The following is a 56,511-nucleotide window of genomic DNA, read 5'->3' as shown; positions in this document are numbered from 1 at the left end:
TCGATCACACGGGGCATGTCCAACGTGGTGACATGCCCATCGCGCACGATCTGGCGGCCTTCGACAAACAGATGTTTCACATTCATCGGCCCCGCCAGCAGCAACGCCGCCGGGTCCCAACTGCCTGCGCTTTCGATGCCGCGCGTGTCCCAGATGGCAATGTCGGCGCGCTTGCCGGGTTCCAGCCGCCCGCAGTCGGGGCGGTTCAGAACATCGGCACCACCGCGCGTTGCGATCTCAAGCACTTCGCGGGAGGACATGGCATCCGCACCCTTCGCAACCCGTTGCAGCAACATGGCCTGACGCGCCTCAAGGATCAGGTTGCCGATGTCGTTGCTGGCTGACCCATCCACTCCCAATCCAACAGGAACGCCCTGGTCGCGCATGGCACGCACCGGCGCGATGCCTGACCCCAGACGGCAATTGGAGCAGGGACAATGGGCAACGCCCGTCCCGGTTCTGGCGAACAAGTCAATCTCGGCCCCATCCAGCTTGACGCAATGGGCGTGCCAGACGTCCGGGCCGGTCCAGCCCAGATCCTCGGCATATTGCCCCGGGCGACAGCCAAACTGAGCCTGCGAATAGGCGATATCCTCGTCATTCTCCGCCAAATGAGTGTGCAGCATCACGCCCTTGTCCCGCGCCAGAATCCCAGCATCGCGCATCAGATCACGGCTGACGGAAAACGGCGAACACGGCGCCAACCCAACGCGGACCATCGCCCCCTCGGACGGATCGTGGAACGCATCGACCACACGGATCATGTCGTCGAGGATGGTTTGCTCCTGCTCTACTAACGCGTCCGGCGGCAACCCTCCGTCACTTTCCCCAATGCTCATCGCGCCGCGTGTGGGGTGGAAACGCAGACCAATCTCTGCGGCAGCGGCAATCGTATCGTCCAGCCGTGCACCGTTCGGATACAGATACAGGTGGTCTGAACTGAGCGTGCATCCCGAAAGTGCCAGTTCGGCCAAACCGATCTGGGCCGAGACGAACATCTCTTCCGGCCCAAAGCGAGACCAGATGGGATAGAGCGTCTTTAGCCAACCAAATAGCAACGCATCCTGCCCGCCGGGCACTGCGCGCGTTAGGGTTTGATAAAGGTGGTGATGGGTGTTCACTAAGCCCGGCGTTACAACACACCCGGCGGCATTGTGGATTTCTCCGGCTGTCTTCAAACCGTGGCCGACCTGTTCGATCTTTCCCCCACGGATCAGGATATCCGCACCAGAGAGTTCACGGCGCGAATCGTCCATCGTCAGGATAGTGTCTGCATTCTTGATCAGGATTTCGGTCATTCCGCCCTCCTTGCTTTACACCCGTTTCGTGCAAGAAGAGCGTCGGCTGGCGGAAAACGGGTACAAGAACCAGCCGGGCAAACCCTACCCGACCAGTTCAAACCCGGCAATAACTTTCAATGCTTGCGCAAAAGCGCCAGCGCCGCCGCGTGCAGTTCTGCATTTGCTGCTGCCAGCACGCGCCCGCCCTCATGCACCGGGCCACCCTGCCAATCGGTAACAACGCCGCCAGCGGCTTCGATCACCGCAATGGGCGCCTGAATGTCATAGGCGTTCAGCCCCGCCTCGATCACCAGATCGACCTGCCCCGCAGCCAGCAGAGCATAGGCATAACAATCCATGCCATAACGTGTCAGACGCACTTGCTGCGCCACTGCCTCGAACCCGGCGCGTTCCTCGGGGGAGCCGACCTCGGGGAATGTGGTGAACAGAATCGCCTGATCCAGGCTGGAAGTCGGACGGGTCTTCAATGGTGCTGTGCCAGTCGGGCCGGTCACCTGAGCGATATCAGCCGCCCCGACAAAACGCTCTCCTATATAAGGCTGGTCGATGACGCCCATGACCGGGCCGTCTTGCGTGCTCAGCGCGATCAGCACGCCCCAGGTGGGTGTGCCGCTGATGAAACCGCGGGTGCCGTCGATCGGGTCCAGAACCCACGTCCGACCGCTGCTGCCCTGAACCTGGCCGAACTCTTCACCAAAGATACCGTCATCGGGCCGGTGTTTGGCCAGAACCGCGCGCATGGCCTGTTCGGCGCTCCGGTCGGCAACTGTTACCGGATCGAAGCCTTCGGCCAGCTTGTTGTCGGTCTCAAGATTGGTTTGCCTGAAAAACGGAAGAATGGCCGCGCGCGCCGCGTCGGCCATTTCTTCGGCAACATCCAGATCGCTTAAAAGAGTCTCTTGCATGCGCTACCCGTGCGGCCCACGCGTGCCAGAGTCAACCCTGTTCGCTCAGGCGACTTCGCTGAGGACGCGTGCAAGCTCAAACAGACGGCGGCGTTGGTTTTCAGGGATTGCATAGTAGGAGCGCACCAGATCCAGAGCTTCCTTGTCACCCATTAAATCTGCTGGAACGGACTTCTTGCCGCTCGTTTCCTTTTCAGTCTCTTCCAAACCTTCGAAGAAAAAGCTGACAGGTACATCCAATGCCTCGGCGATGTCCCACAGGCGAGAAGCGCTGATACGGTTGGCACCAGTTTCATACTTTTGGATTTGTTGAAACTTAATACCAACTTGCTGCGCCAACTGCTGTTGGGTCATGCCAATCAGCCAGCGGCGATGCCGGACGCGCTTACCCACATGGACATCGACGTGATGGGTCATTGGTATTCTCCTTTTTTACACACAACCAATTCGGGTGCGCGACATAACTATACTACCGCAACACTAGCGAGCCGCCCTTAACTACTTCCTAATCAGGAACATGCCCCCAAATCATCAACTCTCACAATATTGCTCTTTTTGGGTTTTTTTTCAAGAAGGTTGAATCGGATTCCTCGGACAGACGTTTAAGGTTGTGCCACTTCTGCCCGGCACACGTCGCTGACCTTTGGTAAGCCTACAGCGCCCAAACCATTCCCTGCCAGCGTGATCGGCTTAGAGATTGACAATCCCTACACGGCAAGAACCTATGCGCCAAACTAAAGGAGCGCAACTATGCTGGCCTACAGAATTCTGTCTCAAGGTGCCGCCGCCCGGCTTTGTGATATGGACGTTCCTCGCCCTTTGTCAGGTCAGGTCCGTGTTGCGATCAAAGCCTGCGGTCTGAACTTTGCAGACTTGCTAATGCAGAAGGGCACTTATCAGGATACCCCACCTGCCCCGTTTACACAGGGTATGGAGATTGCTGGCGTCGTGGATGCAACGGGTCCCGACGTATCGCACCTAAAACCGGGTGACCGGATCGCGGTCTACTCGGGTCAGGGCGGTCTGGCGGAATTTGGAGTATTCGACGCAGAGCGCGCGATTCCCCTGCCCGATTCGATGAGCTTTAAAGATGCTGCTGCCATTCAGATCGCCTATGGCACCAGCCACATCGCGTTGGATCACCGCGCCCGCCTTCAACCCGGCGAGACACTTCTGGTCACTGGGGCGGCAGGTGGTGTCGGCCTGACAGCGGTTGAGATCGGCAAACTGATGGGCGCAACCGTGATCGCTCAGGCGCGTGGCGCGGACAAACTGGCCGTGGCGCAGGCCGCCGGGGCGGACCACCTGATCGACGCATCCGAGGATCTGCGCACGCGTGTCAAGGAGCTTGGGGGCGCAGACGTCGTTTACGACGCGATCGGTGGCGATATTTTCAAAGCCGCTTTCCGCGCCACGAACCCCGAAGGGCGTCTGCTGCCCATCGGCTTTGCGGGCGGAGAGGTTCCGCAGATTCCCGCCAATCACCTTTTGGTCAAGAATCTGACAGTGATCGGGTTCTATATCGGAGGGTATCTGAACTTTCGGCCTCAGATCGTTCAGAACAGTTTTGAAACGCTGTTCCGCTGGCACGCCGAGGGGCGGATCAAGCCGCACATCAGCCACGTGCTGCCCTTGTCGAACGCCGAGAAAGGTTTGCAACTGCTGCGCGACCGCACGGCGACCGGCAAGGTCGTGATCACGCCCTAACCAACTACCGCTTTCAGAGGGCTGCTGCCGATCAATCGGAAATTCTGCCGGACAAGATCAGCCAGCGCCTCGACCACGGGGCCGCGTCCGGGCTCTCCTCCGTACAGGTTGATCATGTGTGCGGGCAGATCGGGCAGAACGCCGCCGTCATCAATCTGCACCAGATGTGCGGCCTCGGTGCCATCCAGCATGGCGTGAATCGCCAGATCGGCAGAAACGGTGGCTTCGATGGTGCGGTCGTTTTCTGTTTCCACCGACAGTTCCCATGGAAGGCCTGCCTCATCCAGCGCCGCAATCATCTGCGGCCGGAACATGCAACGACGCCCAACGGCAATGGGAATCGGTCGTTTACGCCAGGCCGACCCGCCGGGCGCGCCGATCCAGCGCAACGGTAGTTCGGCAATGGTTTCGGCACCCTCGCCCCGGTTAGCCTCGGTCGTCAGGATCAGGTCACATTCCCCGCGTTTGAGCATGTCTTTCAGTTGCAGCGAGTATGAAGACACCAATTGCACCCGCACCCGCGGGAAATCCGCGTTGAAGCGCTGCAATACCCTCGGAATCGCCGGGTAAACGATGTCATGCGGCACACCCAGCACCACCTCACCCTCAAACGCCTGATCAGTGAGTTTCGAAATCACTTCATCATTCAGCGCAATCATGCGACGGGCATAGGCCAGCAGTTGCTCACCAGACGCGGTCAGCGCGATTGTCCGGCCGCTGCGGTCCAGCAGTTCTAGGCCCAGCAACTCTTCCAAGCGCTTTAGCTGCATCGAAACGGCGGATTGCGTAAGATGCAGAAACCCGGCGGCGCGTGTCACGCCACCCTGATCCGCCACCGCCACGAATGACCGCAAGGTTGTAATATCCAGATTTCGCATCTTCACGAATCCTTATGCATCACTTCATAAACATTCATTTTTAAAATGTGTCACAGCAGGCCATATAAATCAAGGAACTTGATGGGAAAGCGAAAACTCATCGAGGATCAAAGAAAGGACAAAAATTATGACCCAAGTTGCAATAGGCAGACACTGCCCACCCCGTCGCCGCTTTGGCCTAAATATGCTGCTGGATTCGCTTTCGCTACACCGTCAGCGGCGGACCTTGGCACGGTTGGATGCCAGAGCGCTGGAAGACATCGGAATCACCCGCGAACAGGCCGAGGCCGAGGCCGCCCGCCCCATCTGGGACGCGCCGGAATTCTGGCAAAAATGATTCCGACATTCATCTTTTCTCAATGAATGGCGACCCGCACCCGCAGGTCGCCATTTTTGTTTCGTGTTTTAGCCGGAATCCGGCGCTAAACCCTTGAAACATGATCCGCAGTTGCCGATATTTGCCAAGAACGGGGTCCGACTTTCGGACCACGATAAGAATTATGTGAAGGGAGACCCTTTTATGGCACAATTTGACACGATCCGGACGGCGGCCGGCGCGCGCGCTGCCCAGATTGACGAGGGCCTGCGCGCCCACATGAACAAAGTCTACGGCACAATGTCCGTAGGTATGCTGATCACGGCGCTCGCCGCTTGGGCGATTGCCGGTCTTGCAGTAACTTCTGACCCGACCAACGCGGTGGCTCAGATCGGCGCAGACCGTTACCTGACCAGCTTGGGTGGCGCACTCTTCATGTCGCCGCTGAAGTGGGTTGTGATATTCTCACCGCTAGCCTTCCTGCTCTTTGGCTGGGGCGCTCTGTTGCGTCGTGGTTCGGCTGCGGCAGTTCAACTGGGCTTTTTCGTCTTCGCGGCCGTAATGGGCGTATCGATGAGCTCGGTGTTCATGATTTACACTCCGTACTCGATCGCACAGACGTTCATCGTGACTTCGATTGCCTTCGCTGGCCTGAGCCTGTTTGGCTACACCACCAAGCGCAACCTGAGCGGCATGGGCACGTTCCTGATGATGGGCGTGATTGGGCTGCTGGTGGCAATGGTCATCAACATCTTCCTGCAGTCGCCTGCGATGATGTTCGCAATCTCGGCTATCGGCGTGCTGGTGTTTGCTGGCCTGACCGCGTTCTACACGCAGGACATCAAGAACACCTACGTTGCACACGCAACCCACGGTGACCAGGAATGGCTGGACAAAGCGGCAATCGATGGAGCGCTGAGCCTGTACATCTCGTTCCTGAACATGTTCCAGTTCCTGCTGATGTTCATGGGGCAGCAAGAATAGCGCTGCGACCAACACAATAATTAGATGGGGCGGTTCCTGAAGGAACCGCCCCTTTCTTTTTGCCAAATGCCCACGCCCGACCGATACGCCCAGCTTTGGCAGGCACAAAAGCCCCAATCAACATCCGCACGAAAAAGGCCCCGTCCGAACGGCGGGGCCTCAGTCAATCGAATTTCGGAGCGTTTAGCTACAGTTTAGCGGAACCGCAAAACCCGAACTGCGTGACGAGGATCCCTTGCGGTACACTTGACCCGCAGGCAGACAGCCCGTGAACTGCTCGGCATCGCGACCAAAGGCTGCGCCTACTGCGTTGTCGATGCGGCTGCTGTTGCTCGGCGTACGCAGAACCCCGTACAGAGTGCCATTCACGCTGACTGTGCTTAGGAACAGGTTGGTGTCTCTGCTGGTCAGAACCACCGCGTCGGAGTCGTTGCGTCCGCCATTATCGATTGCAACACGCGCAACTTTCTCGGCGTCAGTCTGATCGGTCACCACCGGAATTGTTGGAAGTGCGGCCAGCTCGGCCGGTACGTTTGTTGCCAGGGGCACGAAAGCGGCTGAACCAGGCACATCCGAGATAGTACGGGGTTCGCCATCAATCCCCGTGAAACCGACACCCTTGCGGTCAAAGGGGTCTTCGCAGGCAGCAAGGGTCAGCACAGCTATTGTGGATAACAAGATTTTTTTCATGACGGCCAACATTTTGGAACGGTTTGTTGAAGCGTAGGGGTAAGCCCTGTCAAAAAGCAACCCACCAAGGACCCGATTGCCTGATCCGCTGATGCGTCGTTGCAACGACAAGAAATGCCGCGAAGCTTCGCAGCGATGCGCCTAAAGAAAAAGGGTTCCGCCGCGGCGGAACCCTTTGAACTTGTCCAAGCTGGACGGCAGATTACTTAATCTTGCCTTCCTTGTACTCGACATGCTTCCGAGCGACCGGATCGTATTTACGAATGGTCATTTTCTCGGTCATGGTGCGAGCGTTTTTCTTGGTTACGTAAAAATGGCCCGTACCCGCGGTCGAGTTCAGACGGATCTTGATTGTCGTCGGCTTCGCCATGGTTGTCTCCTGCGTCCGAAAAGGCAGGGGCCTTTCGGTTGAATTCCTATGAGCGTGCGCTTTTACGCTCTGCACCGCTCATGTCAAGGGCAATCGCGACGGTAAAGGAACCAAGTTTAGATTGGCGTCAGGCTGATAGCTTCGGCGCCCCCATATAAGCATGAATCTGATCCCTCTCGGCGTCTGATAGCCCCAGTGCCGTTGCAAGCTGATGCAGATAGGACGCCTCCTGCTGATTGTCCAAGCGAATCGCAGCCAGCGATGTCGCGTAGATCTGGGTTTTGAGCGGCGCTCCGGAATCGGCTGCCAAGCCCATCACATCGATCGGGGCGTTCAACTGCTCCTGAACGAAAGCGCGCTCTTCATCGCTGATGTCATCACCCAGTTCTCCCAAGATCGTCTCTTTTTCATGCTCGTCCAGCTCACCGTCTGCCTTGGCGGCCTGGATCATCGCGCGCAGCATTAGCTTTGCCTGCTCTTCCATCATGGCGCCGCCCGGCGTGCCCTTGAACACCGTTTCCATCATGTCCGCGGTGTACTGGCTTCCGGTTTTGGCTGCACCTTGCATGGCGTTCATGAGCCCACCCAGCCCTGCCGCGCCTGCAGTGTTGGTCACACCTAGTTTGCCGATCATTTCCTGAAGGCCTGCCGCTCCGCCGGGCATTCCGAATTGCTCGGCCATTTTGCCAAGCTGATCCATGCCAAAGCCCCCTTCGGCGCCCTGCATCATGTCTTGCAGACCAGCCATACCTCCCATCTGCTTGTATTTCTCCATACCCTTAGCGGCGGCAAATCCAACAGCAACCGAGGCCAGTGCTTTCATAAAACTCATTGCAATCCTCCCAACTTTTAAAATTTCTGTCTGCATCCTAACAGATGAATGTGAACCAAGTGTCGGCTGCTTCGCCCGCCATGCAAGGTACGACGCGTCTCAGCGGCACTCGACCAGAATAAGACTAACTGAAACATGTTACCATTGCGGGTATTTCGAAGGTCGGCCCTCAAACAAGCACGTTCCCGCACACGCATGCCGCGAATTTGTACACATCACCAAAACATGATACCTATATGCCAATTTTTTTGACCCAAGAAACTATACAAGAATTCCGGCCACGAGGCACCGCAAGCAAGCAAACATCTCTGTCAGCAGAGACTTTAAACATGTTTGGGGGCTGTCATGACTGAATGGAAACTTCAGGCCGAAGAACTGGCCAATTGCAACTGTAATTTTGGGTGTCCTTGCCAATTCAGTGTTCTCCCCACTCACGGGAATTGCGAAGCGGTCGTCGTTTTCGATATTACATCTGGACAATACGGCGACACGGACTTGGCCGGGGTTCGGGCGGCGGGTGTCTACTACTGGCCAGGTGCAATACACGAAGGCAACGGCCAGATGCAGCTGATCATTGACGACGGCGCATCTGCGGATCAGAGAGCAGCAATACAGGCCATCATGATAGGTGAAGATACCGACGAGATGGCCACGATGTGGTACGTCTATAGCGCGATGGCACCAACAAAACACGAAACTCTGTATGCCCCGATAGAAGTTGATTGGAGTCGCGAAGAGCGCTCGGGATATGCCAAGGTTCACGGCGTTTTTGACGTCAAGGTCAGCCCGATCCCGCATATCGTCTCAGGGGCGCCACACCGGGCGTCTATTCAGCTGCCTAACGGGTTTGAATACCGTCACGCCGAGGCAGCTTCAGGGACCGCAAAAACAACAGGCAGCGCGATTAGTCTGACATTTGACGCGACACATGCGCACCTGGCGCATCTCAACATCTCGGGGCATGGCGTCCTCGGCGCGTGACGAGGGCCGATATGACGATGCCTTCGCCCAAACCCGGGATGGTGGATCTGGCGCTGCAGCGTGATCGCAGCATCGTTCTGATCTGCGTCCTTCTCATTATACTGGGCGCCTCTTGGTACACCATCGCCGGAATTGGCATGGATATGACCGCCATCGACATGACCCGTATGGCCGGGCCAATTGGCGACCCCATGCAGATGGCAATCCAAGTGCACTGGACCCTGGAATACGCCACACTGATTTTCTTGATGTGGTGGGTCATGATGATCGCAATGATGACGCCCAGTGCTGCCCCGACCGTTCTGTTATACACAGCCATCAAGCGGGTCGGCCCGGACAAGGCGAATGCCTCGCAGCTAGGTTTGTTTTTCCTCTCCGGTTACCTGGTGGCCTGGGCTGTGTTCAGCCTGGTTGCGACGGGTGCGCAGTGCCTTTTGGAGGTATTGGAGCTTTCGGACGGGCCGATGATGACAGTCCGGTCCCGGGCGGCTGCGGGATGTGTGCTGATTGCGGCTGGTGTGTACCAATTGTCGAGCCTGAAATCCGCCTGCCTGCGCCATTGTCGTAGCCCGGCCCAATTTCTGACCGAACACAACAAACCCGGCTCTTATGGGGCGTTTCGTACCGGAGCCCTGCATGGCGCGTATTGCCTGGGCTGTTGCTGGGCTCTGATGCTGCTGCTGTTCGCAGGAGGGGTAATGAACCTCTACTGGATCGTCGGCATCGCAATTTACGTTGCGCTGGAAAAACTGATGCCACGGGCCACATGGCTTGTTCCACTTACTGGCGTGGCATTGATCGTAATGGGCATTTGGCTGATCGCGACCCCGTTAATCGCGGCAGGTTGAAATGCACATGCAGGCCAAGGGACCGGCCAAATTACGGGTCCTGCTTCGACTTGTTTAAAAGGAGGTACATATGCCTATCTTCATTACATATGCGTCCTATTCAGAGGATGGCATCAAAGGAATGTTGAAAAAACCAGCGAACCGTACGGCGCCCGTAAAGGCTCTGTTGAAAAAGGCCGGCGGCAAACTGATCGCCTTTTACATGACCACAGGTGAAAACGATGTCGTTGTCATCAGCGAAGCTCCGGATGGTACAGACGCCGTTGCAATAGGAATGGCCGTTGCGGCCTCGGGCGCGGTGTCCAAGATACATACGGTGCGAGCGTGGACGGCGGACGACTTCGTCTCAGTTGCCAAAAAAGCGGCGAAACTGACAGGCGCTTATCAACCGCCGGGCAAGTAATCAGGAAAACGCGCGGAGGGCCTGTAAGCCGGATCTTGTTCCGGGGTTACCCCCTTCGATGACCATTCCTCTAGGCCGTGCATTGCTGCGCGGCTCAAGCTGCCAACCCGGTCCCTCTCGGCCAAGACGCGCTTAGCGGTGGTATCGGCTGACGCCGACCAACCCGCGCGGGGACCCTATTTGGCATTGCTCCCGGTGGGGCTTGCCGTGCCGCCACTGTTGCCAGCGGCGCGGTGGACTCTTACCCCACCGTTTCACCCTTACCCTGAAAACAGGGCGGTCTGATTTCTGTGGCGCTTTCCGTCGGGTTGCCCCGCCCGGGCGTTACCCGGCACCGTTGCCTTGTGGAGTCCGGACTTTCCTCTCGGGCCGAAGCCCCAGCGGCCATCCGGCCCTCCGCGCAGAATGTCGGTTAAACTTCTGCTCGAATACCGTCAAGACGTTCCATCAAACCGGCCAGCCTTTCGATATCGCCCATATCGCTTTTGGACAATGGCCCGCGTCTGGTCGGCGCAAATCGGATTCTGAATGCCCTAAGCAAGTCAGTTATGGGTGCCTCCGGATAGCCGACTCTTTTTGCAACAAACATAAAATGACCGTCATGTGGCGGCATTTCATCAAGGCAAATTCCTTTCAGGACCGTTGGCCCCATCGCAAGCTTCTGACGCGCGAGGCGATCCCAATCGAATCTAGGGCCAGGATCCTGTTTCCGATCAGGCGCCATGTCTGAATGTCCGATCACGCACCAAGAATTAATTCCGTGACGCTCAAGCAATCCTGAAAGAAGCCTTTCAAGAGCTGCCATCTGCGGCTCGGAAAACGGAACTGAACCCGAGTTATCAAGTTCGATCCCGATCGAACGTGAATTGATATCACTCCAACCCCGCCAGCTTCCAGCCCCAGCGTGCCACGCTCGGTCTTCTTCCCGCACCATTTGCCACACCGTCCCGTCAAGACCGATAAGATAATGCGCAGAAACTTCAGCCTCGGGATCGCACAGGCGATCCAGTGCCGCCTGCGCGCTGTCCATCGCGGTGTAATGGATGACCACCAAAGAGGGCGTCAGCCCGTCCCTTCGTTCACCGAAGTTCGGGGACGGATGCCAAATGGGCGTTAGCGGTTCAGTTGTTGACGGCACTGCGGAACGCGCTTGGGTCCCAGCCGCAGGCATATCCGTCACCGTCCGGATCCAGCCCTTTGCGATCTCGCTGCGGCCCGCCGTTGGACAAGAAATCAATCTGCGCCTGATCCGCAGAAGGGTAGCGGGCACAGTTACGCTGGGCCTTGGCCTCAAGGTTGAACCCAGCGCGACTGTACAGCTGGGTTCCGACGGGATTCGATGTGTTCAGCGCGTATTGCACAACATTCGGCTGGCCATCGGTTCCCCGCTGAGGGACGGCCGTAGGCTCGACGACCTGATAGGTCTGGCGGTTCTGTTCGATCCTTGCAGCATCGGATTCGATAGTGCGACGACCAGAAACCGCTTCGAAATCCTGTTCGTCAGAGATTCCATTGCTGATTGGATCTTCGACCGGCGACGGCTCTGATATTACAGTACTTTGACCGGACGTGCTGGCCAGAGCGGCTGCGGTCGCAGAGGCAAGGTCTGCATTTTCACCTGAGGGAACAGGTGCTCCGGTTCCGGGCGCGCCCAGCTGTTGTTCGGTCACTTCAGAGGGACCAAGCAGCGGATTTCCGGTGTATCCCTGCCCTGCCAGCTGAGCTTCACGTTGAGCCTGATAGGCCGGTGTGTTGAAGTCCGGGCCACCAACAGGAGCCACCGTATTACAGGCGGCGACCAATCCGATTGCGGGGATCAGAAGCGTAAAGCGCATCCAACTGCTCCGTTTTGCGTTGTCTTGCCTGACCTGAGGATTACCACCATTTGCCCGGCTTGGCCACAAACCCGGCGGCGCTTTCCAGCGCATAAGCAGTGTTCAGCAGATCACCCTCTTCCCAAGGACGCCCGATCAGTTGCAGACCAAGCGGCAGGCCTTGCTTATCCAAACCGGCAGGCACCGAGACACCCGGCAAACCGGCAAGGTTTACAGTCACGGTGAAGACATCGTTGAGGTACATTTGAACCGGATCAGCCTCGGTCATCTCGCCCAGTCCAAACGAAGCCGATGGCGTCGCCGGGGTCAGGATCGCGTCAACGCCTGCGGCGAAAACGTCTTCGAAGTCTTTCTTGATCAGGGTCCGGACACGGCGGGCGCGGTTGTAATAGGCGTCGTAGAAACCGGCCGACAACACGTAGGTACCAACCATGACACGGCGCTGAACCTCGTGGCCGAAGCCCTCGGCGCGGGTTTTCTCGTACATCTCGGTGATGCCGTCACCCTGCGCCAACTGCGCGCGACGGCCATAGCGGACACCGTCATAGCGGGCGAGGTTCGAGGATGCCTCGGCAGGCGCAATCACGTAATACGCGGGCAGAGCATATTTGGTGTGCGGCAGCGAAATATCGACGATCTCGGCACCTGCGGCTTTCAGCATCTCGGCGCCGTCGGCCCAGAGCTTTTCGATCTCGGCGGGCATACCGTCCATACGGTACTCTTTCGGGATACCGATCTTTTTGCCCTTGATGTCGCCGGTCAGCATCGCCTCGAAATTCGGCACGGCCAGTTCGGCGCTGGTGGAATCCTTGGGGTCGTGACCGCACATGGTTTCCAGCATGATCGCCGCATCGCGTACGTTCTTGGTCATCGGACCGGCCTGATCCAGCGAGGAGGCAAAGGCCACGATGCCCCAACGCGAGCAACGCCCATAGGTCGGTTTAATGCCGGTGATGCCGGTGAACGCAGCAGGCTGACGGATCGAGCCACCCGTATCGGTGCCGGTCGCGGCTAGACACAGGTCCGCGGCCACAGCCGACGCCGAACCACCCGACGAGCCCCCCGGTGTCAGCTGTGCGTCATCATTGCCACGGCGCCACGGGCTGACCGCGTTGCCGTAAACAGATGTTTCGTTGGACGAGCCCATGGCGAATTCGTCCATGTTCAGCTTGCCCAGCATCACAGCGCCAGCATCGGCCAGTTGCTGCGACACGGTGGATTCATATTCGGGCTTGAACCCTTCCAGAATTTTCGACGCCGCCTGCGAGGGCACACCCTTGGTGCAGAACAGGTCCTTGATACCGATTGGCAGGCCACACATGGACGGCGCGTCGCCACCCTTGATCCGCTCATCCGCAGCCTTGGCGCGTTCCAGCGCAATCTCGGGCGTCTTATGGACAAAAGCGTTCAGCGCGTCGGCCTCATCAATGGCCTTCAGGCAGGATTCGGTCAGTTCAACCGAGGTCACTTCACCCTTGCGCAGCGCGTCGCGGGCCTCGGCCAGGCCCAGTTTGTTCAGATCGCTCATGTCTTACTCCACCACTTTGGGGACTGCGAAAAAGCCTTCGCGTGCGTCGGGGGCGTTGGCCAGAACCTTGTCCTGCTGGTTTCCGTCGGTGACCACATCCTCACGACGTTTCAAGCGCATTGGCTCGACCGAGACCATCGGTTCGACGCCTTCGACATCCACTTCGTTCAGTTGCTCGATGAACCCAAGGATGGTGTTGAACTCGGACGCCAGCGCGGGCAGCGCGTCGTCCTCGACCTTGATCCGGGCCAGTTTGGCCACCTTGGCGGCGGTGCTTTGGTCAATCGACATCGGAAAACCTCATATGCGTTAGGGGGCATTTACCTGTCTGGGGTCCGGGTCGCAAGACCGCCGAGGGGTCGATCCACCCCGTTTCGGCCCGCACATGGCAAGTGCCATTCAATTTTGCATATCCCCTATACGCAAAAGTAAACCGAATAGTTCATTTTGACGCTTGAAAAAGTGAACCGAACTGTTCATTTCAAATGTCACGGCACAGCCTTAAACCGGAGAAAGACAATGAAAACGTTCATGACTGCATTTGTACTGGCCACCACTGTTCTTGTTGCCCAGGCCCAGGCCTTTGGCCCCACCATGAACACCCTGACGCGCGACCTGACATTCCCCGAAACCGTCTCGGCGCCCGTCACGCAGGATCAGACCAAACTGGGTAAATGACATGACCCCCTGTCCGGGTCGGGTATTCGACGTCCGGCCCGGAAAAACTGCAATTGACTGCTGCGCTTAATACGTCCAACCGCTAGGGTGAACACAGTGATCCGCCGAACCAAACATCAGGTTCGGCAAGCCAACGGAGCGGAATATGAGCGCGCGCAAACAAGCAGTTCTGGACGCAATTGATGCGGCCAACACCCAAGACCCCAACCATGATAACGGCCAACCGATCGAGTTGCTGTACGGCCAGCGCATGAGCGCCGAACTGGACCGACTTTTCCCGGACGCTTCGGATGTGCTGCAGATTGCGGCTCGGGGTCAGCATGTTGAACGTTGGAAACTGGCGCGCAGCGAATACCCTGAGGGCCGCGCCGGCTATCTGGCCTGGCGCAAAGCGCAAGGTGTCCATCACGCAGACGTTGTCATGGCGATGATGGAACAGGCCGGTTACAGCGCGGATAAGATCGAAGCCGCCGGGCGGATGCTGCGCAAACAGGGCATCAAGCGCGACGACGAGGTTCAGGCGCTGGAAGATGTGATCTGTTTCGTGTTCCTGAGGTGGTATTTCGCGCCCTTCGCCGAGAAACACTCAGCCGAGAAAATCCAGAGCATCGTCGAAAAGACCGCCCGCAAGATGTCGGCCGAGGGCCGCGCGCGGGTTCTGTCCGAGTTTGACTTGCCGGAACATCTGGCTGCTGCGTTTCAGGGCTGAGACGCACGGGCCATGTACCTGCGATAAACCTCGATCATCCACCCCAGCATGATGGCGTTCAGAATGTGCCACATGAAATGCGTGCCCAGCGGAAGCTGGGCGCAAAGGGGTTCATCCAACGCGCGGAAGGTGATTGAGGCGATCAGAATGCCTGCGCCGATCGCAAGGCCGCGTGCAGTGTCGGGCACGCGTTTGCGCAGCAGAAATGCGTAGATCAGAATCAGCAGCGGCACCGGAGCATAAGCCGACGATCCGCCCAAGCCCGGGATGAACTGAAACAGGGGGATTGTGGCTGAAGCATAGGGCACGAACAGAAGGGAGACGATCAGGGCATAGACCTGCCGCATCTGCCAGACATCGCGATTGATGGCGAAGATATAGACCAGAATATACAGTAGTATCGGCGCAACATCGGCCATTGCCGCCCAAACCTGCGCATGGGTGTGAAACAGGTAACTGCCCAATCCGATTCCCGCGAGGATGATCACCAGCACCATCGCCAGAGGCATCCCCTGCCCGCGTACGCGCCGCCACATGATAAAGGCCGCGATCAGAAACGCTGCGTTTGTCACGGCGTTGATCGGTTCGGCCCAATAGGCGGGCGACAGGCGCTCGCAATATCCGTCAATTTCCTGAAACCAGTCCATGAACTTTTACATAACCGATGCTAGGCTGATGCCAAGAGCTTGTTTTGGGAGGACGTTTTCATGAACATCATTTGGCTGGGGCACGGCAGTTTCCGCATCGAAACCGAAGGGCAGGTTCTGCTGATCGACCCCTGGCTGACCGGAAATCCGGTGCTGGACGAAGCGCATCACGACAATGCTCTGGACGGGGCGACGCATATCCTTCTGACGCACACGCATTTCGATCATGTGGCCGACGTGGTGTCACTGGCCAAGCATCTGAAAGTGCCCGTGGTGGGCCAGTACGACCTGATGGGGTATTGGAGTGAGGCCGAAGGACTTGAAACCATCGGTTTCAACAAAGGTGGCACGGTGAACCTGAACGGCGTCAAGGTCACGATGGTTCCTGCCTCTCACAGCTCGACGTTCTCAACGCCCGACGGCTTGCGTACCGGTGGCAGCGAGGTTGGCTTCATGATCGCATCGGAAGGGCATATGCTCTACGTCTCCGGCGATACGGATATCATGGCAGATATGGAGTGGATGGGAGATTATTACAAACCCGATATCGGCATCCTCTCGGCGGGCGGTCATTTCACCATGGACATGAAAGCCACGGCTTACGCAGCCAAGCGGTATTTCAACTTCCAGACAGTGATTCCCTGCCACTACAAGACCTTCCCGATTCTGGAACAATCCGCTCAGGCGTTGATCGACGGGTTGCCTGGGGTGGATGTGATCGAACCGGAGTTGATGAAACCGATCACTCTCTAGGATCACGCCGCGCGGCAAAGAAGGCTTTCAGCAAGTCTGCGGCCTCCTGCCCTGCGATACCATCGAAAATTTCGGGGACGTGGTGCGCCTGTTTATGAGAGAAAACACGCGCACCATGCGCCACGCCGCCGGATTTCGGATCAGCGGCGCCGTAATAAATCCGCCGGATACGCGCCGCGGCCAGCGCCGCCGCGCACATCGCACAGGGTTCCAACGTCACATAGAGGTCATGGTCGGGCAGCCGTTCAGACCCTGCTTCAGCGCAGGCGGCGCGCAGGGCCAGAATCTCGGCGTGGGCGGTTGGGTCGTTCAGTTCGCGCGTCCGATTGCCCGCAGCCGCGACAACACGACCATCAGGCGCGACGATGACGGCCCCCACCGGCACCTCTCCACGATCTGCCGCTGCACGCGCCTCAATCAGCGCCTTATCCATATGCGATCTGAACTCCATGCCCCTGACTGCTACAGAAACCTGCCTTTCGCAAGCGGGCGGGATGCGCTATGGGCTGCGGATGACCAAAACCCCTCCTCCCGGCGACCGGATCGCCAAAGTCCTTGCCCGCGCAGGTATCGCCTCGCGCCGTGAAGCGGAACGCATGATCGAAGCCGGTCGTGTGACCGTGAATGGCAAGACCATCGACAGCCCCGCCCTGAACGTCACCGGCAAAGACAAGATCACCGTGGACGGCAAACCGGTGTCCGAACCGGAACCCTCGCGCCTGTGGCTCTATCACAAGCCACCCGGTCTGGTGACGACGACGCGCGACGAAAAGGGCCGCGCGACCATTTTCGACAACCTGCCCGAAGACATGCCCCGCGTCATGAGCGTTGGGCGGCTCGACCTGAACTCGGAAGGGTTGCTGCTGCTGACCAACGATGGCGGCATCAAGCGCAAGCTGGAATTGCCATCCACCGGATGGCTGCGCAAATACCGCGTAAGAGTGAATGGAAGGCCTAAGGACGAGGATTTTGCACCGCTACGCAAGGGTTTGGTGATAGATGGTGAGCGGTTTCTGCCCATGGATGTCTCGCTGGACCGTCAGCAGGGCGCAAACGCCTGGCTGACCATCGGCCTGCGCGAAGGCAAGAACCGCGAGATTCGCCGCGCGATGGAAGATATCAGCTATGCGGTGAACCGCCTGCTGCGCGTCTCCTACGGGCCATTTCAGCTGGGCAGTCTGAAACCGGGAGAGGTTGAGGAAATCCGCCGCCGCGTGATGCGCGATCAGTTGGGATTGGACGCGGAACCCGAAACCAAGCCGAGACGTCCGGCGCGACCGCAAAGAAAACGGGCACCTGTCGGCAAGAAATCTCGCAAGTGACGCGGGTTTAGCAACCTTCCCCCTAGCGCCAAGCCCTCGTATCGCCTAAATTTTCCGTGAGCGTTGCTTTTGGGGGGCGTCATGTCAGGGACCGGAGTTCAAAAACTGGCCTACGCGGCCCTGTTGGTGCTGTTGTTCGGTGTCTGCACCGGCGTGCTGGGGGGCCTGTAGCGCATGTCACAGCGATATGGCGGAAAATTCAGCCCTCAAGGCGGTGGGTCTGACGACGACAAACCGCCGCGCGGACAATTCCACGGCGCACGGGTCGAGCCGGCCGGCGCACGGGTCAACATTTTGTTCCTGCCCGCCATTCCGCTGGTGTTTCTGTCGCTGAACGACGGTGCAGTCGGGATGACGATTGGGCTGATCGCAGCAGGATTGCTGACCGGTGCGGCCTTTCTGCTGCGCGAGGGCCTGCGTGCCGAGGCCGCCTTTAACGCACGCCGCACCGCTCGCCGCCCAGCCTTTCCCCGCAAGATTTTCGCCAGCGTTCTAACCGGCCTTGGTACTGCGCTGGCCGCCTATCGGTCCGAGTATCTGGACGCCGAGACCGCCGCTCAGGCCAGTCTGGTGGCCCCTATCCTGTTTGGCGCGGTGGCCACGGTGCTGCATTCAGTGTCTTTCGGGTTGGACCCGATGAAGGACAAGGGCATGGAAGGGATCGATACCTTTCAACAGGACCGCGTCGCCCGTGTGGTCGAAGACGCCGAAACGCATCTGTCCGAAATGACCGACGCCATAAAGCGCGCCGGCGATCGCCGGGTTGAGGCACGGGTCGAACGTTTTCAGGACACCGCGCGCGATCTGTTCCGCACGGTTGAAGAAGACCCGCGTGATCTGGCCGGTGCCCGTAAATACCTGACCGTCTATCTGCAGGGCGCGCGCGACGCGACGGTGAAGTTTGCAGACGTATATGCCCGCACGCGGGATTCGCAGGCGCTGGCCGACTACACCGCCCTGCTCGACGATCTGGAACAGAATTTCGCGGCCCGTACCCGCAAGATGCTTTTGGATGACCGCAGTGATCTGACGGTTGAAATTGACGTATTGCGCGAGCGGTTGCAGCGCGAAGGTGTCCGGTTGGACTGACCGGACAGTTATTTGAGAAAGGATTACCCCATGTCCGATGCAATCAAGAACAAGGCAGTCGAGGCCGAAACGTTGGTTCAGGAAGTAACCGCCGTTGCTCTGCCCGAGCCTGTTGCCGAAGTTGTCTCTCTTGAAGAAGCAGACGAACCTGTCAGCGCCGAAATCCGCAAGCGGATGGACGAAATCGACATGGAGAATACCAACTCGATCGTCTCTTTCGGATCGTCCGCGCAGGCTGAGCTGCAGGAGATCAGCCAGGCGATGCTGGCGGATGTGCGCAACAAGGATGTGGGTCCCGCCGGGGACAGCCTGCGTAACATCGTGACCACGATCCGCGGCTTTTCGGTCAGCGAACTGGATGTGCGCCGCGAACGCAGCTGGTGGGAGAAACTGATGGGCCGTGCCGCGCCTTTCGCCAAGTTCACTGCTCAGTACGAAGAGGTCCAGGGGCAAATCGACCGTATCACCGACGACCTGCTGGGTCATGAGCACACGCTGTTGAAAGACATTAAGTCGCTCGACCTGCTTTATGAAAAGACGCTGGGGTTCTATGACGAGTTGGCGCTTTACATCGCGGCGGGTGAGGAAAAGCTGACCGAGCTGGACAGCCACGACATCCCGGAAAAAGAGGCCGAGGTTCAGGCGGCTCCCGAAGAAGAACAGGTCATGAAAGCGCAGGAACTGCGTGACATGCGCGCCGCGCGGGATGATCTGGAACGCCGTGTGCACGACCTGAAACTGACCCGTCAGGTGACGATGCAGTCGCTGCCCTCGATCCGGCTGGTGCAGGAAAACGACAAATCCCTGGTAACCAAGATCAACTCGACGCTGGTGAACACCGTGCCGCTGTGGGAGACCCAACTGGCGCAGGCGGTCACCATCCAGCGCAGCGCCGAAGCCGCCGCCGCCGTGCGTGACGCCAATGATCTGACCAACGAACTGCTGACCTCGAACGCCGCCAACCTGCGCGATTCGAACAAGATGATCCGCGAGGAAATGGAGCGTGGCGTGTTCGATATCGAAGCGGTCAAACAGGCCAATGCTGACCTGATCGGCACGATCAACGAAAGCCTCGCCATCGCGGACGAAGGAAAGGCCAAACGCGCCGCCGCCGAGCAGGAATTGCAGAAGATGGAGGCTGAGCTGCGTGACACGCTGGCCTCGGCCAAGGCGCGTCAGGACGGCATCGGCGACAATGCCGGAACGGCTGTTCCGAGCTGACGGCGGGCTGCGCGTGCGGGAATTGGGATATCTGAAACCTATATTGGGTTTTGTCGCGCTGTTGGCTTTGGCCAACTGCGATGAAACGTTGACGTCTTCGGTTGTTCCGCAACCGCGCCCAGTGGCACCCGCGCCTGCGCCCAACGCCTACGTCCCTCCGTCCGCGGCCAGTCAGGATCTGGCCCGGTTCTATCAGCGGGTTGAGCGTGACCTGCTGACCCGTGGTCTGCTGCGCACAGACGGTGGCGGCCCCGATACGCCTTATGACGCCGACGACCTGGCGCGCAATTTCGAGGCCATTGCCTTTTACAGTGAGTATCCCGACCACGCGGTGACCGCATCTTCGCGCAAGACGGACGGACAGCTCAGCCGGTGGACTGGTCCGGTCCGCGTACAGACTGAATTCGCCCCGTCGGTCGCGCCCGAAGCGCGCAAACAGGATGCCGCGCAGGTCGAAGCCTACACGGCGCGGCTGGCCAAATTGACCGATCACCCGATTTCGGTGGTTAATCGCAAAGCCAACTTCCACGTGTTCTTTGCGGGCAAGGATGACAGCAGCTATGTGGTCATGCGGCTCAAGCAGTTGATCCCGAATATCGGTCAAGCCTCGCTGGATCTGGTCGCTAACCCGCGCGCCAATATCGACTGTTTCGTGTTTGCATCGGCCACCAGTACGGCGCCCAACCGATATGTACGTGCGGTGACGCTGATCCGCACTGAACTGCCCGATCTGTTGCGCCGCAGTTGCATCCATGAAGAGATTGCACAGGGCCTTGGACTGTCGAATGACAGCCCCGCCGCGCGCCCGTCGATTTTCAACGACGATGATGAGTTTGCGCTGCTGACCAGCCATGACGAAAAACTACTGACAATGCTCTACGACCCGCGCCTGGAACTCGGAGTGAAGGCCGAGGACGCCCGCCCCGTGGTGCGGATCATTGCACGCGAATTGATGGGCCAGCAGCTCTGAGCCCAAAGAAAAGGAGACACCAATGGGTATTTTCGATTTTCTGACCGGAGAATTTATCGACGTCATTCACTGGGTCGACGATACACGCGACACCATGGTCTGGCGGTTCGAACGTGAAGGGCATGAGATCAAATACGGCGCCAAGCTGACTGTGCGCGAAGGTCAGGCGGCGGTCTTCGTGCATGAAGGGCAGTTGGCGGATGTATTCACGCCGGGTCTTTATATGCTTGAAACAAACAACATGCCGATCATGACGACCCTGCAGCATTGGGATCATGGTTTTCAGTCTCCGTTCAAGTCCGAGATCTATTTCGTCAATACGACGCGCTTCAATGATCTGAAATGGGGCACCAAAAACCCGATCATGCTGCGCGATCCCGAGTTCGGCCCGACCCGTATTCGGGCATTCGGCACCTACACGATCCGAGTCAAAGACCCCGCAAAATTCATGGTCGAGATCGTGGGCACCGATGGTGAGTTCACCATGGATGAGATCAGCTTTCAGATCCGCAACATCATCGTGCAGGAGTTTAGTCGCGTCATCGCAGGATCCGGCATTCCGGTTCTGGACATGGCCGCAAACACTGCCGATCTGGGCAAGCTGATCGCGGCTGAGGTTTCCCCAGTGTTGGACAGCTATGGGCTGGAAATGCCTGAGTTTTACATCGAAAACATCTCACTTCCGCCTGCGGTCGAGGCGGCGCTGGACAAGCGAACCTCAATGGGGTTGGCGGGCGATCTGGGCAAGTTCACCCAGTATTCGGCGGCCGAGGCGATGACCGCCGCCGCCAACAATCCCGGTCAAGGCGGCGGTATGGGCGCGGGTCTTGGTATGGGGATGGGAATGGCGATGGCCAACCAAATGGCAAACATGGCAGCGGGTCAACCGAGTGGCCCGTGGGGCAGTTCCGCCCCCGCTGCCCCGCAACCGACAGCGCATGCGGCACCGCCGCCCCCTCCGCCCGTTGAACATGTGTGGCATATCGCGGTCGATGGGCAGACCAGCGGCCCATTCTCGAAAGCGAAGATGGGCCGAATGGCGACAGATGGCGAGATCACTCGCGACACCCATGTCTGGACTGCCGGTCAGGACGGTTGGAAAAAGGCCGGAGACGTGCAGGAACTGGCGCAACTGTTTACGATCCTGCCGCCGCCACCGCCCGGAGCCTGATCCTTCGGGCACCAGCGAAGTAACAGGGTTGCACGATGACCGAAGAACACAGATTTCCCTGCGAGCAATGCGGCGCGGATTACCGGTTCAACCCCGCTGATGGCAGTTTGACCTGTGATCACTGCGGGCATTCCGAGGCAATCGGCGCTGGCCCGTGGGGTGGCGCCAGCCTCAAAGAACTCGATTTTATCGCAGCTGTCGCGGACCGCCTGCCGGACACCGAGATCGAAGAAACGCGCGTTCTGTCCTGCCCCAACTGCGCGGCTCAGGTCGAGTTCGACCCCGCCACACACGCCGCTGAATGCCCGTTCTGTGCAACCCCGGTGGTCACCGATACCGGCGTCAATCGGCACATCAAACCGCGCGGGGTGATGCCCTTTGCTTTGGATGAGCGCGCGGCGCACAAGGCGATGGCGGACTGGCTGGGGCGGCTGTGGTTTGCGCCGAACGGGTTGAAGGATTACGCACGCAAAGGTCGCAAGATGCAGGGTATCTATGTGCCCTACTGGACGTTTGATGCCGACACACAGTCGAGCTATCGCGGTGAGCGTGGCACTGTCTATTACGAAACCCGAACCGTCATGCGCGACGGCAAACGCGTGCAGCAGCAGGTGCCCAAGGTGCGGTGGACTCCGAAATCCGGGCGGGTGAAGCGATTCTTTGACGATGTGCTTGTGCTGGCTTCACGGTCTTTGCCCAAAAGCTACACCGACGCGCTTGAGCCTTGGGATTTACCCGCGCTGGAGCCCTATCAGCCGGAGTATCTGGCGGGGTTTCGGGCCGAGGCTTACACCGTCGAATTGCAGGAAGGATATTCAGAGGCGCGCGGATATATGGCGCGGGTTATTGAGCGGGACGTGCGTTTTGACATTGGTGGCGACCGTCAGCGGATACACGCGATTGACACGGATGTGCGGGATGTGACCTTCAAGCATATCCTTCTGCCGGTTTGGATGGCTGCCTACAAATATCGCGGCCAGACCTATCGCTTTGTCGTCAACGGCCGCACCGGCCGCGTTCAGGGCGAACGCCCCTGGTCGGCTATCAAGATCACCATCGCCGTTCTTTTGGGCCTGCTTGTGGCGGCCGGTGTCGGGTATCTGATGGCGGCGGGTCAACAAGGGTGAAATGACCCAAAAACCAACAATTGTTAGCGCTTGAACTTCCCCCCGGCAGACGCCATTCTGCGCCGCGTCAACGCCGAGCGGGGAGGCCTGTGTGACGCTATCCGATCTGAACCAATTGCTGACAGCGCGGCATTCATGCCGCGCATTCCTTCCCGACCCGGTCCCAAGGGAAAAAATCGAACAAATCCTGACCAGCGCCGCACGTGTACCCAGCTGGTGTAATGCCCAACCGTGGCATGTGGTAGTCACCAACGGCGAAGAAACTGAACAGTTTCGCGCGGCACTGCAAAAAGAAGCCATGACCGGCGCACCTGCCCCGGACGTGCCCTTTCCAATATCTTACTCAGGTGCATACCAAGACCGCCGCCGCGCATGCGGTTGGGCCTTGTATGATGCGGTAGGTGTTGAACGCGGCGATCGCGCGGCCTCAGCCCGGCAGATGATGGAAAACTTCTCACTGTTCGGGGCACCGCATTGCGCGATCATCACTAGCCCGAAGGAACTTGGGGCCTATGGCGCGCTGGATTGCGGTGGGTTCGTCACAGCGTTCTCATTGGCTGCACAGGCGCTTGGCGTCGCCACGATCCCGCAGGCGGCGGTCGCCACCTACAGCCCGTTCCTGCGCCGCTATTTTGACATCCCGGACGACCGGATGATTTTGTGCGCGATTTCCTTTGGCTATGCGGATAAAGAACACCCAGCCAACAGCTTTCGTACCGACCGCGCTGATCTGAGTGAGATTGTCGAATGGGTCGGGTAACGGACGCAGCAAGCGGAGAGTTAATTTGCGCGCTTTAGTACAGCGAGTTTCACACGCCAGCGTATCGGTAGCCGGCAAAACCATCGGCCAGACCGGGCCGGGGTTGATGGTTTTGGTCTGCGCGATGCAGGGCGATGATGAGAAAAAGGCGGATCAGATGGCCGCCAAGGTCTCGAAACTGCGGATATTCAAGGATGACGCAGGGAAAATGAACCGGTCGGTGAAAGATATCGATGGATCGGCGCTGGTGATTAGCCAGTTCACGCTGGCCGCGGACACCTCGCGCGGCAACCGACCGGGCTTTTCCGAAGCGGCGGCACCGGACCTCGGCAAGCATCTGTATGAGGTCTTCGCCCAGCGGCTTGCGGCGCATGGCGTGCCCGTCGAAACCGGTGAATTCGGGGCGGATATGGCAGTAGAGCTGGTCAATGACGGACCAGTCACGATTTGGATGGAAAGCTGATGGACAGAAAAGAACAGGCAATTCGCATCTGGCAGGCCGGTGTCGATGCGGTGGGTGGCCACGCAGCGACCAGCAAAGTACTGCACGATATCCCCGAACCAGATCAGATTCTGGCCGTGGGCAAACCCGCTGCCGCCATGGCCCGCGCCGCGCTGGAACATTTCGGCCCGCGCCCAACGCTTGTTGTCACCAAAGACGACCACGGCCGTGACCTGCCGGATCACGTTTCGGTAATCGAGGCGTCCCATCCCGTTCCCGACAGCCGCAGCCTTCAGGGCGGTCAGGCCCTGCGCAAGGCAGTCGAAGCGATGCAGGCGGGCTCGCACTTGCTGTTGCTGGTGTCGGGTGGGGCGTCGTCTCTGGCCGAGGATTTGCTGCCGGGTAAAACGCTGTCCGATCTGGAGCAGTTGAACAAACAGCTGCTGGCCGAGGGGCTGGACATCACGGCCATGAACGCCGAACGCCGCAAGCTATCGAGGATTAAAGGCGGTGGGCTTCTGTCTCACTTCCAAGGGGAAAAGGCGACCGTGCTGGCAATCTCGGATGTGCCCGGGGACGACCTGAATGTTGTCGGTTCGGGGATCGGCGCACTGCCGGAGAGCTATGACTTTCAGGCGACCACGCAAATCGTTGCTTCAAATGCTCATGCCCGCGCGGCCGCTGGGGAATTGGCGCAGCACGAGGACCTGAAGGTGCTCGCCAACGAGGAATGTCTGCATGATGATTTTCTGAAAGTTGCCGAAACGCTGGGTGAGCGTCTTCGCTCCATGCCCAGCGGCGTCATGGTTTTTGGTGGAGAGCCAACCGTTGTTCTGCCCGACAACCCGGGGCGCGGCGGGCGCAATCAAGGACTTTCCCTGGCACTGGCCCGCGAGATTGCAGGGATCGAAGGGCTTACCGTGGTCGTGGGCGGCACCGATGGAACGGATGGCCCAACAGATGCCGCCGGGGCGATCATTGACGGAACCACTTGGGGCGATGGCGCTGAACAAGCGCTGCAAAAGGCGGACAGCGGCAGTTTTCTGGATCAAGCAGGCGCGCTGCTGATAACCGGCCCCACAGGCACCAACGTAATGGACTTGCTTGTCGCAATCCGCGACTGATCTGACGATTTTGACCCAACTTGTTTTGCAATTCCCCCGGACAGTGTTGGAATGACGCCGCCAGCCAACGCGCTACGCACCATCGAAGACCTTCCTGACGTTGGCATTGAAATGCCGGACGGTTGTCACTTGTCCGCGCGCGTCTGGCGCCCTGTGGATGCAGCGGAACACCCAGTCCCCGCCATTCTTGAATTTCTGCCCTATCGCAAACGCGACGGAACGACGGTGCGTGATGCACTAACCCACCCGTGGCTTGCCGAGCGCGGCTATGCCTGCATTCGCGTCGATATGCGCGGCAATGGTGACAGCGAAGGCTTGATGGAGGACGAATACACCCAGCAAGAGCTGGACGATGCCGTCGCCACGATCAACTGGCTGGCTCAGCAACCCTGGTGTACCGGCAAGATTGGGATGATGGGAATCAGCTGGGGCGGGTTCAACGCACTTCAGGTAGCTGCGCTGCAGCCCGAGCCCTTGAAGGCGATCATCACCTTGTGTTCCACCGCCGACCGTTATGCGGACGACATCCACTATAAAGGTGGCTGTCTGCTGAATGAGAATCTGGGCTGGGGCGCGACGATGTGGTCCTACTCGTCCCGTCCACCCGATCCCGATCTGCGCGAGAACTGGCGTGAAATGTGGCTGGAACGGCTGGAGCATGAGCCGTTTCTGCCATCGGTCTGGCTGCGCCACCAACGGCGGGACGCGTATTGGCAGCACGGCTCGGTCTGCGAAGATTTCAACGCGATCCAGGCGGCAACTCTGGCGATCGGCGGCTGGGGGGATGCCTATAAAAACACTGTGCCTTTGCTGGTTGAGCAATTGACGGCCCCGGTCAAAGGGATCGTGGGGCCGTGGGTGCATAAGTACCCTCACTTCGCGGTGCCCGAACCGCGGATCGGATTTCTGCAGGAAGCTCTGCGCTGGTGGGATCACTGGCTGAAAGGCATCGATACAGGCGTCGACGAAGACCCGGCCTACCGTGCCTATCTGATGGACGGCGTTCGACCGCAGCGCTGGTATAGCGAACGACCCGGGCGTTGGATTGCCGAGACCAGTGGGGCCACATCCCACCTGCCCGGCCTGATACTGGGCTTGTCAGATGCCGGTTTGGGGCCCGACGGCCCATTAGACGTTCGGGTGCGTTCACCACAGACCTGCGGTATGGAGGGCGGGGAATACTGCGCCATCTGGCTGGGCCCCGACATGCCCGGAGATCAGCGCTCGGACGACGCGCTGTCGGCCTGTTTCGACGGCGCACCGCTGGCTGAGGACATGGACATCGTGGGCGCTCCGCGCATCCGTCTGCGGCTGAGCGCCGACCGCCCGCAGGCACAGATTGCCGTTCGGCTGAACCATGTACACCCGGATGGGGTCTCGACACGCATTACTTATGGCGTGCTGAACCTGTCGCATCGCGACAGCCACGCGGAACCCACACCCCTGACGCCGGGCACCGAATATGACGTCTCACTGGACCTGGATCACATAGCCTATCGCGTACCCAAGGGGCATAGGCTGCGGGTCGCAATCTCCAGCGCCTATTGGCCGCTGATCTGGCCATCGCCCGAACGCACCGAACTGCACCTCACGCAGGGCGACATCACCATACCGCAACGCCCGACTACCAATAACGAATATGCGTTTCCACAGCCCGATTCGGCACCGCCTCTGGATCAGACCTCACTGCGCGCTCCGCGCAATTCGCGGCGGGTGGAAACGGACATGAACTCGGGCGAAACCCACCTGATTATCGAGGATGACTTTGGTCTGGTCATCAACACCGAACACGGTCTGACCCACGGCGGAACGGCGCATGAACGCTGGACGATCCACCCGGACGATCCCCTCTCTGCCCGGGGGTATTGCAAATGGACGCAAGAAATTAGCCGGAACGGTATCGATCTGCGCACCGAAACTTCCTGCGAGATGTGGACGGATCAGCATTCCTTTTTCCTCAAGGCCCGCATGGATGCCTTTGAGGGCGAAAAACTGGTATCAACCAAGCAACTGGAGGATGCCGTACCTCGGGATCAAATGTGATGCCGGTCGCTCAAGTGTCAGACATTTGTTCTTGCCCGCCCGACCGAATTACGCCTACTTTGACTCATGCGTCAATAAAAAGCCCAAAAGGGCAACAATCCACTCAACTGGGAGACCATAATGAACGAACAAATCACTCACATGACCAAGCAGGTCACAGCTGGCAAGCTGACCCGCCGCGAATTCATGGGGAAAGCTGCGGCTTTGGGTGTTTCTGCGGCCATGGCCAGCACCATGTTTGCAGACGCCGCGCGCGCGGCTGGCCCGAAAAAGGGTGGCGACCTTAAATTTGGCCTGCAGGGTGGCGAGTCCACCAACTCGCTGGACCCGGCAACCTATGCAAGTTCGGTTCCGTTCCAGAACGGCAAACAATTTGGCGACCAACTGGTCGAAGTTGCGCCTGACGGCACGATCGAACCGCGTCTGGCCGAAAGCGTTGAAGGCAGCGCCGACGCCAAGGTCTGGACCTTCAAGCTGCGTCAGGGCGTTGAATTCCACAACGGCAAGACCATGACCAGCGAAGACGTGCTGAAAACCATGGAACGCCACTCGAACGAAGATTCGAAATCCGGTGCCCTGGGCATCATGAAGGGCATCGAATCGATGAAGGCCGACGGCGACAACTTCCAGGTCACTCTGACCGAGCCGAACGCTGACCTGCCCTATCTGATGGCCGACTATCACCTGATCATTCAGCCGGATGGCGGAATGGAAGACCCCGCCGCTGGCATCGGTACCGGCCCCTATCAGGTCGAAGTCAATGAACCCGGCGTCCGCCACGTGTACAAAAAGTTCGCCAACCACTGGAACCCGGATTTCGGTAATTTCGACAGCGTCGAAGTAGTGGTCATCAACGACGCAACCGCCCGTACGGCCGCACTGCAGTCCGGTCAGGTCCACGCGATCAACCGGGTCGAGCCGAAGGTGGCCGATCTGCTGGGCCGCGCACCTAACCTGACGGTGCATTCGACCGCTGGCCGTGGTCACTATGTGTTCATCATGCACTGCGACACCGCGCCGTTCGACAACAACGAACTGCGTCTTGCACTGAAGCACGCGATCAACCGTCAGGAACTGGTCGACAAGGTCCTGCGTGGCTATGGCACCGTGGGCAACGACATGCCGGTCAATGCGGCCTACCCGCTGTTCGACGGCTCGATCCCGCAGCGTGAGTTCAGCATCGAAAAAGCGGCCGAGCATTACAAGAACTCGGGGCATGACGGTTCGCCAATCATCCTGCGCGTTGCCGATGGCGCCTTCCCGGGTGCAGTGGATGCCGCAGCTCTGTTCCAGCAGACCGCTGCTCAGGCTGGTATCCCGCTGGAAATCAAGCGCGAGCCCAACGATGGCTACTGGTCCGAGGTTTGGAACGTTCAGCCCTTCTGCGCGTCCTACTGGGGCGGCCGTCCAGTACAGGACCAGATGTATTCGACCGCGTATCTGTCGACTGCAGACTGGAACGACACCCGCTTCAAGGTTCCGGCATTCGACGAGATGCTGTTCCAGGCGCGTGCCGAACTGGACAATGACAAGCGCAAGGACATCTACAGCCAGATGGGCATGATGGTCCGCGACGAAGGCGGCCTGATCTGCCCGATGTTCAACGACTTTGTCGAGGGTGTTAGCAATCAACTGGAAGGTTGGGAAAGCGACCCAACCCAAGAGATGATGAACGGCAACATGTCCCGCAAGATGTGGTTCGCCTGATAGGAACCGCGGATCATGCATCCCATCATCAAACTGGTTTCCCAGCGCCTAGCGCTGGGAATCCTGCTTCTCTTCGGTGCATCGGCTCTGATTTTCGGCCTCACCGAAGCCCTTCCCGGGGACGCGGCGCAAGCTGTCCTTGGCCAATCCGCAACCCCCGAGGCGCTGGCAAACCTGCGCGAGGAAATGGGCCTCAACCGTCCCGCTCTGACCCGCTATTTCGAATGGCTGGGCGGCATCTTACAAGGTGATCTGGGTCAATCTCTGACAAACAAGCTCGACATCGCTGAGAGCATCGGCAAACGACTGGGGAACACCCTGTTCCTGGCCTGTGTCGCTGCAATCGTGTCGGTTCCTCTTGCCATCTTTTTGGGCCTGCTGGCGGTCCGGTACCGCAATCGCTGGCCGGATAAACTGATCTCCGCTATCACCCTTACAACAGTTTCTATCCCGGAATTCCTGATCGGTTACGTGGTGATTTACTTTATCTCAGTGAAACTGGGCTGGTTTTCATCACTCGCAATGATCAACGAGTCGATGTCCTTCGGCGAAAAACTCAATGCGATCGCGCTGCCTGCCTTCGTCCTGACGCTGGTGGTGCTGGCGCAGATGATGCGAATGACCCGTGCCGCGATCCTGAACCTGATGCAGTCGGCTTATATCGAAACGGCTGAACTGAAGGGCCTGTCGAACTTTCAGGTCATCGCACGCCATGCCTTCCCCAACGCGATCTCTCCTATCGTCAACGTCGTTATGCTGAACCTCGCCTATCTGGTCGTGGGCGTCGTCGTTGTCGAGGTGGTGTTCGTCTATCCCGGCATGGGGCAATATCTGGTGGACTCGGTGACCAAACGTGACGTGCCGGTCGTTCTGGCCTGCGGTGTCGTATTTGCTGCCGTTTATATCGGGCTGAACATGGTGGCCGATATTGTGTCGATCCTTGCCAACCCAAGACTGAGGCATCCGAAATGATGAAGAATATTCCTATTTCGGCGATGATCGGTCTGTTTTTCACCGGGCTTTACTTTTTCATCGCCTTCGCGGCGCCGCTGATTGCGCCCTATGGCATGGCCGAAGTGGTCGGTGATGTTTGGGAACCCTCAAGCGCCGAACACCTGCTGGGCACTGACAATATCGGGCGCGATCTGTTGACCCGCATGATCTATGGCGGACGCACGACGATCTTCATCGCTGCTGCAGCCACGATCCTCAGCTTTGTCACCGGCACGTCGCTGGGCTTGCTGGCGGCTGTTCTCGGCGGCTGGGCTGATCAGGTGCTTAGCCGGACGGTTGACCTGATCATGTCGATCCCGACGCTGATCTTGGCCCTGGTTATCCTGGCGATTGTTCCGGTAACTGTTCCGATCCTGATCCTGGTGATGGGCCTGCTGGACGCCACACGTCCCTATCGTCTGTCGCGCTCTGTCGCCGTGGACATCAACGTGATGGACTATGTCGAAGCCGCCAAGCTGCGCGGTGAAGGTAGGGGCTGGATCATTTTCCGGGAAATCCTGCCCAACGCTCTGTCGCCTCTGGTGGCTGAGTTCGGTCTGCGGTTTATCTTCATGGTTCTGTTCATCTCGACCCTGTCCTTCCTAGGTCTGGGCGTTCAGCCGCCACTGGCGGACTGGGGCGGCATTGTGAAGGAAAACAAGGACGGCATCGTCTATGGCATCGGCGCGGCGCTGTACCCCGCTGTGGCCATCGCGACGCTGGCCATCTCGGTCAACCTCGTGGCTGACTGGGTCCTGAACCGTACCACATCGCTGAAAGGAGGCCGGGGATGAGTGATATCCTTCTCAAGGTCCGCGACCTCAAGATCGGCGCGACCGTCTATCCGCCAGGCGAAAAGCCCCATGACATCGAAATCGTGCACGGGGTCAGCTTTGACCTCGAACGCGGCAAGGTGCTGGGTCTGATCGGCGAATCCGGTGCCGGCAAATCCACCATCGGTCTGGCCTCAATGGCCTATGGCCGGGGTGGTGTGAAAATCACCGGTGGCGAGGTCTGGGTGAACGGGCGCGATATCCTCAAGACGTCTCATGGGGATATCCGCAAGCTGCGCGGGGGCGAGGTCACCTATGTGTCCCAATCCGCCGCCGCGTCGTTCAACCCGGCCAAGAAGATCATGGATCAGGTGGTCGAAGCGGCTGTCGAACAGAAGAAGTTCTCGCGGAAAGAGGCCGAAGGCCGCGCGCGTGAACTGTTCGCTAAGCTGGGTCTGCCCGACCCTGACAATATCGGTGATCGCTACCCGCACCAGGTTTCGGGCGGTCAGCTGCAGCGGTGTATGACAGCACTGGCACTGTGTCCCGAGCCTGATCTGGTGGTGTTCGACGAACCTACGACCGCCTTGGACGTGACCACTCAGATCGATGTTCTGATGGCCATCAAGGAAGCTATCGCAGCGACCGGCGTTGCCGCGCTCTACATTACCCACGACCTTGCGGTTGTGGCGCAGGTGAGCGACGACATCATGGTTCTGCGGATGGGCAATACGGTCGAATACGGCAACACCGATCAGATCATCAACAAGCCGCAGGAAGACTATACCAAGGCGCTGGTCTCGGTCCGGTCGATCGAGCACGAAGAGAAAAAGCCCACACCCGAAGCGGTGCTGAGCGTTGACGGGATCACCGCACGCTACAAGGGTCTGAACTTCGACGTGCTCCACAACGTCAATGTTGAGCTTCATCCGGGGCAGACGCTGGCGGTTGTGGGTGAATCCGGCTCTGGCAAGTCGACACTGGCCCGTGTGATCACCGGCCTGCTGCCCCCGCGTGATGGTGAGATCACCTTTAACGGGCGCAAACTGAGCCCCGATCTGAAGGGCCGTTCGCTGGAAGATCTGCGTGAGCTTCAGATGATCTATCAGATGGCTGACACGGCGATGAATCCGCGTCAGACCGTCGGCACGATCATCGGCCGCCCGTTGGAGTTCTACTTCAACATGCGCGGTGCCGAAAAACGTAAGCGGATCGTCGAATTGTTGGATGAGATCGAACTGGGCGAGAAGTTCATCGATCGCTATCCGGCGGAACTGTCCGGTGGTCAGAAACAGCGTGTCTGTATCGCGCGGTCTCTGGCGGCCAAGCCCAAGATGATCATCTGTGATGAGGTCACCTCGGCCCTCGACCCGCTGGTCGCGGACGGCATCCTCAAATTGCTCCTGGACCTGCAGCAGATTGAGGACGTGGCCTATCTGTTCATCACCCACGATCTGGCGACGGTCCGTGCGATCAGCGACAGCATCGCGGTGATGTATCAGGGCCGCGTGGCGCGGTACGGGTCGAAGAGCGAGGTGCTGAGCCCGCCGTTCGACGACTATACCGACCTGCTGCTCAGCTCGGTGCCCGAGATGCATCTGGGCTGGCTGGAAGAGGTTGTCGCCCACCGCAAGATGGAGAGCGCGGGGAACTGATCCCCGCCCTCATAAAAGCTTCGAAATCCCGGCATCTGTCACAAACAGGTGTCGGGATTTTGCTATTCGGGGCGCGAATTGGCAGCCCATGCGTAGCGAATCCCCTAGGGTCGCCTGAAGTGTTTAAGAAAAGGGTCAGACTATGGACCGCAAACTCCTCCTCATCATTCTGGACGGCGTCCCTTGGCGCAATTTTCGCCGGTTGTTCGGCAATCTCGAAGGCTGGGTCGAGAGTGGCGAGGCCCGCGTATGGAAGCTGCGCGCGGTCCTGCCTTCGACCTCGGCCAGTTGTTATGCCTCGATCCATACCGGTGTCACACCGCAGGAACACGGCTGCACCGGTAATGGCAATGTCTTCCGCCTGAGCCATAAGGACGTGTTCAGTCAGGTGCGTGAGGCAGGCGGTGTGACCGGGGCCGTGACCCATAGCTATTGGTCGCAGTTCTTCAACCGCCACCCTTTCGATTATGTGCGCGATGTCGAATACGACGAACCCGAAAGCAAGACCATCAACCATGGTCGGTTCCACACCATGACTGGCTATGGCAAAGCCAATCAGATGACACCGTGTGATGTGGACCTGTTCGCGTCTCTGACCAACCTGTGTCTGCGCTTTGGGCTGGATTACGGCATCCTGCACACCTGCACGCTGGACAGCATGGGCCACCGGTTCTTCCACGATTGCGAGGAAATGGACCACGCCTGTTTTGTGATGGATGAGATGCTGGCCCCTTTCATCCCGCGTTGGCGGCAGTTGGGGTATGAGGTCATCGTCACCGCCGATCATGGTCAGGATGAGCGCGGCCATCATGGCGGACGCAGCCCGCTGCAACAGGAAACCGCGTTGTACTACTTTGGTGACGCAGAAGGTCCCGAGGTGGACACGGTCATCGACCAGTTACAGCTAGCCCCCACGATTCTGAACCGCGTGGGCGCACCAATTGCCGAAACGATGAAGGCCGCGCCATTCCTGAAATAAGGAGTCAATCGTAGGGCCAGATCTCTTGGCCCAACGCCTCGATGGCGATGGAAATCCGCTCGAAACTGTCTGCGGCGCGCTTGACCGAGGTCCGCGCCCGCAGATAGCCATGCACGAGGCCGGGCTCATTGAGCCAATGCGCATCCCCCCCGGCTGCCGCGATTTGCTCGCAATAGATCGCCCCGTCATCGCGCAGCGGATCGCAGTCCGCCGTCACCACCACGGTCGGCGGCAGGGCCGAGAAATCGGTATCGTGCAAAGGCGCAAATGTTGGATCGTTTTGCGGAACCGTGCCGCCACAGCGGACTTTCTCGTAGAACTTGATTTCATCCAGCGTCAAAAGCGGCGCGTGAGCGTGTTCTATATATGATCCCGTAGACGTATCTCCACCCAGTCCAGGATAGATCAGAACCTGCCCCAGCATGCCCTCAAGCCGCCCGCGACCAAAATGTGCAACCGCAGCCGCTAGGTTCCCCCCGGCGCTGTCTCCGGCCAGAACCATGGGGTCACCGAACTCGGTGGCTGCCCAGTTCGTGGCAGTCCAACTGTCATCAAACTGGGCGGGATGCACATGTTCGGGGCACAGACGGTAATCTACGGCAACCACCCGATACCCGGTCTGCGCGCAAATCTCGGCGCAGACGTCATCGTGGCTGTCCAGCCCACCGACAACAAAACCGCCGCCATGAAAATAGACGACGGTTCGCGTTGGATCTCCGGCGGTGTAAACGCGGACAGGCACGCCATCGGCGGACCTGTCCTGCACATTCAGACCCGGAGGCCGGGGTTGGCGAAAGTCCTGACACATCTCGTTATAGACGCGGCGCTGATCCTCGATTGTTAGATCGACCGCGTCGTCAGGATAGCTTTCAGCCGTTCGCCTTATGAACGCCCAGGTTTCTTCATCAATCAGACGTTCATAATCCATTGTTCCTCCGCGGTCAGGCAGCCCATTCCCATGGCCGGGTGAACGATCCCAGCACCTTACCGACATCGTCGTCCGAGGAACCGTTGGCGTCAAGCTGCGCGACAAGCCCGCGCTTCTTGTCGTCGATCACCGACACCACACGTGCATCCACCCCGGCCTTTTCAAGCGCGCCGTTATAGATGCGGGTGATTGCCTGTTTGCGGAGCTCGGGCTTGAACACCTTGCCCACGGCGGTTTTCGGCAGTTCATCCAAAATCGTCATGTGCTTGGGTTGCGCCGCGCGCTCATGGACATGCACGCTACAATACTCCATCAGCTCTTTTTCAGTCACGCTGGCCCCGTCGACCAGTTCGACAAAGGCGCAAGGCACCTCGCCCGAATAAGAGTCGGGCTGGCCGATGGCCCCGGCAAAGGCCACAGCGTCGTGCCCCAGCAGAACCTCTTCGATCTCGGCCGGGTCGATGTTGTGGCCGCCGCGGATGATCAGGTCCTTGGCGCGGCCGGTGATCCACAGATAACCATCCTCGTCAAACCGCCCCAGATCGCCGGTGCGCAGGTATTTGTCGAAGTGGTAGAGGTCCACGTTCTTGTCGGCCTCTGTATAGGTGTTGCCCGCATAGACACCGGGGTTCGAGATACAGATTTCGCCGATCTCATTTGCGGGTGATTCTACCGGCCCATCCGGCCCGTCCTGAAGAATTTTGACGTCCGTATAGGGGAACGGAATCCCGATCGAGCCGATCTTCTTTTCACCATCCACCGGGTTGCACGAAACCAGACAGGTCGCCTCGGTCAGGCCATAGCCTTCGACGATGGTCACGCCAGTTGCATCTTCAAAGCGGCGGAACAGTTCAACCGGCAACGGGGCCGAGCCCGAGAATGCCGTTTTCACGGTTGAGATATCCGCATCCACCGGGCGCTGCATCTTGGCGGCAATTGCGGTGGGCACGGTGATGATAAAGGACACTTTCCAGCGCTCGATCAACTTCCAGAAATTGTCGAACACCCCGTCGCCGCGATACCCGGCTGGGGTCGGGAAGACCACATGCGCACCCGACGACACGGCCGCCATCACGATCACGTGCACGGCAAAGACGTGGAACATGGGCAGCGGGCACATGATCACGTCTTCTTCGGAAAACAGCAGCGTGTTGCCCAGCCAGCCGTTATAGATCAGGCCAGAATACTTGTGCTGTGCCACCTTGGGCATACCCGTGGTGCCGCCAGTGTGGAAATAGCAGGCAACACGGTCTTCCTTGCTGTCCTCGAAGGTCAGCGTCGTGGGTTGCTTGGCCAGTTCCTGATTGAAGTTCTTGTAATCCGCATGGGCCAGATGCTCTTTGTCGCCCATCTTGGGGCGCAGGAACGGCACCAGCCAGGATTTCGGCGGCGTCAGGTATCGGGTGAGGTCAATCTCCAGAATGGTGTTGACCTTGGGTGCGTGGCGCACCGCCTCTTCGACCTTTTGCGCGACATCGGTTTTGGGGAAGGACTTCAGCGTCACCACCACCTTGGCCCCGGTTTCACGAAGGATCGCGGCGATCTGTTCGGGTTCCAGCAGCGGGTTGATCGGATTGACGATCCCGGCCACTGCGCCGCCCATCAGGGTGATCAGCGTCTCGTTACAGTTGGGCAGCACGTAGGCCACCACATCCTTTTCGCCGATGCCCAAGGACCGGAACAGGTTGGCGGCCTGATTGACCTTGCCCAGCAGTTCGGACCAGGTCAGCGTCTCAGCCTTATCGGTCGGGCCGGACAACAGCTGAAAGCTCATCGCATTGCTGTTGGGGAATTTTTCCGCCGTACGTGACAGCAACTGGTGGAAGGTGACCGGTACATCGCGGTCCTCCCACGACATTTCCTGCTCCATCCTTGCCTTGTCTTCCAAACCCACAAAGGCCATGTGGTTCCTCCCTTATCTCTCCCGTGTCCAGCGCGGGTTTTGTATCCACCGCCAAGATGGAAGCAAAACCGCGCAGGTTCAAGAAAGGCCTTAGCTGCGAAGACACCAAAGAGGTAGAATGACGCTGCGGACTTAGCAGTTTTGCCCCAGCGTCACTTTATTCGGCCGCTATGCCATCGGTGAATTGCAGGCGCGCCAGACGGGCATAGAGGCCATCCTGTGCCACCAGATCGTCATGAGTGCCCTGCGCCACGATACGGCCAGCTTCCATCACCACGATCCGGTCGGCCTTTTTCACCGTCGCCAGACGGTGCGCCACGATCAGCGTGGTACGGCCCGCGCGCATCTGGTCAACGGCACCCTGCACTGCCCGTTCGCTTTCCGCATCCAGCGCCGAGGTCGCCTCGTCCAAAAGCAGAACCGGCGCATCGCGCAGGATCGCGCGTGCGATGGCGATGCGCTGTTTCTGTCCACCCGACAGCATCACGCCGCGTTCACCGACGAAACTGTCATAGCCTTCGGGCAGAGCAGAGATGAAGTCATGCGCTGCAGCGGCACGGGCGGCGGCCTCAACCTCGGCATCCGAGGCGTCCAAACGGCCAAAGCGGATGTTTTCACGGGCAGAGGTGGCAAAAATGTTGGGGTCTTGCGGCACCAACGCCATGTGACGGCGGAATTCGGCCCGGTCAATGTCACGCAGGTCTACACCGTCCAGCATGACCTGCCCCGAGGCCGGATCATAGAACCGCTGGATCATCTGGATGACGGTTGTCTTACCCGCGCCAGAAGGGCCGACAAAGGCCACTGTCTCGCCGGGATTCACCTGCAACGTGAGATGCTCAAGCGCAACCACATCGGGGCGCGAAGGATAGCGGAAGGTCACGTCTTCGAAACGAATCTCACCTCGCACGGGTGACGGCAGCGCTTCCGGGTTGACCGGATCGTTAACGGTGTCTTGCGTATTCAGAAGTTCAACCAATCGCTCGGTTGCACCGGCAGCGCGCTGCAGCTCGCTCCAAATCTCCGACAGGGCCGCCACTGATCCAGCCATGATGATCGAGTAGATCACAAACTGAATCAGCACCCCTTCGGTCATTACGCCGTTGCGGACGTCATTCGCGCCCATCCACAGCACGCCGACAATGCCGGTGAAAACCAGGAAAATCACGATGACTGTCAGAACCGCGCGGGTCTGAATGCGGCGCAGCGAGACGACATAGGAGGTCTCAGTCATGTCATCGAATTGCTTGCGACTGGCCTGTTCGTGAGTGAAGGCCTGCACCGTTTGCACCGCACTCAGCGCCTCGCCCGCGTTACCAGAAGACGCTGCGATCCAATCCTGATTTTCACGGCTGATCACCCGCAGACGCCGCCCCAGCAGCAGAATCGGCACCACCACTATCGGGATCAGCAGCATCACCATCCCGGTCAGCTTGGCCGAGGTCAGCAGCATCAGCACCAACCCGCCAAGGAACAACAGCATGTTGCGAAGTGCGATGGACACGGACGAGCCCAGCACCGACTGGATCAGAGTCGTGTCGGTGGTGATCCGGCTCAGGACCTCGCCGGTCATGATACGTTCATAAAACTCGGGGCTCATGCCAATCACGCGGTCAAACACCGCCTTGCGGATATCGGCCACTACGCGTTCGCCCAGCCGGGTCACCAGCGCATAGCGCAAACCGGTACCCAAAGCCAAAACCGCAGCGATGCCCAGCGCGGCCAGAAAGTACCAATCCAGCAGTTCGCCATCTTCGATGCGGAAATTATCGACCACACGGCGCACGGCCAGCGGCAGCGTCAGCGTCATGCTGGCGGTCAGAACCAGTGCCAGCGTCGCACCGATCATCAGCAACCGGTAGGGCCGCATGAACGGCCAGAGTGACGCCAGAACGCCAATCTTCTTGGATCCGGCGCGCTCTTCGGTAGCACCTGGCGCGGATTGCTGTGCTGGACTGGCTGAGGCTCTTCTTGCCATGCTTGGCCCTTAACTTATGTTCGCATTCGTTGCCCGCTTCTTGGCGGCAGCGAAACGCCGGGTCAAGCTGCGCATCGTGAATTGAACCCATCTCAGGGCTATTTGACGCAGAATTTTGGGGCTGACTTGGAGCGGGCGGCGGGAATCGAACCCGCTTCATCAGCTTGGAAGGCTGAGGTAATAGCCAGTATACGACGCCCGCTCAGCGCAGGTCGGTTTAAGCGATGCGTCTGACGCCGTCAAGCGCCGTTCGACGATGGAAAAGAATTTCTGTCTGCAATCCTTCGAACAGTTCAAACAGTGCCAAATGTTGGTTCCGTTCTGGCCTAATCGGGTAGCCATTCGCATGAGTCGAGGCCAGACGAAATCCGGATCATCGACGCATATTGCAACGGTTGCACACCCTTTTGGCCAATCATTGATGCCGGATAAGTCGTAGCAGCGGCCAGCGCATCCTGCAGCGGCACACCCACCTGCGTGACAAGATTGTGGATGGCTTTGGTCAGGTCCAGATCGGCCCCGGCCAGCGTTCCGTCATCAAGCGTTAATCGGCCCTTGGTCCGCGAGATTCGACGGCCTTCCAATTCGAATGCAGTCTGATCCGTGCCCGCAATTGCCATGGCATCGCTGACCAGATAGATTTGACCGGGTGCGGTTTTGGCGGCCCATGCGGCGCGCATCACCTCTGGGTGAACATGGATACCATCGGCAATAAGACCCGCCGACAAACCGCCATTGGCCAGCGCCGCGCCGACCAACCCCGGTTCGCGACTACCCAACTGGCTCATGGCGTTGAACAGATGCGTCACACAACGTGCACCCGCTGCGGCATAGCGCTGGCAGGTCGCAAAATCCGCATTGGTATGGCCTAACGACACCAAAACACCTGCATCGAACAACGCCTTAACCTGCTGCTCGGACACGGATTCGGGTGCAATCGTCACCTTCAGGCAAGGCAGTTCCCCCGCCGCCGCGATCAGAACCGCCAGGTCCGCATCCTCCATCGGGCGGATCAATGCCCCGTCATGTGCCCCCTTGCGAGCTTCGGACAGATGCGGCCCCTCCAGATGCAGACCGGCTACGCCCGGAACACCGGCACGCACTGCCTGAATGGTGGCCTCTATTGCGGCCTGCGTTTTCTCGGGCGTATCCGTGATTAGGGTCGGCAGCAAAAACGCCACACCTAACCTGCGATGCGCCTCGGCGATACGTCTGATCGTCTCAACCGAGGGGTCATCGTTGAACATCACCCCATCGCCGCCATTAACTTGCAGATCGACATATCCGGGGCTTAGAACATCCCCGTTCAGGTCAATGACCAGCCCTTCGTTTTTCGCGTGCTCTTCCGGCACGAGTTCAGCCAACGCACCGTTGAGAAAAACAATGGCCTGACCAAAATGCAAGCGCCCGCCATCAAACAGGGCCCCGTTGCGGAACGTTGCTGAACCTGAGGTCATACTGTCTCTGTCACCTTTCTAAGATGGCGCGGTGTGTCCGGGTCGATTCCGCGTGCGCGCGCCACGGCTTCGACCATACTGTAAAAAGACGTGATGGTTGCAATGGGGTCGGTCAGCCAATGATCAGTCCGCGTAACAGGCAGGGCCTGCGCCCGGGTCACCCTATTGGTGGTAGCAAACACCGTTGATCCCTTTTCTGCCAGAGCGTCAGCCGCCTCAGCCGTTGACAGTTCGGCCGCGTCCCCAGCTGCGAAGACGATGGTTGGAAACCCTTCTTCCACGATTGAAACTGGCCCGTGCAGTACCTCGGCTGTTGAATAGCTTTCGGCGTGTATCTGGCAGGTTTCCTTGATCTTCAATGCCGCCTCATTGGACATTGCAAAAGACGGTCCACGACCCAACGTGAACAACGACCGCCCCGTGATCGCATCTGCCGCCGCCGACCAGTCACATCGCGCGGCCTGCGCCAGATACTCTGGCAAGGACCGGATCGCGGCAGATAGTTCTCCATCTCTCTTGGTCTCAGCCAACATCCACAGACCGGCCACCAGCGAAGTAACAAATGTCTTGGTGGCCGCGACGCTAAGCTCGGGCCCTGCATGCAGAGGTAGCACCGCATCCGTCGCCTCAACCAGTCTCGATTCCGTATTGTTGGTGATGGCAACGGTAACACCACCCGAAGACTTCAACGACCGTGTCATCCCCACGATATCCGGACTTTGCCCGGACTGCGACACAGACAGACACAACGCCCCCTCAGCCCGAAGATCCACATCATAGATTGAACTAACGGATGGTCCAACTGAAGCCACAGGCAGGTTCAGTAACAACTCGGCAGCGTATTTCAGATACAGGCATGCATGGTCGGACGACCCCCGAGCCACTGTGATCAGAAACCGGGGGTCGGTGTCTTTGAACAGCGCCGCCGCGTCCTGAATGTTGGTGGCGCCCTGACTTAGCAAACGCTCCACGGCATCAGGAATTTCCAGAATCTCCTGAAGCATTTTCGAGCTGTGTTCAGACATACTTTTCCGGCCTTTCCGGTTACAACCGCAATTCGGCAACGAAATCATAGGCGTCACCGCGATAAAGGGATCGGGTCAGTTCCGCGACCCGTCCGTTCTTGAGGAATGAAATCCGTTCGATATTCAGCCCCGCTGCCCCTTCGGGAACGTCCAGTAGCTCGGCCTCAATAGCCGCGAGGTTGAGGGCCGAAATTTTCTGCACCGCGCGCACAGGCCGCCGGCCCAATCCGTCCAACACTTCATAGAGTGAGGTGGTGACTTCGATAGGATTTGGCAAAACATCCAACGGCAGCGCGGCTCGTTCCAGGGCCAACGGACGACCATCGGCCTCGCGCAGGCGGTAGATACGGGAAATCTGTTCGCCGTCTTTTAGGTTCAGTGCGGCGACCTCTTCAGGATTTGGCGCAAAGACACCGCGCTCCAACCATTTTGAAGTTGTTCGCATTCCCCGGCTGGACATGTCTTCGGTGAAGGACGTCAGATGTGTCAACGACTGCTCAACTCGCGGCACACGTTCGCGAATGAACGAACCTGACCCCTGGCGCTGTTCGATTATACCGTCCTGAACCAGTTCCTGAATCGCTTTGCGTATGGTGACGCGCGACAAGTCGGTGATCTCAACCAGTTCCCGCTCCGACGGCAGCGATGAGTTCGGGGCCAAGACCCCGTTGTCGATCCCTTCTTGCAATCTGCGCCGCAACTGGACATAGCGTGGGCCCTTTTCAGGGCTCAGCCACTGATCGGCGCGCAGGAAGTCAGTGATGCTCATGGCGTACCTCCTTGGCCATGGCCAATGCGCCGATCAGGGGCTCTCCTTTCGGAGGGCGAAGGGCAGATTGCATCTCTGTCGAAAGGTAAGGCGCATATTGCCCCGCAATCCCGCCGGTCAGGCAAATCGCCCTGCCCGCTTGCCAACCAAGCCGCTTTGCGGTTTCGGCGATATAGTTTGCCCCTGCCCGCAGGATTTCCACGGCGACAGAATCTCTTGCCTGCGCGGCGGTCGTGACTGCTGGGGCAAGCGCCCCAAACTGCGCAGGTGTCGCAGACCCGGCGAAAGATACGATGCCAGCCGGACCGTGCAGATCGGCCAATAGCTTTTGCGTCAAACCGGTCTGAACTTGCGTACCATCATAAGCGCAAAGCGTCTCAGACAAGGCCCGGCGCCCGACCCATTGGGCCGAAGCCTCATCTCCAAGGACCGACCCCCAGCCCCCGGCAAATCGCATCGCGCCATCCACCTGAGCCGCAAGGAAAGATCCGGTGCCGCAATGTGCGATCAAACCATCCTGCGTGCCCAACGCGCCGCGCACGGCGGCAGGGCGGTCATCTTCGACCCGCGCGCAGGTCAGGCCCAGCGCATCGCGCAATCGCTCGGCAATGACATCATCTGTGACGCCTGCAAGGCCGACAAATGCAGGCCAGCCGCGCAGATCAGCGACATCAACCCCGATCTGTCGTGACAAAGCATCAAGCCCGGCCCGAATCTGCGCAAGCGCCCCGTCAAAATCGGTCGAAACATTGGCGGCCCCGGTTTCAGCGGAACGGGTCACTCCATCGACTTCACAGGCCACCCGGCAGCGCGTTCCGCCGCCATCCACCGCCACTACGGCGCTATTTCGAGACTCGATCATGACAATACCAATATAGTACCTTTTGAACCTGGGAAAGCCCCTATTCCGCAAAAAACCCAACACCAAGCTCTGTTTTCGCAGAAATCGCCAAAAAGATTTCACGGAGAAAGAAAAATATAGACAAGTGGTATTAGATAGGTATCGTATAGCGAACACACGAGGGGATTCTCTTGACGCTGCCGCCGACTGAACAATTGCACCCTGACGCTACACAGCTGACCCCAGGCAATCTGGTCAGTGCGGCGCGCGCACTGGCCGAGGGGCAGATCGCGGCGGCTTTCGCCGTCAGGGACGCGCTGGAGCACATCGCTCGTGGCGCCGAGGCCATGGCGGGAACGATCCGCGCTGACGGGGTGCTGCACTACGTGGCCGCCGGGTCGTCAGGCTTAATGGCGGCAGCCGACGCGCAAGAGTTGGGCGGCACGTACTCAATCCCGCCTGCCCAATTACGTATTCACATGGCTGGAGGATTGCCGACCGGCGTCCAGATGCCGGGAGGAGCCGAAGATGCGACCGAGGGCCTCGAACAGGCCTTGGGCTCAATAACCGCGCGCGACACGGTGATCGCGGTGTCGGCCAGTGGGTCCACGCCCTTTACCTTGGCGGCCACGGAGATCGCCTGCGCGCGTAACGCGACCGTAATCGGCATCGCCAACAACGCGGGCAGCCCGCTGCTGCAAGGTGCTGACATTCCGATCCTTCTGGCCACGCCGCCCGAACTGATCTCGGGCTCGACCCGCATGGGCGCGGGGACTGCGCAGAAGATCTCGCTCAACATGTTGTCCTCGTTGATGGCGGTTGAGTTGGGCCATGTGCATGGCGGGATGATGGTCAATCTGCGGGCCGACAATGACAAGCTGCGGGCGCGGGCAACCGGAATCGTCGCCCGGATCGCGGATGTGGACATCAACACCGCACAGCAGGCGCTGGATGCAGCAAACGGAGAAGTGAAACCCGCTATCCTGATCGCTGCGCAAGGCCTGTCGCTTGAGCAGGCCGAAACACGGCTTCAGGCCTGCAATGGAATATTGACCGCCGCATTGGCGCAAAACTGACAACGAAAAACCAAACGGGAGAGAACAATGACACACAGAAGCCTGAAGCTCGCCTTACTGGGCACGACCCTGATGGCCACAAGCGCCTTTGCCGAGGACGTGACGCTGACCATCGAAAGCTGGCGCAACGACGACCTCACCCTGTGGCAGGACCAGATCATCCCTGCCTTTGAAGCTGCGCATCCCGGAATCAAGATCCAGTTCACCCCCTCGGCCCCGGCGGAATACAACGCCGTGCTGAACTCGAAACTCGACGCGGGCTCAGCCGGCGATCTGATCACCTGCCGTCCGTTCGACGCTTCTCTGGCGCTGTATGAGGCCGGCCACCTGACCGACCTGTCGGGTGTCGAGGCGATGGGCAACTTCTCGGACGTTGCGAAGTCGGCGTGGCAGACGGATGACGGCGCGGTTAGTTTCTGCGTTCCTATGGCCTCGGTGATCCATGGTTTCATCTACAACAAGGACGCGTTCAACGAACTGGGCATCGAAGCTCCGACCACTGAAGATGAGTTCTTTGCCGCCCTCGACAAGATCAGGGAAGACGGCACTTATATCCCTCTGGCCATGGGTACTAACGACCAATGGGAAGCCGCCACGATGGGCTACAACAACATCGGTCCGAACTATTGGAAGGGCGAGGAAGGCCGTCAGGCGCTGATCTCGGGCGAACAGAAACTGACCGATGAGGTCTGGACCGCCCCCTATGCGACCCTTGCCCGTTGGGCCGAATACATGGGCGACGGGTATGAGGCGCAGACCTATCCCGACAGCCAGAACATCTTCACGCTGGGCCGAGCCGCGATCTATCCCGCCGGGTCGTGGGAAATCTCGGGCTTCAACACGCAGGCCGATTTCGAGATGGGTGCCTTCAAGCCACCGGTCCGTAATGCGGGCGACACCTGCTATATCTCGGACCACACCGATATCGGCATCGGCATGAACGCCGCGACCGAACACCCAGAGGCGGCTGAGACCTTCCTGGCCTGGGTCGCAAGCACCGAGTTCGCCGAGATTTTCGGAAATGCCCTGCCCGGCTTCTTCCCGCTGTCCAGCACTCCGGTCGAGTTGCAGGACCCGCTGGCCAAAGAAATCGTTGGCTGGCGCGAGGAATGCGAGTCGACCATCCGTTCGACCTATCAGATCCTGTCGCGCGGCACGCCGAACCTTGAAAATGAGACCTGGGGCGCTTCGGTCGCTGCGATCAAGGGCGCCAAGTCGCCCGAGGAACTGGGTGCCGAGCTGCAGGAAGGCCTGTCCAGCTGGTACGCACCGCACCAGTAACCTGACACCTACCCGGGCGGACATGCCCGCCCGGGTATACCCGACACCCCTTTGAAAGCTGCCCCATGAACCGCACCCGCTTCCGCTGGCATATCGTCGTGTTTCTGGCACCAGCCGTCCTTGTTTATACGGCAGTGATGATCTTTCCTCTGTTCAACACGCTGCGACTGGCGCTGTTTACCGAGGTCGATCAGACCCGCGTGTTCGTCGGATTGCAGAACTTTCAAACGCTGTTTTTCGATCCGGTCTGGTCCGAGCAGTTCTGGAACGCCTTAGGCAACAATTTCTGGTTCTTCCTGATCCACATGCTGGTGCAAAATCCCATCGGGATCGCACTGGCGGCGCTGCTGAGCCACCCGCGCCTGCGGTTCGCAGCGCTGTACCGCTCGGCGATTTTCATTCCAACGATCCTCAGCTTTGTGATTGTGGGTTTCGCATGGAAGCTTATCCTGTCGCCGATCTGGGGTATCGCCCCGTCGATGCTGGATGCAATCGGGTTGAAATCGCTGTTTGCGCCGTGGCTGGGGAAAGAAGAATACGCCCTGACCACGCTGGCACTGATCTCGGTCTGGCAATTCGTCGGCATCCCGATGATGCTGATCTATGCAGCCCTGCTGACCATCCCCGAGGAAATCCTAGAGGCCGGAGAGATTGACGGCATCACCGGCGCCTCGGCCTTCTGGAAGATCAAACTGCCACTGATCCTGCCCTCGATCGGGATCATCTCGATCCTGACTTTTGTTGGCAATTTCAACGCATTCGACCTGATCTATGCGGCGCAGGGCGCGCTGGCAGGGCCGGATTTCTCGACCGATATTCTGGGCACTTTCATGTATCGCACCTTCTTTGGCTTCCAATTGCAACTGGGCGACCCACATATGGGATCGGCTATTGCGGGGGCCATGTTCGCGATCATCCTTATGGGGGTTTGTATTTACTTGTTCGGCATCCAAACCCGGATGCGTCGGTATCAATTGTGAGGGCCCTGCAATGAACAAAGCACGCCAAAACCCCCTCAACTCCGCCGCAATGCACGGGGCGTTGATCCTGTATACACTGATTGCCCTGTTCCCGGTCTTCGTGATCCTGATCAATAGCTTCAAATCCCGCCGCGCCATCTTTCGCGAACCGCTGGCCCTGCCCAACGCAGACAGTTTCTCGATGATCGGCTATGAAACGGTGATGAAGCAGGGGGATTTCTTCCTCTACTTCCAGAACTCGATGATCGTCACCGTGGCATCGCTGTTCTTCATCTTGCTGTTCGGCGCCATGGCGGCTTATGCGTTGTCGGAATATCAGTTCAAGGGCAACCTGCTGATGGGCCTTTATTTGGCGCTGGGGATCATGATCCCGATCCGCATCGGCACCGTGGCAATCCTTGAGATGATGGTGGCGACCGGGCTGGTGAACACGCTCTGGGCCCTGATCCTGGTCTATACGGCGCAGGGTTTGCCGTTGGCTGTGTTTATCCTGTCAGAATTCATGAGGCAGGTCAGTGATGACCTGAAAAACGCAGGCCGCATCGACGGGCTGTCAGAATACACGATCTTCTTCCGGTTGGTGCTGCCTCTGGTCCGACCTGCGATGGCGACCGTGGCGGTGTTCAACATGATCCCGATCTGGAACGACCTGTGGTTCCCGCTGATCCTTGCGCCGGCTGAAGAAACCAAGACACTCACGCTGGGCAGTCAGGTTTTCATCGGGCAATTCGTCACCGACTGGAACGCGGTTCTCTCGGCCCTATCGATGGCGATTCTGCCGGTACTGGTACTCTACGTCATCTTCTCGCGCCAACTGATCCGTGGCATCACGTCAGGAGCTGTCAAATGACCCGTGTATTGATTGCAGGCCTTGGCAATATGGGGCTGAGCCATGCACTGGCCCACCACCACCACCCCGACGCACAGATCGTGGGGCTGGTGAATCGGTCCGGTCACGTGGAGCACCCCGACCTTGCGGGTTACCCGGCTTTTTCAGATTTCGCGACTGCGCTGGCAGAGACTAAACCCGATCTGGCCGTGATCGCCACCTATTCCGACAGCCATGCCGACTACGCATGTGCCGCGATGGAGACTGGTGCGCATGTCTTCGTCGAAAAACCGCTGGCCACCAACGTGGCGGATGCGCGGCGTGTGGTTGAAACCGCCACGAGGCTGAACCGCAAACTGGTCGTGGGTTACATCTTGCGCCACCACCCCTCATGGGTGTGCCTGATTACCGAGGCACGCGATCTGGGCGGGCCGTATGTGTTCCGTCTGAACCTGAACCAGCAATCCTCGGGCGCAGAGTGGGAAACGCATAAGGCGCTGATGCAGACAACGTCACCCATCGTCGATTGCGGTGTGCACTATGTCGATGTGATGTGCCAGATCACCGACGCGCAGCCTGTACGCGTGCACGGCATGGGCCTACGCCTATCCAATGAGATCGCTGAGGACATGTATAACTACGGCCAGTTTCAGGTGATCTTCGACGACGGCTCGGTGGGCTGGTACGAGGCCGGATGGGGTCCGATGATGTCCGAGACGGCGTTTTTCGTGAAGGATATCGTATCGCCCAACGGGTCGGTTTCGATTACCGATGGCAACAAGGGCGCTTCGGCAGATATCGACGGTCACACCAAGGTTGGCGGGCTGCTGGTCCATACGCCAAGCGGAGACCGCACCATCGAGATGCCTGATGAGCCCGGTCATCAGGAACTCTGCTATGCTGAGCAGGCCTATATGCTGCGCGCCATCGCTGAGAACATCGACCTAGCGCGTCATATGAATGACGCCGTCCAGTCCCTCGCCATTTGTCTGGCAGCGGATGAAAGCATCCGCACCGGCCAACCCGTTTCGTTGGAGAAACCCGCGTCATGACCGCTCTGACCCTGACAAATGTAAATAAGTCCTTCGGCAATGTGCATGTTCTGAAAGACATCACGCTAGAGGTTGAGGAAGGCGAATTTGTTGTCTTCGTCGGCCCCTCGGGCTGTGGCAAGTCCACCCTGTTGCGGGTCATTGCAGGGCTTGAGGATGCATCTTCGGGCGAGATCAACATCGGCGGTCAGCAGGTCAATCTGGTGCCGCCGTCCAAGCGCGGGATCGCGATGGTGTTTCAGAGCTATGCGCTCTACCCGCACCTGAACGTGCGTGGGAATATGACACTGGCGTTGAAGCAGGAAAAACAACCCAAGGCGGTGATCGAAGAGCGTGTTGCCAATGCCAGCCGAATGCTGAACCTTGAGGATTATCTGGACCGCTACCCGTCCGAACTGTCTGGCGGGCAACGCCAGCGTGTTGCAATTGGGCGCGCCATCGTGCGCGAACCCAAGCTGTTCTTGTTTGACGAGCCACTTTCCAACCTCGACGCCGCATTGCGGATGAATACACGGATCGAGATCGCTAACCTGCACCGGGCACTGGATGCCTCGATGATCTACGTCACCCATGACCAGACCGAGGCGATGACACTGGCCGACAAGATCGTCGTGCTGCGTGACGGACGGGTGGAACAGACCGGCACCCCGATGGAACTGTATAACAACCCCGCCAACCAGTTTGTTGCTGGATTTCTGGGTTCTCCGTCGATGAATTTTCTGCCCGAGGGGTTACTGGGCAGCGGTCAAAACACCATCGGCATCCGCCCCGAAGACCTCTACCTGTCCGATGACGGTCCACTGGCGGTGCGTGTAAGTCATGTGGAAAAACTGGGCGGTGACACCAACGTCATCGCCAAAATACACGACCATGCGGTAACGGCACGGCTGTTCGGCCAGCACGCGATTTCCGAAGGGCAGGAATTGCGTTTTGCATACGCCGCAGACAAGGCCTATCGCTTTGACGCCGCGGGTCAGCGTTTGCGCTAAATGTCGCAGCGCAAACACATCACGCCAAAATGATTACCTCTGAATTTCCAAGAATAACTCATTATATCCAGAGTGGAGAAGGCCGCAGCCCTTTTCCCAATTCTGTTTCCCGGCAGATAAGGCACCATCCTTAAGTGCGTTGTTAACAACCTGTCACAAAGACGCCCTAAATCCCTTTCATCCACTTTTTTTCAGACAGCCAGGAGCCATCCATGAAAGACGTCGACCCCACCACACTATCCGCCGACGACTGGGACGAACTGCATTTCCCGCGCCCCGAGGAAAACGATTTTGACCGCGTTGTCGAACGCGCCATTTCGCGTCGCGGTTTTCTGGGCGGTGTACTGGCCTTTGGCTCGGGCGCTGCTGCCATGGGTGCCGGCCTGATGGGTTCGACGGCCGCACACGCCGTCACCGCGTCGCGTTTTGCATTCACTCCGATTGCTGCGCAGACCGACGGCACCGTACACGTGCCGGAAGGGTACGAGTGGAAAATGCTGATGCGCTGGGGTGACCCGCTGTTTTCCGACGCAGACGGTTACGACCTGACCGATGGCGGCGCGGTCGAGAAATCGGATCGCATTTTCGGTGAAAACACCGACGGAATGGAGACCTTCTCGTTCCAGGGGCACGAACTGATTGCGATCAACCACGAATATCCGAATCGCAAGATCAACCTGCCCGCCGCGCAGGAAGGCGTACCCGCCAGCGCTGACGACGTTCTGAAACTGCAGAACCTGCAGGGCGTTACCGTGATGGAAATCACCGAAGGCCTCGACGGCTGGTCGGTAGTCAAAGACAGCCCTTTCAACCGCCGCATCCACCACAATTCCCCGATGAAAATCGTTGGCCCTGCAGCCGGGCATGACCTGCTGAAGACCGCGGCCGATCCAACCGGCACCGCTTCGCTGGGCACCATGAACAACTGTGGTGCAGGTAAAACCCCTTGGGGCACCTACCTGACCTGCGAAGAGAACTTTAACGGCTATTTCGGGTCGTCAGACGAGAACGCCAGCTATGACCAGAAGGTCGCAGATGGTATGAAGCGCTACGGCATCAAAGCCGAAAGCTGGAACGGCTATGAACTGTTCGATCCGCGCTTTGACACGTCGAAAAACCCAAATGAACCGCACCGTGCGGGCTGGATCGTTGAGATCGACCCCACCAAGCCGGACAGCACTCCGGTCAAGCACACCGGTCTGGGCCGCTTCAAGCACGAAAACGCCGAGGTGACACTGGCCGCGGATGGTCGTGTGGTTGTCTATATGGGTGACGATGAGCGTGGCGAGTACCTGTACAAGTTCGTCTCGAACGGCACCTACCAGCCCGGTGGCGAGACCGAGAGCCTGCTGAATGACGGCACGCTCTATGTGGCCAAATTCAACGACGACGCAACCGGTTCGTGGTTGCCGCTGACATCAGAAACAACCGGTATGGACGCGGCTGAGATCCTGATCTTCACCCGTATGGCCGCGTCGGCTGCAGGCGGCACCACCATGGACCGTCCGGAATGGGTCGCTTCCAGTCCGGTTGCGGTCGAAGCTTATTGCTGTCTGACCAATAACAAGAACCGGGGCGTCAAGCCGAATGCTGGTGGTGACGATACCTCGGTTAACGCGGCTAACCCGCGCGAGGCCAACAAATACGGCCAAATCGTGCGTTGGCGCCCTGCAGGTGATGACCACGCCGCCGAAGCGTTCGATTGGGATCTGTACGTCATGGCCGGCAACCCGACCGTGCATTCCGACGACCGCGCCGGTTCGCCGAATGTAAACGAGGGCAACCTGTTCAACTCGCCCGACGGCATGGCCATCGACTCGACGGGTCTGATTTGGATCCAGACCGACGGCAATGACGACAATGAGGAAGATTTCGCAGGTCACGGTAACAACCAGATGCTGGTTGGTGACCCGACCACCGGCGAAATCGCGCGCTTCATGACTGGCCCCAACGGCTGTGAAGTTACCGGTCTGGCCTGGTCCACCGATCTGCGCACCATGTTCGTCGGCATCCAGCACCCGGGCAGCAACTGGCCCGACGGCGGCACGCCGCGCTCATCAGTGATTGCGATCAAGCGCGCCGATAACGGTCTGGTTGGTTAAACAAACCATAGGGAAACGCCCCCGGCATTTCGGTTTCGGGGGCGTTTTCGTCAGATATCCTGCCCCTGTGGCGCCAACGGTCCACCCGGCGCCAGCAGATGACGCTCAGATAGCCACGGGTTCAGTTCCAGGGCCTGGCTCAGAGCCTCCCGCGCTTCGTCGATTCTTTGCAGTCCCAACAATGTAAGCGCACGCCCGCTGATCGCCGCTACGTGGTTTGGTGAAAGCTCAATGGCCCTGTCCAGATCGGGCAAGGCAGCCGCAAAATCCTGTCGCAAATAATGCGCAAAGGCCCGCTGGTTGTATCCTTCAGCATAGGACGGGCAGTAGGCAATCAGCTTGTCGAAATCCTCAATCGCGCCCAGCAAATCCCAGGCGTTGCGACGTGTCATGCCCCGGTCCAACACTGCCTGCGCGCTTTCATCCGGTGCGTCGGTCCAGTATTCCCACAGTTGGTTGGACAAAGCACGAGCAGCCTGTTCGTTTTCGGCCTGCTGGATTTGCGCGATCACACCACTGACATCGGCACTATGATCCGGTGCAACCGGGCAGTCCGCCGCCAGAACGGCATTAGACGCAAGAAGAAAGGCGGAAGCAAAAGCGATCTGTCTCATGCACCAATGGTGACGCCACCAGATCGTTCGTCAACCCATCCCTTCGATAGCTCCGGACACGCCCGTTTCCTTCACGGCCTCCATCGCAACGAAAGTAGAGGTATTGGCTACATGCGGCAGGGATGAGATCTTCTCGGCCAGAACCGCACGGTATTCCGACATAGAACCCGTGCGGATTTTCAGAAGATAGTCGAAATTCGACGCAATCATATGGGCTTGTTCAATCTCGGCCACCTTGCGCACCGCTGCGTTGAACTCTGCCAACGCTTTCTCACGCGTATCGGTCAGGCGCACTTCGACAAACGCAACATGGTCCAAACCAAGGCGGATTGGGTCCAGCAGGGCACGGTATCCGGTGATGATCCCTTCGGCCTCAAGTCTTTTCACACGTGCTTGAGTAGGTGATTTCGACAGCCCGATGCGTCGCGCAAGGTCAGCAACCGAGATACGCCCGTCCTCGGCCAGAATCGTCAGGATCGACCGATCAAACCGGTCCAGATCAGGGCGGGTCATTTACGTCGAATCCTCATCTAATTTCAGGTCATTCGCCTCTCATGAGCCGAAATTAAGGCAATCAACCCGCAAAATCGATCCTATATTTAACAAAAGCCCGGAGGATACATGACACACAGCCTGCGCACCCATATCGACGGCCAGACCTATGCCGATCAGTCTGATGTTCTGCAAACCCTGATCGCACAGGCAAAGCTGAGCGAACCCGACCGCGCCGCGATCTGTGCCGCTGCGGCGCAGTTGGTGCGCGACATCCGATCCAGCACCTCACCCGGTATGATGGAAGTCTTCCTGGCCGAATATGGCCTGTCCACCGACGAAGGCGTCGCGCTGATGTGTCTGGCAGAAGCACTACTGCGAGTCCCGGACGCCGAAACGATCGATGCGTTGATCGAGGACAAGATTGCACCGTCAGATTGGGGCAAACATCTGGGTCAATCGTCCTCGTCGCTGGTGAACGCCTCAACCTGGGCGCTGATGCTGACGGGCAAGGTTCTGGACGAGGGCAAGACCTCTCCGGTCAGTGCCCTGCGCGGGGCGATCAAACGGTTGGGTGAGCCAGTGATCCGCACCGCCGTAGGCCGCGCGATGAAAGAGATGGGGCGGCAGTTCGTTCTAGGCGAGACCATCCAATCCGCCATGGACCGCGCCAGCGGGATGGAGGCCAAAGGCTATACCTATTCCTATGACATGCTGGGCGAGGCCGCGCGTACCGAGGCCGACGCCGCGCGCTATCACTTGTCTTATTCCCGCGCCATTGCCGCCATTGCCGATGCCTGCTCCCATGATGACATCCGCGCCAATCCCGGGATTTCCGTGAAACTCTCGGCGCTGCACCCCCGCTATGAAATTGCGCAGGAACAACGGGTGATGGAAGAGCTTACGCCCCGTCTGCGTGCCCTGTGCCTACTGGCCAAGGCAGCCGGAATGGGCCTGAACGTGGATGCAGAGGAAGCCGACCGGCTGTCGCTGTCCCTGCAGGTAATCGAAGAGGTGATGGCCGAGCCCGCTCTGGCCGGATGGGATGGTTTCGGGATCGTGGTTCAGGCTTACGGCCCGCGTGCCGGGGTCGTGCTGGAAACGCTCTATGACATGGCCGAACGTCATGACCGCAAGCTGATGGTGCGGCTGGTCAAAGGCGCCTATTGGGATACCGAAATCAAGCGCGCGCAGGTCGAGGGCGTCGATGGCTTCCCCGTGTTCACCCGCAAGGCGGCAACCGATATCTCATACGTCGCCAATGCCCGCAAACTGCTGGGCATGACCGACCGGATCTATCCGCAATTCGCCACTCATAACGCCCATACGGTCAGCGCAATCCTGCATATGGCCGACGATCAGCCGTTCGAATTCCAGCGCCTACATGGCATGGGCGAAACCCTGCACCAAATCGTCAAGGACCAAAGCAACACGCGCTGCCGGATCTACGCTCCGGTCGGTGCACATCGCGACCTTCTGGCCTATCTCGTGCGGCGGCTGCTGGAGAACGGCGCGAACTCGTCCTTTGTGAACCAGATCGTGGATGAAGCCGTGCCGCCGGAAGAGGTTGCCGCTGACCCGTTCGTTACCATTCAGGAACCGAAATCTCCTCTACCCACCGGCCCCGAGCTGTTTCAACCGGAACGCCCGAATTCGAAGGGGTTCGACCTGCACCACACGCCGACGCTCGACCGGATCGACGCGGCCCGGGACGAGTTCCGGATCCATCACTGGTACGCGCAACCGCTGCTGCCGGTGGATGCACGGCCTGAGGAAGACCAGCCTGTTACCAACCCGGCGAACCCTCAGGACCGGCCCGGCGCCGTCGCTGCGGCCAGCGCGCATGATGTCGAATTGGCTCTGGCCTCGGCCAGCCCCTGGCGGGTCCCTGCCGAGGATCGGGCACGTATCCTGAACGCTGCCGCTGATCTGTACGAGGCACATTATGGCGAGTTATTCGCCCTACTGGCCCGCGAGGCAGGCAAGTCCATCCCCGACGCGGTGGCCGAACTGCGCGAGGCGGTGGATTTCCTGCGGTATTACGCGGCTAATATCCCACAGGCGGAACCCGCGGGGACGTTTACCTGCATTAGCCCATGGAACTTCCCGCTTGCGATTTTCACCGGCCAGATTTCCGCCGCACTGGCCACGGGCAACGCCGTTCTGGCCAAACCCGCGCCGCAAACGCCATTGATCGCGCACCGAGCCGTGCAACTGCTGCACGAAGCTGGCGTACCCCGCGACGTGTTGCAATTGTTGCCGGGCGGGCCATCCGTCGGGGCAGCGCTCACGTCCGACCCGCGCGTGTCAGGGGTCGCGTTCACCGGCTCGACCGCGACAGCGCTGAAAATCCGAGCTGCCATGGCTGGTAATCTTCGACCCGGAACCCCTCTGATCGCGGAAACTGGCGGGTTGAACGCGATGATCGTGGACAGCACCGCTCTGCCCGAACAGGCCGTGCAGTCCATCATCGAAAGTGCGTTTCAGTCGGCAGGGCAGCGGTGCTCGGCCCTGCGCTGCCTCTACGTGCAGGAAGACATCGCCGACGATCTGCTGACTATGCTGACCGGCGCGATGGAGGCGCTGCAGGTTGGGGACCCATGGCAGCTGACCACAGATTGCGGCCCCGTGATTGATCAGGACGCCCAGCAGGGCATTGCGGATCACGTCGCGCAGGCCCGCAGCGAAGGGCGGGTTTTGAAGGAGTTGGGCACACCACCCGAGGGCACCTTCATCGCCCCCACCCTGATCGAACTGCCGGGCATTGCGGCGCTGGAGCGCGAGGTCTTTGGCCCCGTGCTGCACGTGGCGCGGTTCAAGGCGTCCGAGATTGATCAGGTCATCGCTGATATCAACGCAACCGGATACGGGCTGACATTCGGTCTGCACACACGCATCGACGACCGCGTGCAGCACATCACCGAGGCCGTCCACGCGGGCAACATCTACGTCAACCGCAACCAGATCGGGGCCATCGTCGGCTCTCAGCCCTTCGGCGGCGAGGGTCTGTCGGGCACCGGACCGAAGGCAGGCGGACCGAACTATATGGCGCGTTTCTGCGCACCGGACCGTCAGACCAGCGAAACGGAGTGGAACAATACCATGGGCGACCTACCCAACCCGCAAGGGCCACCCGCCGCAGTCCGCACCCAGTCCCTGCCGGGTCCGACCGGCGAATCGAACCGGCTGAGTGAGATCCCCCGCTCACCGCTGCTGTGCATGGGGCCCGGGGCAGAGATCGTGCAGGCACAGGCCGAGGCTGTAAAAGCTTTGGGCGGCACGGCCATCCTGGCAACCGGAATGGTTGACCTGCATCGGTTGGAAAACGCGGCAGGAATTTCGGGTGTGCTCTGGTGGGGAGACGACAATACCGCGCGTGAAATCGAACGCCACCTGGCCCGCCGCGATGGCCCGATTCTGCCGCTGATCCCCGGACAGCCAGACCGCGCGCGCGTTCTGGGAGAACGCCACGTCTGCGTCGATACAACTGCCGCTGGCGGCAATGCCGCGCTATTGGGAGGTGCGGCGTAACCGTACCTTGACGCTGGGCCGGGAAAAGCCCAGCGTCGCCACATGTTTCCGATCCGCGACCATAACCCCTCGGGGCGCACGCCTTATGTCGTCTATCTGCTGATGGCGGCCAATATCCTGATTTTCATCAGCTATGTGGGGATCATGGACAACGGCCGGCTCATCAGCCGGTTTTATTTCGACTACGCAGTCATCCCGGCGCGGATCACCGATGGGTTTGCGCTGAAAACGCTTGTAACCTCGATGTTCCTGCACGGCGGCTGGATGCATCTGGCGGGAAACATGCTGTTTCTATGGATCTTCGGTGACAACCTCGAAGACGAGATGGGCCACCTCCCTTTCCTGCTGTTCTATCTGGTCGCCGGCGTAGGCGCGGGGTTGATCCACGTCATCACCGCCCCAGACTCGGTGGTGCCGACAATTGGCGCATCTGGCGCAATTGCCGGGGTGATGGGGGGCTATCTTCTGCTATTCCCCAAGGCCCGCGTGGATGTCCTGTTGATCCTGATCGTCTATTTTCGGGTTTTCACGATTCCTGCCTTCATCATGCTGGGCATCTGGCTGGGCCTTCAGTTCATGGGCAGTCTTGCAAGCAACCCGGACGAAGGCGGCGTTGCCTATTGGGCGCATACGGGCGGGTTTGTTGTCGGCCTGATCCTGTGCATCCCGCTTTGGCTGAAACGCGGCGGGACAGCGTTCTGGAGCCGCACCCACGGCCATCCGCCCCACCCCGAGCACAAATACAAACTGTCGCAATCCCGCATTCCACGCGTCCCACGTAAATAGGTGTCGGCCTTCTGATCGGGGTAACTGCCCCCGCTGAGATGCGCAATCTCCTGCGCAGCGTTCTTGACCAAAACACAGAGTTCCGGTGCCCTATCGGCGTTGAAACGGACTGACGGGCCAGAGACGGAACTCCCGGC

General features: G+C 59.2%; 54 protein-coding genes, 1 tRNA gene, 1 other RNA gene and 2 pseudogenes (2 of these 58 cut by a window edge). 33 read left to right on the top strand and 25 right to left on the bottom strand.

Features of this window, described 5'->3' with window-relative positions:
* The 3 genes from ACR0ER_RS02615 to ACR0ER_RS02605 form a co-directional block, all read right to left on the bottom strand.
* Positions 1–1,298 carry the 5' portion of an 8-oxoguanine deaminase gene (locus ACR0ER_RS02615; RefSeq protein WP_480767597.1) on the bottom strand. Its footprint begins 37 nt before the window's first position, so the window shows 1,298 of its 1,335 coding nt (coding positions 1–1,298); its start codon is at positions 1,296–1,298; its stop codon lies off the left edge, out of view.
* 116 nt (positions 1,299–1,414) lie between these two features.
* A complete protein-coding gene (gene hisN / locus ACR0ER_RS02610; protein ID WP_480767596.1) occupies positions 1,415–2,206 on the bottom strand; it encodes a histidinol-phosphatase in 792 nt (263 codons plus the stop codon).
* A gap of 45 nt (positions 2,207–2,251) precedes the next feature.
* On the bottom strand, positions 2,252–2,623 hold the full coding sequence (locus tag ACR0ER_RS02605; RefSeq protein ID WP_480767595.1) for a helix-turn-helix domain-containing protein: 372 nt from the start codon (positions 2,621–2,623) through the stop codon (positions 2,252–2,254).
* A 333-nt stretch (positions 2,624–2,956) separates the two neighbouring features.
* On the opposite strand from ACR0ER_RS02605, the gene ACR0ER_RS02600 reads away from it, so the two are divergent.
* Complete coding sequence (locus ACR0ER_RS02600; RefSeq protein WP_480767594.1) at positions 2,957–3,913, top strand: NADPH:quinone oxidoreductase family protein; 957 nt, start codon at positions 2,957–2,959, stop codon at positions 3,911–3,913.
* Here ACR0ER_RS02600 and ACR0ER_RS02595 read toward each other — a convergent pair.
* Positions 3,910–4,791 (bottom strand): LysR family transcriptional regulator, encoded by an 882-nt coding sequence (locus tag ACR0ER_RS02595; protein ID WP_480767593.1) that lies wholly within the window; start codon positions 4,789–4,791, stop codon positions 3,910–3,912. The genes ACR0ER_RS02600 and ACR0ER_RS02595 overlap by 4 nt on opposite strands.
* A 127-nt stretch (positions 4,792–4,918) precedes the next feature.
* Between ACR0ER_RS02595 and ACR0ER_RS02590 the strand changes: the two genes are divergently transcribed.
* Both ACR0ER_RS02590 and ACR0ER_RS02585 read left to right on the top strand, forming a co-directional pair.
* Complete coding sequence (locus tag ACR0ER_RS02590) at positions 4,919–5,128, top strand: DUF1127 domain-containing protein (protein WP_480767592.1); 210 nt, start codon at positions 4,919–4,921, stop codon at positions 5,126–5,128.
* Positions 5,129–5,311: 183 nt separating this feature from the next.
* On the top strand, positions 5,312–6,091 hold the full coding sequence (locus tag ACR0ER_RS02585) for a Bax inhibitor-1/YccA family protein (protein WP_170331737.1): 780 nt from the start codon (positions 5,312–5,314) through the stop codon (positions 6,089–6,091).
* A gap of 183 nt (positions 6,092–6,274) precedes the next feature.
* On the opposite strand, the gene ACR0ER_RS02580 is transcribed toward ACR0ER_RS02585, so the two are convergent.
* From ACR0ER_RS02580 to ACR0ER_RS02570, 3 genes are all read right to left on the bottom strand, one after another.
* Positions 6,275–6,781 (bottom strand): hypothetical protein, encoded by a 507-nt coding sequence (locus ACR0ER_RS02580; RefSeq protein WP_480767591.1) that lies wholly within the window; start codon positions 6,779–6,781, stop codon positions 6,275–6,277.
* A gap of 202 nt (positions 6,782–6,983) precedes the next feature.
* Positions 6,984–7,151, bottom strand: coding sequence for a 50S ribosomal protein L33 (rpmG, locus tag ACR0ER_RS02575; RefSeq protein ID WP_010441901.1), 168 nt, complete (start codon positions 7,149–7,151; stop codon positions 6,984–6,986).
* Between the two features lie 127 nt (positions 7,152–7,278).
* A complete protein-coding gene (locus tag ACR0ER_RS02570; protein WP_480767590.1) occupies positions 7,279–7,983 on the bottom strand; it encodes a DUF533 domain-containing protein in 705 nt (234 codons plus the stop codon).
* Positions 7,984–8,328: 345 nt separating this feature from the next.
* On the opposite strand from ACR0ER_RS02570, the gene ACR0ER_RS02565 reads away from it, so the two are divergent.
* From ACR0ER_RS02565 to ACR0ER_RS02555, 3 genes are all read left to right on the top strand, one after another.
* Complete coding sequence (locus tag ACR0ER_RS02565) at positions 8,329–8,964, top strand: DUF1326 domain-containing protein (RefSeq protein WP_480767589.1); 636 nt, start codon at positions 8,329–8,331, stop codon at positions 8,962–8,964.
* A gap of 11 nt (positions 8,965–8,975) precedes the next feature.
* The gene (locus ACR0ER_RS02560; protein WP_480767588.1) at positions 8,976–9,812 is read left to right on the top strand and encodes a DUF2182 domain-containing protein; all 837 of its coding nucleotides are present in this window, start codon (positions 8,976–8,978) and stop codon (positions 9,810–9,812) included.
* A 70-nt stretch (positions 9,813–9,882) separates the two neighbouring features.
* Entirely contained in the window at positions 9,883–10,215 is a 333-nt protein-coding gene (locus tag ACR0ER_RS02555; protein WP_170331747.1) for a GYD domain-containing protein, read from the top strand.
* 8 nt (positions 10,216–10,223) lie between these two features.
* Here the strand turns inward: ACR0ER_RS02555 and rnpB are convergent.
* The 5 genes from rnpB to gatC form a co-directional block, all read right to left on the bottom strand.
* Positions 10,224–10,615: RNase P RNA component class A (gene rnpB / locus ACR0ER_RS02550), an RNA gene on the bottom strand.
* A gap of 12 nt (positions 10,616–10,627) precedes the next feature.
* On the bottom strand, positions 10,628–11,269 hold the full coding sequence (locus ACR0ER_RS02545; RefSeq protein WP_480767587.1) for an N-acetylmuramoyl-L-alanine amidase: 642 nt from the start codon (positions 11,267–11,269) through the stop codon (positions 10,628–10,630).
* Positions 11,270–11,336: 67 nt separating this feature from the next.
* A complete protein-coding gene (locus ACR0ER_RS02540; protein ID WP_480767586.1) occupies positions 11,337–12,050 on the bottom strand; it encodes a hypothetical protein in 714 nt (237 codons plus the stop codon).
* 40 nt (positions 12,051–12,090) lie between these two features.
* Positions 12,091–13,578: an Asp-tRNA(Asn)/Glu-tRNA(Gln) amidotransferase subunit GatA gene (gene gatA / locus ACR0ER_RS02535; RefSeq protein ID WP_170331753.1), complete on the bottom strand. Its 1,488-nt coding sequence runs from the start codon at positions 13,576–13,578 to the stop codon at positions 12,091–12,093.
* Positions 13,579–13,581: 3 nt separating this feature from the next.
* Positions 13,582–13,869, bottom strand: coding sequence for an Asp-tRNA(Asn)/Glu-tRNA(Gln) amidotransferase subunit GatC (gene gatC, locus ACR0ER_RS02530; RefSeq protein ID WP_170325838.1), 288 nt, complete (start codon positions 13,867–13,869; stop codon positions 13,582–13,584).
* Positions 13,870–14,097: 228 nt separating this feature from the next.
* Here gatC and ACR0ER_RS02525 point away from each other — a divergent pair, with 228 nt between their 5' ends.
* Both ACR0ER_RS02525 and ACR0ER_RS02520 read left to right on the top strand, forming a co-directional pair.
* Positions 14,098–14,256: a hypothetical protein gene (locus tag ACR0ER_RS02525; RefSeq protein WP_480767585.1), complete on the top strand. Its 159-nt coding sequence runs from the start codon at positions 14,098–14,100 to the stop codon at positions 14,254–14,256.
* Between the two features lie 145 nt (positions 14,257–14,401).
* Entirely contained in the window at positions 14,402–14,965 is a 564-nt protein-coding gene (locus ACR0ER_RS02520) for a DUF4202 domain-containing protein (protein ID WP_480767584.1), read from the top strand.
* Here ACR0ER_RS02520 and ACR0ER_RS02515 read toward each other — a convergent pair.
* Positions 14,956–15,612, bottom strand: coding sequence for a ceramidase domain-containing protein (locus ACR0ER_RS02515; protein WP_480767583.1), 657 nt, complete (start codon positions 15,610–15,612; stop codon positions 14,956–14,958). The two genes, ACR0ER_RS02520 and ACR0ER_RS02515, sit on opposite strands and share 10 nt — an antisense overlap.
* Before the next feature lie 60 nt (positions 15,613–15,672).
* Between ACR0ER_RS02515 and ACR0ER_RS02510 the strand changes: the two genes are divergently transcribed.
* Positions 15,673–16,365 carry a metal-dependent hydrolase gene (locus ACR0ER_RS02510; RefSeq protein ID WP_480767582.1) on the top strand — a complete coding sequence of 231 codons (693 nt, stop codon included), beginning with the start codon at positions 15,673–15,675 and terminating at the stop codon, positions 16,363–16,365.
* Here the strand turns inward: ACR0ER_RS02510 and ACR0ER_RS02505 are convergent.
* Positions 16,355–16,816, bottom strand: coding sequence for a nucleoside deaminase (locus ACR0ER_RS02505; RefSeq protein ID WP_480767581.1), 462 nt, complete (start codon positions 16,814–16,816; stop codon positions 16,355–16,357). The genes ACR0ER_RS02510 and ACR0ER_RS02505 overlap by 11 nt on opposite strands.
* A 61-nt stretch (positions 16,817–16,877) precedes the next feature.
* Between ACR0ER_RS02505 and ACR0ER_RS02500 the strand changes: the two are divergent.
* From ACR0ER_RS02500 to ACR0ER_RS02430, 15 genes and pseudogenes are all read left to right on the top strand, one after another.
* Positions 16,878–17,684: pseudogene (locus ACR0ER_RS02500) on the top strand (pseudouridine synthase); the annotation flags it as partial.
* A gap of 177 nt (positions 17,685–17,861) precedes the next feature.
* Positions 17,862–18,776: a 5-bromo-4-chloroindolyl phosphate hydrolysis family protein gene (locus tag ACR0ER_RS02495; RefSeq protein ID WP_480767580.1), complete on the top strand. Its 915-nt coding sequence runs from the start codon at positions 17,862–17,864 to the stop codon at positions 18,774–18,776.
* A gap of 30 nt (positions 18,777–18,806) precedes the next feature.
* Positions 18,807–19,997: a toxic anion resistance protein gene (locus tag ACR0ER_RS02490; protein WP_480767579.1), complete on the top strand. Its 1,191-nt coding sequence runs from the start codon at positions 18,807–18,809 to the stop codon at positions 19,995–19,997.
* The gene (locus ACR0ER_RS02485; protein WP_480767578.1) at positions 19,972–20,967 is read left to right on the top strand and encodes a DUF2927 domain-containing protein; all 996 of its coding nucleotides are present in this window, start codon (positions 19,972–19,974) and stop codon (positions 20,965–20,967) included. Before ACR0ER_RS02490 ends, ACR0ER_RS02485 begins: the two co-directional genes overlap by 26 nt.
* Positions 20,968–20,989: 22 nt before the next feature.
* Positions 20,990–22,138, top strand: coding sequence for an SPFH domain-containing protein (locus ACR0ER_RS02480; protein WP_480767577.1), 1,149 nt, complete (start codon positions 20,990–20,992; stop codon positions 22,136–22,138).
* A 35-nt stretch (positions 22,139–22,173) separates the two neighbouring features.
* The gene (locus ACR0ER_RS02475; RefSeq protein WP_480767576.1) at positions 22,174–23,265 is read left to right on the top strand and encodes a TFIIB-type zinc finger domain-containing protein; all 1,092 of its coding nucleotides are present in this window, start codon (positions 22,174–22,176) and stop codon (positions 23,263–23,265) included.
* Between the two features lie 91 nt (positions 23,266–23,356).
* A complete protein-coding gene (locus ACR0ER_RS02470) occupies positions 23,357–24,025 on the top strand; it encodes a nitroreductase (protein WP_480767575.1) in 669 nt (222 codons plus the stop codon).
* A 25-nt stretch (positions 24,026–24,050) separates the two neighbouring features.
* Positions 24,051–24,488 (top strand): D-aminoacyl-tRNA deacylase, encoded by a 438-nt coding sequence (gene dtd, locus ACR0ER_RS02465; RefSeq protein ID WP_480767574.1) that lies wholly within the window; start codon positions 24,051–24,053, stop codon positions 24,486–24,488.
* Positions 24,488–25,591, top strand: a complete 1,104-nt coding sequence (locus ACR0ER_RS02460; RefSeq protein WP_480767573.1) for a DUF4147 domain-containing protein — start codon at positions 24,488–24,490, stop codon at positions 25,589–25,591. The genes dtd and ACR0ER_RS02460 overlap by 1 nt, the downstream gene beginning before the upstream one ends.
* 51 nt (positions 25,592–25,642) lie before the next feature.
* Positions 25,643–27,634 (top strand): CocE/NonD family hydrolase, encoded by a 1,992-nt coding sequence (locus ACR0ER_RS02455; protein WP_480767572.1) that lies wholly within the window; start codon positions 25,643–25,645, stop codon positions 27,632–27,634.
* A gap of 120 nt (positions 27,635–27,754) precedes the next feature.
* On the top strand, positions 27,755–29,341 hold the full coding sequence (locus tag ACR0ER_RS02450; protein WP_170331785.1) for an ABC transporter substrate-binding protein: 1,587 nt from the start codon (positions 27,755–27,757) through the stop codon (positions 29,339–29,341).
* Positions 29,342–29,356: 15 nt separating this feature from the next.
* Positions 29,357–30,313: an ABC transporter permease gene (locus ACR0ER_RS02445; protein ID WP_170331787.1), complete on the top strand. Its 957-nt coding sequence runs from the start codon at positions 29,357–29,359 to the stop codon at positions 30,311–30,313.
* Entirely contained in the window at positions 30,313–31,128 is an 816-nt protein-coding gene (locus ACR0ER_RS02440; protein WP_480767571.1) for an ABC transporter permease, read from the top strand. The genes ACR0ER_RS02445 and ACR0ER_RS02440 overlap by 1 nt, the downstream gene beginning before the upstream one ends.
* Positions 31,125–32,762, top strand: a complete 1,638-nt coding sequence (locus ACR0ER_RS02435; RefSeq protein WP_170331791.1) for an ABC transporter ATP-binding protein — start codon at positions 31,125–31,127, stop codon at positions 32,760–32,762. The genes ACR0ER_RS02440 and ACR0ER_RS02435 overlap by 4 nt, the downstream gene beginning before the upstream one ends.
* A gap of 142 nt (positions 32,763–32,904) precedes the next feature.
* Entirely contained in the window at positions 32,905–33,741 is an 837-nt protein-coding gene (locus tag ACR0ER_RS02430) for an alkaline phosphatase family protein (RefSeq protein ID WP_480767570.1), read from the top strand.
* Between the two features lie 4 nt (positions 33,742–33,745).
* On the opposite strand, the gene ACR0ER_RS02425 is transcribed toward ACR0ER_RS02430, so the two are convergent.
* The 8 genes from ACR0ER_RS02425 to ACR0ER_RS02390 form a co-directional block, all read right to left on the bottom strand.
* A complete protein-coding gene (locus ACR0ER_RS02425; RefSeq protein ID WP_480767569.1) occupies positions 33,746–34,669 on the bottom strand; it encodes an alpha/beta hydrolase in 924 nt (307 codons plus the stop codon).
* A gap of 13 nt (positions 34,670–34,682) precedes the next feature.
* Complete coding sequence (locus tag ACR0ER_RS02420) at positions 34,683–36,572, bottom strand: acyl-CoA synthetase (protein WP_480767568.1); 1,890 nt, start codon at positions 36,570–36,572, stop codon at positions 34,683–34,685.
* A gap of 157 nt (positions 36,573–36,729) precedes the next feature.
* Positions 36,730–38,550: an ABC transporter transmembrane domain-containing protein gene (locus ACR0ER_RS02415; RefSeq protein ID WP_480767567.1), complete on the bottom strand. Its 1,821-nt coding sequence runs from the start codon at positions 38,548–38,550 to the stop codon at positions 36,730–36,732.
* A 127-nt stretch (positions 38,551–38,677) separates the two neighbouring features.
* A tRNA-Gly gene (locus ACR0ER_RS02410) sits at positions 38,678–38,752 on the bottom strand.
* A 124-nt stretch (positions 38,753–38,876) separates the two neighbouring features.
* A complete protein-coding gene (nagA, locus tag ACR0ER_RS02405; protein ID WP_480767566.1) occupies positions 38,877–40,007 on the bottom strand; it encodes an N-acetylglucosamine-6-phosphate deacetylase in 1,131 nt (376 codons plus the stop codon).
* Complete coding sequence (locus ACR0ER_RS02400; protein ID WP_480767565.1) at positions 40,004–41,032, bottom strand: SIS domain-containing protein; 1,029 nt, start codon at positions 41,030–41,032, stop codon at positions 40,004–40,006. The genes nagA and ACR0ER_RS02400 overlap by 4 nt, the downstream gene beginning before the upstream one ends.
* Before the next feature lie 19 nt (positions 41,033–41,051).
* Positions 41,052–41,801, bottom strand: a complete 750-nt coding sequence (locus ACR0ER_RS02395; protein WP_170331827.1) for a GntR family transcriptional regulator — start codon at positions 41,799–41,801, stop codon at positions 41,052–41,054.
* Positions 41,788–42,663 (bottom strand): glucosamine kinase nucleotide-binding domain-containing protein, encoded by an 876-nt coding sequence (locus ACR0ER_RS02390; RefSeq protein WP_480767564.1) that lies wholly within the window; start codon positions 42,661–42,663, stop codon positions 41,788–41,790. The genes ACR0ER_RS02395 and ACR0ER_RS02390 overlap by 14 nt, the downstream gene beginning before the upstream one ends.
* 170 nt (positions 42,664–42,833) lie before the next feature.
* Here ACR0ER_RS02390 and ACR0ER_RS02385 point away from each other — a divergent pair, with 170 nt between their 5' ends.
* From ACR0ER_RS02385 to ACR0ER_RS02355, 7 genes are all read left to right on the top strand, one after another.
* Positions 42,834–43,718, top strand: coding sequence for an N-acetylmuramic acid 6-phosphate etherase (locus tag ACR0ER_RS02385; RefSeq protein WP_480767563.1), 885 nt, complete (start codon positions 42,834–42,836; stop codon positions 43,716–43,718).
* Between the two features lie 27 nt (positions 43,719–43,745).
* Entirely contained in the window at positions 43,746–44,999 is a 1,254-nt protein-coding gene (locus tag ACR0ER_RS02380; protein ID WP_480767562.1) for an ABC transporter substrate-binding protein, read from the top strand.
* Between the two features lie 65 nt (positions 45,000–45,064).
* Positions 45,065–45,979 carry a carbohydrate ABC transporter permease gene (locus ACR0ER_RS02375; protein ID WP_480767561.1) on the top strand — a complete coding sequence of 305 codons (915 nt, stop codon included), beginning with the start codon at positions 45,065–45,067 and terminating at the stop codon, positions 45,977–45,979.
* Between the two features lie 10 nt (positions 45,980–45,989).
* Positions 45,990–46,829: a carbohydrate ABC transporter permease gene (locus ACR0ER_RS02370; RefSeq protein WP_480767560.1), complete on the top strand. Its 840-nt coding sequence runs from the start codon at positions 45,990–45,992 to the stop codon at positions 46,827–46,829.
* Positions 46,826–47,860, top strand: a complete 1,035-nt coding sequence (locus ACR0ER_RS02365; protein ID WP_480767559.1) for a Gfo/Idh/MocA family protein — start codon at positions 46,826–46,828, stop codon at positions 47,858–47,860. The genes ACR0ER_RS02370 and ACR0ER_RS02365 overlap by 4 nt, the downstream gene beginning before the upstream one ends.
* A complete protein-coding gene (locus ACR0ER_RS02360) occupies positions 47,857–48,849 on the top strand; it encodes an ABC transporter ATP-binding protein (RefSeq protein WP_480767558.1) in 993 nt (330 codons plus the stop codon). Before ACR0ER_RS02365 ends, ACR0ER_RS02360 begins: the two co-directional genes overlap by 4 nt.
* 212 nt (positions 48,850–49,061) lie before the next feature.
* The gene (locus ACR0ER_RS02355) at positions 49,062–50,951 is read left to right on the top strand and encodes a PhoX family protein (protein WP_480767557.1); all 1,890 of its coding nucleotides are present in this window, start codon (positions 49,062–49,064) and stop codon (positions 50,949–50,951) included.
* Positions 50,952–51,001: 50 nt separating this feature from the next.
* On the opposite strand, the gene ACR0ER_RS02350 is transcribed toward ACR0ER_RS02355, so the two are convergent.
* Both ACR0ER_RS02350 and ACR0ER_RS02345 read right to left on the bottom strand, forming a co-directional pair.
* Positions 51,002–51,565: a tetratricopeptide repeat protein gene (locus ACR0ER_RS02350; RefSeq protein WP_480767556.1), complete on the bottom strand. Its 564-nt coding sequence runs from the start codon at positions 51,563–51,565 to the stop codon at positions 51,002–51,004.
* Between the two features lie 30 nt (positions 51,566–51,595).
* The gene (locus ACR0ER_RS02345) at positions 51,596–52,078 is read right to left on the bottom strand and encodes an Lrp/AsnC family transcriptional regulator (protein WP_170331849.1); all 483 of its coding nucleotides are present in this window, start codon (positions 52,076–52,078) and stop codon (positions 51,596–51,598) included.
* A 108-nt stretch (positions 52,079–52,186) separates the two neighbouring features.
* On the opposite strand from ACR0ER_RS02345, the gene putA reads away from it, so the two are divergent.
* Positions 52,187–55,588: a bifunctional proline dehydrogenase/L-glutamate gamma-semialdehyde dehydrogenase PutA gene (putA, locus tag ACR0ER_RS02340; protein ID WP_480767555.1), complete on the top strand. Its 3,402-nt coding sequence runs from the start codon at positions 52,187–52,189 to the stop codon at positions 55,586–55,588.
* 42 nt (positions 55,589–55,630) lie between these two features.
* Entirely contained in the window at positions 55,631–56,374 is a 744-nt protein-coding gene (locus tag ACR0ER_RS02335; protein ID WP_480767554.1) for a rhomboid family intramembrane serine protease, read from the top strand.
* Between the two features lie 101 nt (positions 56,375–56,475).
* Here ACR0ER_RS02335 and ACR0ER_RS02330 read toward each other — a convergent pair.
* Positions 56,476–56,511: pseudogene (locus ACR0ER_RS02330) on the bottom strand (IclR family transcriptional regulator domain-containing protein) (its annotated part continues 201 nt past the right edge of the window); the annotation flags it as partial.

The organism is Ruegeria sp. CH8 (assembly GCF_056536985.1).
This window is presented reverse-complemented; position numbering and strand designations above follow the sequence as displayed.

Excerpts from the sequence above, each read along its gene's own strand:
- hisN (WP_480767596.1), bottom strand. The coding sequence starts at position 2,206 with ATGCAAGAGACTCTTTTAAGCGATCTGGATGTTGCCGAAGAAATGGCC.
- ACR0ER_RS02605 (WP_480767595.1), bottom strand. The coding sequence starts at position 2,623 with ATGACCCATCACGTCGATGTCCATGTGGGTAAGCGCGTCCGGCATCGC.
- ACR0ER_RS02600 (WP_480767594.1), top strand. The coding sequence starts at position 2,957 with ATGCTGGCCTACAGAATTCTGTCTCAAGGTGCCGCCGCCCGGCTTTGT.
- ACR0ER_RS02595 (WP_480767593.1), bottom strand. The coding sequence starts at position 4,791 with ATGCGAAATCTGGATATTACAACCTTGCGGTCATTCGTGGCGGTGGCG.
- ACR0ER_RS02590 (WP_480767592.1), top strand. The coding sequence starts at position 4,919 with ATGACCCAAGTTGCAATAGGCAGACACTGCCCACCCCGTCGCCGCTTT.
- ACR0ER_RS02585 (WP_170331737.1), top strand. The coding sequence starts at position 5,312 with ATGGCACAATTTGACACGATCCGGACGGCGGCCGGCGCGCGCGCTGCC.
- ACR0ER_RS02580 (WP_480767591.1), bottom strand. The coding sequence starts at position 6,781 with ATGAAAAAAATCTTGTTATCCACAATAGCTGTGCTGACCCTTGCTGCC.
- rpmG (WP_010441901.1), bottom strand. The coding sequence starts at position 7,151 with ATGGCGAAGCCGACGACAATCAAGATCCGTCTGAACTCGACCGCGGGT.
- ACR0ER_RS02570 (WP_480767590.1), bottom strand. The coding sequence starts at position 7,983 with ATGAGTTTTATGAAAGCACTGGCCTCGGTTGCTGTTGGATTTGCCGCC.
- ACR0ER_RS02565 (WP_480767589.1), top strand. The coding sequence starts at position 8,329 with ATGACTGAATGGAAACTTCAGGCCGAAGAACTGGCCAATTGCAACTGT.
- ACR0ER_RS02560 (WP_480767588.1), top strand. The coding sequence starts at position 8,976 with ATGACGATGCCTTCGCCCAAACCCGGGATGGTGGATCTGGCGCTGCAG.
- ACR0ER_RS02555 (WP_170331747.1), top strand. The coding sequence starts at position 9,883 with ATGCCTATCTTCATTACATATGCGTCCTATTCAGAGGATGGCATCAAA.
- ACR0ER_RS02540 (WP_480767586.1), bottom strand. The coding sequence starts at position 12,050 with ATGCGCTTTACGCTTCTGATCCCCGCAATCGGATTGGTCGCCGCCTGT.
- gatA (WP_170331753.1), bottom strand. The coding sequence starts at position 13,578 with ATGAGCGATCTGAACAAACTGGGCCTGGCCGAGGCCCGCGACGCGCTG.
- gatC (WP_170325838.1), bottom strand. The coding sequence starts at position 13,869 with ATGTCGATTGACCAAAGCACCGCCGCCAAGGTGGCCAAACTGGCCCGG.
- ACR0ER_RS02525 (WP_480767585.1), top strand. The coding sequence starts at position 14,098 with ATGAAAACGTTCATGACTGCATTTGTACTGGCCACCACTGTTCTTGTT.
- ACR0ER_RS02520 (WP_480767584.1), top strand. The coding sequence starts at position 14,402 with ATGAGCGCGCGCAAACAAGCAGTTCTGGACGCAATTGATGCGGCCAAC.
- ACR0ER_RS02515 (WP_480767583.1), bottom strand. The coding sequence starts at position 15,612 with ATGGACTGGTTTCAGGAAATTGACGGATATTGCGAGCGCCTGTCGCCC.
- ACR0ER_RS02510 (WP_480767582.1), top strand. The coding sequence starts at position 15,673 with ATGAACATCATTTGGCTGGGGCACGGCAGTTTCCGCATCGAAACCGAA.
- ACR0ER_RS02505 (WP_480767581.1), bottom strand. The coding sequence starts at position 16,816 with ATGGAGTTCAGATCGCATATGGATAAGGCGCTGATTGAGGCGCGTGCA.
- ACR0ER_RS02495 (WP_480767580.1), top strand. The coding sequence starts at position 17,862 with ATGTCACAGCGATATGGCGGAAAATTCAGCCCTCAAGGCGGTGGGTCT.
- ACR0ER_RS02490 (WP_480767579.1), top strand. The coding sequence starts at position 18,807 with ATGTCCGATGCAATCAAGAACAAGGCAGTCGAGGCCGAAACGTTGGTT.
- ACR0ER_RS02485 (WP_480767578.1), top strand. The coding sequence starts at position 19,972 with ATGCCGGAACGGCTGTTCCGAGCTGACGGCGGGCTGCGCGTGCGGGAA.
- ACR0ER_RS02480 (WP_480767577.1), top strand. The coding sequence starts at position 20,990 with ATGGGTATTTTCGATTTTCTGACCGGAGAATTTATCGACGTCATTCAC.
- ACR0ER_RS02475 (WP_480767576.1), top strand. The coding sequence starts at position 22,174 with ATGACCGAAGAACACAGATTTCCCTGCGAGCAATGCGGCGCGGATTAC.
- ACR0ER_RS02460 (WP_480767573.1), top strand. The coding sequence starts at position 24,488 with ATGGACAGAAAAGAACAGGCAATTCGCATCTGGCAGGCCGGTGTCGAT.
- ACR0ER_RS02455 (WP_480767572.1), top strand. The coding sequence starts at position 25,643 with ATGACGCCGCCAGCCAACGCGCTACGCACCATCGAAGACCTTCCTGAC.
- ACR0ER_RS02450 (WP_170331785.1), top strand. The coding sequence starts at position 27,755 with ATGAACGAACAAATCACTCACATGACCAAGCAGGTCACAGCTGGCAAG.
- ACR0ER_RS02445 (WP_170331787.1), top strand. The coding sequence starts at position 29,357 with ATGCATCCCATCATCAAACTGGTTTCCCAGCGCCTAGCGCTGGGAATC.
- ACR0ER_RS02440 (WP_480767571.1), top strand. The coding sequence starts at position 30,313 with ATGAAGAATATTCCTATTTCGGCGATGATCGGTCTGTTTTTCACCGGG.
- ACR0ER_RS02435 (WP_170331791.1), top strand. The coding sequence starts at position 31,125 with ATGAGTGATATCCTTCTCAAGGTCCGCGACCTCAAGATCGGCGCGACC.
- ACR0ER_RS02430 (WP_480767570.1), top strand. The coding sequence starts at position 32,905 with ATGGACCGCAAACTCCTCCTCATCATTCTGGACGGCGTCCCTTGGCGC.
- ACR0ER_RS02425 (WP_480767569.1), bottom strand. The coding sequence starts at position 34,669 with ATGGATTATGAACGTCTGATTGATGAAGAAACCTGGGCGTTCATAAGG.
- ACR0ER_RS02420 (WP_480767568.1), bottom strand. The coding sequence starts at position 36,572 with ATGGCCTTTGTGGGTTTGGAAGACAAGGCAAGGATGGAGCAGGAAATG.
- ACR0ER_RS02415 (WP_480767567.1), bottom strand. The coding sequence starts at position 38,550 with ATGGCAAGAAGAGCCTCAGCCAGTCCAGCACAGCAATCCGCGCCAGGT.
- nagA (WP_480767566.1), bottom strand. The coding sequence starts at position 40,007 with ATGACCTCAGGTTCAGCAACGTTCCGCAACGGGGCCCTGTTTGATGGC.
- ACR0ER_RS02400 (WP_480767565.1), bottom strand. The coding sequence starts at position 41,032 with ATGTCTGAACACAGCTCGAAAATGCTTCAGGAGATTCTGGAAATTCCT.
- ACR0ER_RS02395 (WP_170331827.1), bottom strand. The coding sequence starts at position 41,801 with ATGAGCATCACTGACTTCCTGCGCGCCGATCAGTGGCTGAGCCCTGAA.
- ACR0ER_RS02390 (WP_480767564.1), bottom strand. The coding sequence starts at position 42,663 with ATGATCGAGTCTCGAAATAGCGCCGTAGTGGCGGTGGATGGCGGCGGA.
- ACR0ER_RS02380 (WP_480767562.1), top strand. The coding sequence starts at position 43,746 with ATGACACACAGAAGCCTGAAGCTCGCCTTACTGGGCACGACCCTGATG.
- ACR0ER_RS02375 (WP_480767561.1), top strand. The coding sequence starts at position 45,065 with ATGAACCGCACCCGCTTCCGCTGGCATATCGTCGTGTTTCTGGCACCA.
- ACR0ER_RS02370 (WP_480767560.1), top strand. The coding sequence starts at position 45,990 with ATGAACAAAGCACGCCAAAACCCCCTCAACTCCGCCGCAATGCACGGG.
- ACR0ER_RS02365 (WP_480767559.1), top strand. The coding sequence starts at position 46,826 with ATGACCCGTGTATTGATTGCAGGCCTTGGCAATATGGGGCTGAGCCAT.
- ACR0ER_RS02360 (WP_480767558.1), top strand. The coding sequence starts at position 47,857 with ATGACCGCTCTGACCCTGACAAATGTAAATAAGTCCTTCGGCAATGTG.
- ACR0ER_RS02355 (WP_480767557.1), top strand. The coding sequence starts at position 49,062 with ATGAAAGACGTCGACCCCACCACACTATCCGCCGACGACTGGGACGAA.
- ACR0ER_RS02350 (WP_480767556.1), bottom strand. The coding sequence starts at position 51,565 with ATGAGACAGATCGCTTTTGCTTCCGCCTTTCTTCTTGCGTCTAATGCC.
- ACR0ER_RS02345 (WP_170331849.1), bottom strand. The coding sequence starts at position 52,078 with ATGACCCGCCCTGATCTGGACCGGTTTGATCGGTCGATCCTGACGATT.
- putA (WP_480767555.1), top strand. The coding sequence starts at position 52,187 with ATGACACACAGCCTGCGCACCCATATCGACGGCCAGACCTATGCCGAT.
- ACR0ER_RS02335 (WP_480767554.1), top strand. The coding sequence starts at position 55,631 with ATGTTTCCGATCCGCGACCATAACCCCTCGGGGCGCACGCCTTATGTC.